51 protein-coding genes and 1 riboswitch (2 of these 52 cut by a window edge) are annotated in these 57311 nt (G+C 70.8%); of the genes, 15 read left to right on the top strand and 36 right to left on the bottom strand.

Annotated features, from left to right (window positions below):
* The 4 genes from ACZ5K7_RS41490 to ACZ5K7_RS41475 form a co-directional block, all read right to left on the bottom strand.
* Window positions 1–274 carry the start of a 6-phosphofructokinase gene (locus ACZ5K7_RS41490; protein ID WP_351695356.1) on the bottom strand. Its footprint begins 755 nt before the window's first position, so only the first 274 of its 1029 coding nucleotides appear in the window; the start codon lies at window positions 272–274; the stop codon falls past the left edge of the window.
* A gap of 135 nt (window positions 275–409) precedes the next feature.
* A complete protein-coding gene (locus ACZ5K7_RS41485; protein WP_351695358.1) occupies window positions 410–1084 on the bottom strand; it encodes a response regulator transcription factor in 675 nt (224 codons plus the stop codon).
* Window positions 1081–2295 (bottom strand): MacS family sensor histidine kinase, encoded by a 1215-nt coding sequence (gene macS / locus ACZ5K7_RS41480; protein WP_450971726.1) that lies wholly within the window; start codon window positions 2293–2295, stop codon window positions 1081–1083. The genes ACZ5K7_RS41485 and macS overlap by 4 nt, the downstream gene beginning before the upstream one ends.
* 61 nt (window positions 2296–2356) lie before the next feature.
* Window positions 2357–3079 carry a lysophospholipid acyltransferase family protein gene (locus ACZ5K7_RS41475; RefSeq protein WP_351695362.1) on the bottom strand — a complete coding sequence of 241 codons (723 nt, stop codon included), beginning with the start codon at window positions 3077–3079 and terminating at the stop codon, window positions 2357–2359.
* A 180-nt stretch (window positions 3080–3259) separates the two neighbouring features.
* Between ACZ5K7_RS41475 and ACZ5K7_RS41470 the strand changes: the two genes are divergently transcribed.
* From ACZ5K7_RS41470 to ACZ5K7_RS41455, 4 genes are all read left to right on the top strand, one after another.
* Window positions 3260–4039, top strand: coding sequence for an alpha/beta hydrolase (locus ACZ5K7_RS41470; protein WP_351695364.1), 780 nt, complete (start codon window positions 3260–3262; stop codon window positions 4037–4039).
* A complete protein-coding gene (locus tag ACZ5K7_RS41465; RefSeq protein WP_468922423.1) occupies window positions 4032–4595 on the top strand; it encodes a hypothetical protein in 564 nt (187 codons plus the stop codon). Before ACZ5K7_RS41470 ends, ACZ5K7_RS41465 begins: the two co-directional genes overlap by 8 nt.
* Before the next feature lie 165 nt (window positions 4596–4760).
* Complete coding sequence (locus ACZ5K7_RS41460) at window positions 4761–5384, top strand: RNA polymerase sigma factor (RefSeq protein ID WP_351695368.1); 624 nt, start codon at window positions 4761–4763, stop codon at window positions 5382–5384.
* Window positions 5377–6381, top strand: a complete 1005-nt coding sequence (locus ACZ5K7_RS41455; RefSeq protein ID WP_468922420.1) for a CU044_5270 family protein — start codon at window positions 5377–5379, stop codon at window positions 6379–6381. Before ACZ5K7_RS41460 ends, ACZ5K7_RS41455 begins: the two co-directional genes overlap by 8 nt.
* A 106-nt stretch (window positions 6382–6487) precedes the next feature.
* Here the strand turns inward: ACZ5K7_RS41455 and ACZ5K7_RS41450 are convergent, their stop codons facing one another.
* The 6 genes from ACZ5K7_RS41450 to ACZ5K7_RS41425 form a co-directional block, all read right to left on the bottom strand.
* Window positions 6488–7234, bottom strand: coding sequence for an endonuclease/exonuclease/phosphatase family protein (locus ACZ5K7_RS41450; protein ID WP_468922417.1), 747 nt, complete (start codon window positions 7232–7234; stop codon window positions 6488–6490).
* 120 nt (window positions 7235–7354) lie between these two features.
* A complete protein-coding gene (locus tag ACZ5K7_RS41445) occupies window positions 7355–8308 on the bottom strand; it encodes an ROK family glucokinase (protein ID WP_351695374.1) in 954 nt (317 codons plus the stop codon).
* A gap of 250 nt (window positions 8309–8558) precedes the next feature.
* Window positions 8559–9029 (bottom strand): DUF5304 domain-containing protein, encoded by a 471-nt coding sequence (locus tag ACZ5K7_RS41440; RefSeq protein WP_351695376.1) that lies wholly within the window; start codon window positions 9027–9029, stop codon window positions 8559–8561.
* A gap of 63 nt (window positions 9030–9092) precedes the next feature.
* Entirely contained in the window at window positions 9093–10247 is a 1155-nt protein-coding gene (locus ACZ5K7_RS41435; RefSeq protein WP_351695378.1) for an ArsA family ATPase, read from the bottom strand.
* 219 nt (window positions 10248–10466) lie between these two features.
* The gene (locus ACZ5K7_RS41430; RefSeq protein ID WP_301653415.1) at window positions 10467–10910 is read right to left on the bottom strand and encodes an SRPBCC family protein; all 444 of its coding nucleotides are present in this window, start codon (window positions 10908–10910) and stop codon (window positions 10467–10469) included.
* Between the two features lie 134 nt (window positions 10911–11044).
* Window positions 11045–11842, bottom strand: coding sequence for a metallophosphoesterase family protein (locus ACZ5K7_RS41425; RefSeq protein WP_468922412.1), 798 nt, complete (start codon window positions 11840–11842; stop codon window positions 11045–11047).
* A gap of 316 nt (window positions 11843–12158) precedes the next feature.
* Here ACZ5K7_RS41425 and ACZ5K7_RS41420 point away from each other — a divergent pair, with 316 nt between their 5' ends.
* The gene (locus ACZ5K7_RS41420; RefSeq protein ID WP_351695382.1) at window positions 12159–13955 is read left to right on the top strand and encodes an AMP-dependent synthetase/ligase; all 1797 of its coding nucleotides are present in this window, start codon (window positions 12159–12161) and stop codon (window positions 13953–13955) included.
* A 37-nt stretch (window positions 13956–13992) separates the two neighbouring features.
* Here the strand turns inward: ACZ5K7_RS41420 and ACZ5K7_RS41415 are convergent, their stop codons facing one another.
* Together ACZ5K7_RS41415 and ACZ5K7_RS41410 are read right to left on the bottom strand one after the other, a co-directional pair.
* Window positions 13993–15627 carry a GMC oxidoreductase gene (locus ACZ5K7_RS41415; protein ID WP_468922408.1) on the bottom strand — a complete coding sequence of 545 codons (1635 nt, stop codon included), beginning with the start codon at window positions 15625–15627 and terminating at the stop codon, window positions 13993–13995.
* 160 nt (window positions 15628–15787) lie between these two features.
* Window positions 15788–16930: a glycosyltransferase family 4 protein gene (locus ACZ5K7_RS41410; protein ID WP_450971730.1), complete on the bottom strand. Its 1143-nt coding sequence runs from the start codon at window positions 16928–16930 to the stop codon at window positions 15788–15790.
* A gap of 111 nt (window positions 16931–17041) precedes the next feature.
* On the opposite strand from ACZ5K7_RS41410, the gene ACZ5K7_RS41405 reads away from it, so the two are divergent.
* Window positions 17042–18277 carry a glycosyltransferase 87 family protein gene (locus ACZ5K7_RS41405; protein WP_468922405.1) on the top strand — a complete coding sequence of 412 codons (1236 nt, stop codon included), beginning with the start codon at window positions 17042–17044 and terminating at the stop codon, window positions 18275–18277.
* Between the two features lie 12 nt (window positions 18278–18289).
* Here ACZ5K7_RS41405 and ACZ5K7_RS41400 read toward each other — a convergent pair whose 3' ends face one another.
* The 5 genes from ACZ5K7_RS41400 to ACZ5K7_RS41380 form a co-directional block, all read right to left on the bottom strand.
* Window positions 18290–19486, bottom strand: coding sequence for a hypothetical protein (locus ACZ5K7_RS41400; protein ID WP_468922403.1), 1197 nt, complete (start codon window positions 19484–19486; stop codon window positions 18290–18292).
* A 30-nt stretch (window positions 19487–19516) separates the two neighbouring features.
* Complete coding sequence (locus ACZ5K7_RS41395) at window positions 19517–20533, bottom strand: C40 family peptidase (protein WP_468922400.1); 1017 nt, start codon at window positions 20531–20533, stop codon at window positions 19517–19519.
* Window positions 20534–20968: 435 nt separating this feature from the next.
* Window positions 20969–22003 carry a C40 family peptidase gene (locus ACZ5K7_RS41390; protein ID WP_351695393.1) on the bottom strand — a complete coding sequence of 345 codons (1035 nt, stop codon included), beginning with the start codon at window positions 22001–22003 and terminating at the stop codon, window positions 20969–20971.
* A 210-nt stretch (window positions 22004–22213) separates the two neighbouring features.
* Window positions 22214–23557, bottom strand: a complete 1344-nt coding sequence (locus ACZ5K7_RS41385) for an NYN domain-containing protein (RefSeq protein ID WP_468922396.1) — start codon at window positions 23555–23557, stop codon at window positions 22214–22216.
* A 40-nt stretch (window positions 23558–23597) separates the two neighbouring features.
* Entirely contained in the window at window positions 23598–23837 is a 240-nt protein-coding gene (locus tag ACZ5K7_RS41380; RefSeq protein ID WP_009309707.1) for a hypothetical protein, read from the bottom strand.
* A gap of 152 nt (window positions 23838–23989) precedes the next feature.
* Between ACZ5K7_RS41380 and ACZ5K7_RS41375 the strand changes: the two genes are divergently transcribed.
* Together ACZ5K7_RS41375 and ACZ5K7_RS41370 are read left to right on the top strand one after the other, a co-directional pair.
* Window positions 23990–24733 (top strand): rhomboid family intramembrane serine protease, encoded by a 744-nt coding sequence (locus tag ACZ5K7_RS41375; protein WP_351695397.1) that lies wholly within the window; start codon window positions 23990–23992, stop codon window positions 24731–24733.
* Window positions 24730–25011 (top strand): Lrp/AsnC family transcriptional regulator, encoded by a 282-nt coding sequence (locus tag ACZ5K7_RS41370; RefSeq protein WP_024882613.1) that lies wholly within the window; start codon window positions 24730–24732, stop codon window positions 25009–25011. Before ACZ5K7_RS41375 ends, ACZ5K7_RS41370 begins: the two co-directional genes overlap by 4 nt.
* Here the strand turns inward: ACZ5K7_RS41370 and ACZ5K7_RS41365 are convergent, their stop codons facing one another.
* The 7 genes from ACZ5K7_RS41365 to ctaE all read right to left on the bottom strand — a co-directional run bounded on the left by ACZ5K7_RS41365 (window position 25012) and on the right by ctaE (window position 34581).
* Window positions 25012–27159: an outer membrane protein assembly factor BamB family protein gene (locus ACZ5K7_RS41365; protein ID WP_468922393.1), complete on the bottom strand. Its 2148-nt coding sequence runs from the start codon at window positions 27157–27159 to the stop codon at window positions 25012–25014. It lies immediately after the preceding gene.
* Between the two features lie 65 nt (window positions 27160–27224).
* Entirely contained in the window at window positions 27225–28601 is a 1377-nt protein-coding gene (locus tag ACZ5K7_RS41360) for an aminotransferase class V-fold PLP-dependent enzyme (protein ID WP_468922390.1), read from the bottom strand.
* A gap of 160 nt (window positions 28602–28761) precedes the next feature.
* Window positions 28762–28878: riboswitch (SAM riboswitch) on the bottom strand.
* A 279-nt stretch (window positions 28879–29157) separates the two neighbouring features.
* A complete protein-coding gene (gene trpD / locus ACZ5K7_RS41355; RefSeq protein ID WP_351695403.1) occupies window positions 29158–30222 on the bottom strand; it encodes an anthranilate phosphoribosyltransferase in 1065 nt (354 codons plus the stop codon).
* Window positions 30223–30354: 132 nt separating this feature from the next.
* Window positions 30355–32019, bottom strand: a complete 1665-nt coding sequence (gene qcrB, locus ACZ5K7_RS41350) for a cytochrome bc1 complex cytochrome b subunit (RefSeq protein WP_351695405.1) — start codon at window positions 32017–32019, stop codon at window positions 30355–30357.
* The gene (gene qcrA, locus ACZ5K7_RS41345) at window positions 32016–33074 is read right to left on the bottom strand and encodes a cytochrome bc1 complex Rieske iron-sulfur subunit (RefSeq protein WP_351695407.1); all 1059 of its coding nucleotides are present in this window, start codon (window positions 33072–33074) and stop codon (window positions 32016–32018) included. Before qcrA ends, qcrB begins: the two co-directional genes overlap by 4 nt.
* Entirely contained in the window at window positions 33071–33883 is an 813-nt protein-coding gene (qcrC, locus tag ACZ5K7_RS41340; RefSeq protein WP_351695409.1) for a cytochrome bc1 complex diheme cytochrome c subunit, read from the bottom strand. Before qcrC ends, qcrA begins: the two co-directional genes overlap by 4 nt.
* Window positions 33884–33960: 77 nt before the next feature.
* Entirely contained in the window at window positions 33961–34581 is a 621-nt protein-coding gene (gene ctaE, locus ACZ5K7_RS41335; RefSeq protein WP_351695412.1) for an aa3-type cytochrome oxidase subunit III, read from the bottom strand.
* 178 nt (window positions 34582–34759) lie between these two features.
* Between ctaE and ACZ5K7_RS41330 the strand changes: the two genes are divergently transcribed.
* Entirely contained in the window at window positions 34760–35161 is a 402-nt protein-coding gene (locus tag ACZ5K7_RS41330; RefSeq protein ID WP_351695414.1) for a response regulator, read from the top strand.
* A gap of 104 nt (window positions 35162–35265) precedes the next feature.
* Here the strand turns inward: ACZ5K7_RS41330 and ACZ5K7_RS41325 are convergent, their stop codons facing one another.
* The 4 genes from ACZ5K7_RS41325 to ctaC all read right to left on the bottom strand — a co-directional run bounded on the left by ACZ5K7_RS41325 (window position 35266) and on the right by ctaC (window position 39765).
* Window positions 35266–36528 carry a L,D-transpeptidase gene (locus ACZ5K7_RS41325; protein ID WP_351695416.1) on the bottom strand — a complete coding sequence of 421 codons (1263 nt, stop codon included), beginning with the start codon at window positions 36526–36528 and terminating at the stop codon, window positions 35266–35268.
* Between the two features lie 152 nt (window positions 36529–36680).
* On the bottom strand, window positions 36681–37079 hold the full coding sequence (locus tag ACZ5K7_RS41320; protein ID WP_046727399.1) for a cytochrome c oxidase subunit 4: 399 nt from the start codon (window positions 37077–37079) through the stop codon (window positions 36681–36683).
* A complete protein-coding gene (gene ctaD, locus ACZ5K7_RS41315) occupies window positions 37076–38806 on the bottom strand; it encodes an aa3-type cytochrome oxidase subunit I (RefSeq protein WP_351695418.1) in 1731 nt (576 codons plus the stop codon). The genes ACZ5K7_RS41320 and ctaD overlap by 4 nt, the downstream gene beginning before the upstream one ends.
* The gene (gene ctaC, locus ACZ5K7_RS41310) at window positions 38803–39765 is read right to left on the bottom strand and encodes an aa3-type cytochrome oxidase subunit II (protein ID WP_351695420.1); all 963 of its coding nucleotides are present in this window, start codon (window positions 39763–39765) and stop codon (window positions 38803–38805) included. The genes ctaD and ctaC overlap by 4 nt, the downstream gene beginning before the upstream one ends.
* Window positions 39766–40092: 327 nt before the next feature.
* Here ctaC and ACZ5K7_RS41305 point away from each other — a divergent pair, with 327 nt between their 5' ends.
* Window positions 40093–41472 carry an aminotransferase class V-fold PLP-dependent enzyme gene (locus tag ACZ5K7_RS41305; RefSeq protein ID WP_468922381.1) on the top strand — a complete coding sequence of 460 codons (1380 nt, stop codon included), beginning with the start codon at window positions 40093–40095 and terminating at the stop codon, window positions 41470–41472.
* Window positions 41473–41635: 163 nt separating this feature from the next.
* Here the strand turns inward: ACZ5K7_RS41305 and ACZ5K7_RS41300 are convergent, their stop codons facing one another.
* Complete coding sequence (locus ACZ5K7_RS41300; protein ID WP_468922378.1) at window positions 41636–42610, bottom strand: carbohydrate kinase family protein; 975 nt, start codon at window positions 42608–42610, stop codon at window positions 41636–41638.
* A 185-nt stretch (window positions 42611–42795) separates the two neighbouring features.
* On the opposite strand from ACZ5K7_RS41300, the gene ACZ5K7_RS41295 reads away from it, so the two are divergent.
* Together ACZ5K7_RS41295 and ACZ5K7_RS41290 are read left to right on the top strand one after the other, a co-directional pair.
* Entirely contained in the window at window positions 42796–43005 is a 210-nt protein-coding gene (locus tag ACZ5K7_RS41295) for a hypothetical protein (protein ID WP_093503947.1), read from the top strand.
* Between the two features lie 104 nt (window positions 43006–43109).
* On the top strand, window positions 43110–45224 hold the full coding sequence (locus ACZ5K7_RS41290; RefSeq protein ID WP_468922375.1) for a hypothetical protein: 2115 nt from the start codon (window positions 43110–43112) through the stop codon (window positions 45222–45224).
* A 66-nt stretch (window positions 45225–45290) separates the two neighbouring features.
* On the opposite strand, the gene ACZ5K7_RS41285 is transcribed toward ACZ5K7_RS41290, so the two are convergent.
* Window positions 45291–45647, bottom strand: coding sequence for an iron-sulfur cluster assembly accessory protein (locus ACZ5K7_RS41285; protein ID WP_093827773.1), 357 nt, complete (start codon window positions 45645–45647; stop codon window positions 45291–45293).
* 321 nt (window positions 45648–45968) lie between these two features.
* On the opposite strand from ACZ5K7_RS41285, the gene nadA reads away from it, so the two are divergent.
* Window positions 45969–47153 (top strand): quinolinate synthase NadA, encoded by a 1185-nt coding sequence (gene nadA, locus ACZ5K7_RS41280; protein ID WP_468922372.1) that lies wholly within the window; start codon window positions 45969–45971, stop codon window positions 47151–47153.
* A 39-nt stretch (window positions 47154–47192) separates the two neighbouring features.
* Here the strand turns inward: nadA and ACZ5K7_RS41275 are convergent, their stop codons facing one another.
* The 6 genes from ACZ5K7_RS41275 to ACZ5K7_RS41250 all read right to left on the bottom strand — a co-directional run bounded on the left by ACZ5K7_RS41275 (window position 47193) and on the right by ACZ5K7_RS41250 (window position 56099).
* Window positions 47193–49427, bottom strand: coding sequence for a protein kinase domain-containing protein (locus tag ACZ5K7_RS41275; RefSeq protein WP_468922369.1), 2235 nt, complete (start codon window positions 49425–49427; stop codon window positions 47193–47195).
* A gap of 192 nt (window positions 49428–49619) precedes the next feature.
* Window positions 49620–52733 (bottom strand): efflux RND transporter permease subunit, encoded by a 3114-nt coding sequence (locus ACZ5K7_RS41270; protein ID WP_468922366.1) that lies wholly within the window; start codon window positions 52731–52733, stop codon window positions 49620–49622.
* Between the two features lie 197 nt (window positions 52734–52930).
* On the bottom strand, window positions 52931–53614 hold the full coding sequence (locus ACZ5K7_RS41265; protein WP_351712804.1) for a response regulator transcription factor: 684 nt from the start codon (window positions 53612–53614) through the stop codon (window positions 52931–52933).
* The gene (locus ACZ5K7_RS41260) at window positions 53611–54855 is read right to left on the bottom strand and encodes a sensor histidine kinase (RefSeq protein WP_468922363.1); all 1245 of its coding nucleotides are present in this window, start codon (window positions 54853–54855) and stop codon (window positions 53611–53613) included. Before ACZ5K7_RS41260 ends, ACZ5K7_RS41265 begins: the two co-directional genes overlap by 4 nt.
* A 145-nt stretch (window positions 54856–55000) precedes the next feature.
* Complete coding sequence (gene pspAA, locus ACZ5K7_RS41255) at window positions 55001–55279, bottom strand: PspA-associated protein PspAA (protein ID WP_351712818.1); 279 nt, start codon at window positions 55277–55279, stop codon at window positions 55001–55003.
* A gap of 28 nt (window positions 55280–55307) precedes the next feature.
* Window positions 55308–56099, bottom strand: a complete 792-nt coding sequence (locus ACZ5K7_RS41250) for a PspA/IM30 family protein (RefSeq protein WP_351712800.1) — start codon at window positions 56097–56099, stop codon at window positions 55308–55310.
* 428 nt (window positions 56100–56527) lie between these two features.
* Between ACZ5K7_RS41250 and ACZ5K7_RS41245 the strand changes: the two genes are divergently transcribed.
* On the top strand, window positions 56528–57124 hold the full coding sequence (locus ACZ5K7_RS41245) for a DUF3043 domain-containing protein (RefSeq protein WP_351712798.1): 597 nt from the start codon (window positions 56528–56530) through the stop codon (window positions 57122–57124).
* A gap of 83 nt (window positions 57125–57207) precedes the next feature.
* Window positions 57208–57311, top strand: the 5' end (the start) of a protein-coding gene (locus tag ACZ5K7_RS41240; protein WP_351712796.1) for a class I SAM-dependent methyltransferase. It continues 598 nt past the right edge of the window; the window shows 104 of its 702 coding nt (coding positions 1–104); the start codon lies at window positions 57208–57210; its stop codon lies beyond the right edge, outside the window.

The raw sequence follows: 57311 nt of genomic DNA, 5'->3' as shown, positions 1-57311 counted from the left end.
GCTTGGCGAGGTTGTCCTTGATCCGGCGGATGCCGTTCTCCTGCTTCAGCGGATTGGTCCGCGAGGAGCCGAGGATGGTGCCGCCGCGGGGCAGGATGCCGCGCACGGCGGGGATGTCGAGGCGGACGGTGTCGCCTTCGAGGGGGCCGCGCCAGCCGTCCCGGAAGCCGACGAAGTCATAGCCGTACTCCTGCACGCCCTTGCGGACGATGCCCCGGATGACGGCGTTGAGCCCGGGGCAGTCGCCGCCTCCGGTCAGTACTCCGACCCGCATGGAAATGTCCCTTCGCCGCGGTTGCCTGGTGGGGCTCACGCTAGTGGTGATCCAGGTCACACAGGGATGGGCGCGGAAGGGCAATTCCGGTGAATTGTCGGGCGGTTGGTTTACGTTCGGGCCGCGAAGATCAGATCAGTCGCCTTCCGGGCCGTCGTCGAGACCGCGCTCTATCGCGTACCGGACCAGCTCCACCCTGTTGTGCAGCTGGAGCTTGCCGAGGGTGTTCTGGACGTGGTTCTGGACCGTGCGGTGCGAGATGACCAGGCGTTCGGCGATCTGCTTGTAGCTCAGGCCCTTGGCGACCAGCCGCAGCACCTCGGTCTCGCGGTCGGTGAGCCGGGGCGTGTCGGGACCGCCGGCGTCCGCGGCCGGCGCCGGCTCGGAGGCCAGCCGGCGGTACTCGCCGAGCACCAGACCGGCCAGGCCCGGCGTGAACACCGGGTCGCCGACCGCGGTACGGCGGACCGCGTCCAGCAGTTCCTCGGTCGAGGCCGACTTCAGGAGGTAGCCGGTCGCGCCGGACTTCACCGCCTCCAGGACGTCGGCGTGCTCCCCGCTCGCCGAGAGCACCAGCACGCGCAAGGCCGGGTTGTGGCCGACGAGTTCCTTGCAGACCTGGACGCCGGGCTTGGCGGGCAGGTTGAGGTCCAGGACGAGGACGTCGGGCGCGGCGGCCTTGGCACGGCGCACCGCCTGCTCGCCGTCCCCCGCGGTGGCGACCACCTCGAGACCGGACTCGGCCAGATCCCGGGCGACCGCGTCGCGCCACATGGGGTGGTCGTCGACCACCATGACCCTGATGCTCATCGCCGCTCCGCCTTCCCCAGGGAGACCTTCGGTACCTTCAGCTCTACTTCCGTGCCCTGCCCGGGAGTCGAGAACAGCTCGGCGCTGCCGCCGAGGTCGCGCAGCCGCCCCCGGATGGACTGGGCCACCCCGAGCCGCCCCTCCCCCTCGGCCTGGGCGAGCCGGCCCTCCGGGATACCGGGGCCGTCGTCCCGTACGGACACCACGATCTCGTCGGGCTCGTCCTCGACCAGGATCCAGGCCCGCGCCCCGGCCCCCGCGTGACTGCGCACGTTGTCCAGGGCGGCACCGACGGCCGCGGCCAGCTCGCGCGCCGCACCCGGCGGCAGCTCCACCGGCGCACCGGGCTCGGCCAGGCTCACCCGGGCTCCGGCGTACGGCGCGAGCAGCGTGCGCAGGTCGACGGGACCGGAGTCGTCCGGCTCCTCGACGAGGCGTACGAGCGCGCCCTCGGCCGCGTCCTCGGAGGCCCGGGAGAGCGGCACCAGACCTCCGGAGACCAGGGTGCGCAGCGCCACCTCCTGCTCCCCCGCCATCCGGCCCAGTGCGGCCGCCTCGCCGCCGAGGACCGCGCCCCGGCGCTGCACCATCGCCAGCACCTGGAGCACGCTGTCGTGGATGTCCCGGGCGAGCCGCTCCCGCTCCCGGGTCGCCGCCTCGATCTCCAGGGCGCGGGCCAGGGTGCGCTCGGAGGCACGGGCCACCTCGACGACGTACCCGATGGCGATGGAGGCGACCCAGACCAGGATCACGTTGTGGACGGTGTCGCGGGCCGGGTGGCCGCGCTCGACCAGGTTGGCGGCGGCGACCGGCGTGGAGGCGAACGCGGCCCAGCGCCAGCCGCCTTTGAGGGCGTAGGCCAGGACCGAGCCGGCCGTCCATATCGACGGCAGGGTCGGGCCGCCGCGGTCGATATGGCCCTGGGTGACCACCCAGGGCGTCAGCACGATGCCGGTGAGCGCGATCGCGAGGTCGACGGCGAGGAAGCGCTTGGTGCAGGCGGCCGCGTTCTGGACGCGGGGCAGGGTCGCCAGCGTCCAGACGGTCAGGACGGCGTAGTAGGCGATCGCGACACCCGGACGGTCGTAGTCGTCGTAGGCGGACGCGAACAGGCCGATCGCGTACAGCAGGGTCAGCAGGCGGTAGCCGGTCAGGGCACGCCACAGGGGCTGCTCGACCGACATCCGTATGACGCGTTCCCGCTTTGTCATCTCCCCCAGTCCCCCCAGTCCCCCCAGTCCCGCAGTCCCGCAGTCCCCCCGTGCCGCCGGTCTAGGACTCGACGGCCTTCTTCTCGGCCTTCGCCGCCTCCTTCTCGGCCTTGGCGGCATCCGCGATCCGCCGTTTGGCGGCCGTCGCGTAGATGTCGACGTACTCCTGGCCGGAGAGCTTCATGATCTCGTACATGACCTCGTCGGTCACCGCGCGCAGCACGAACCGGTCGTGCTCCATGCCCTGGTAACGGCTGAAGTCCAGCGGCTTGCCGATCCGGATGCCCGGACGCATCAGCTTGGGCATCACCTGCCCCGGCGGCTGGATCTTCTCCGTGTCGATCATGGCGACCGGAACGACCGGGGCGCCCGTCGCGAGCGCCACGCGCGCGAGGCCGCCGGGCTTGCCCCGGTAGAGGCGGCCGTCGGGCGAGCGGGTGCCCTCCGGGTAGATGCCGAACAGCTCGCCGCGCTCCAGCACGTCTATGCCGCTCTGCACCGCCGCCTCGCCGGCACCGCGCGCGCCGGAGCGGTCCACCGGGAGCTGCCCGACGCCCTTGAAGAAGGCGGCCGTGAGGCGGCCCTTCACACCGGGCGTGGTGAAGTACTCGGCCTTCGCGATGAAGGTGACCTTGCGGTCCAGCACCGCGGGCAGGAAGAACGAGTCCGAGAAGGACAGGTGGTTACTCGCCAGGATCGCCGGGCCCTCGGCCGGGACGTTCTCCAGGCCCTCCACCCAGGGCCTGAAGGCGACCTTCAGCGGTCCCCCGATAGCGACCTTCATCGCGCCGTACAACACCCGAGTGCCTCCCGTTTCCGTCGATGAGACCTTAACCCGGAGCGCCGGGAATGGCCCCGACGACCCTGGTCGGTGTCAGTGCCGTCGCGTACGGTGAAGGACATCCGAAGTCGTCGTTCGTGCCTCTCTCAGTTCCTGTCCCCTCTCGTGAATTGGAGACCGAAGGTGCCGGTTCTCCCCGGAGCCGAGCCGTACCGCCATGACGGCGGGGAGGCCGGTGTCCTGCTCTGTCATGGTTTCACCGGCTCGCCCCAGTCGCTGCGCCCCTGGGCGGAGCACCACGCGGCACACGGTCTGACCGTGTCCGTGCCCCTGCTGCCCGGGCACGGCACCCGCTGGGAGGACATGCAGGTCACCGGCTGGCACGACTGGTACGCGGAGGTGGACCGCGAGCTGCGCCTGCTGCGCGAGCGCTGCTCGCAGGTGTTCGTGGCGGGCCTGTCCATGGGCGGCGCCCTGGCACTCAGGCTGGCCGCCAAGAACGGGACGGGTGTGGACGGCGTGGTGATCGTCAACCCGGCGAACAAGGTGCACGGCCTGTCGGCGTACGCCCTTCCGGTGGCCCGGCATCTGGTCCGCACGACCAGGGGCATCGCCAGCGACATCGCCAAGCCGGGCGCCGCGGAGGTGGGGTACGACCGGGTGCCGCTGCATGCCGCGCACTCGCTGCGGAAATTCTTCCGCCAGGTGGACGGCGAGCTTCCGCAGGTGACCCAGCCACTGCTGCTCCTGCGCAGCACCCAGGACCATGTGGTTCCGGCGGTCGATTCGGCCCGGATCCTGAGCCGGGTGTCCTCCACGGACGTAACGGAGGTAGTGCTGGAACAGAGTTACCACGTGGCGACGTTGGACCACGACGCGGACCGGATCTTCGAGGGGAGCCTCGCCTTCATCGGCCGGCTCGCACCCAGTGTCGGCAAGGAAGGGACGGCCGCAGTTGGCTGAGCACGACTCCGACCGCGAGGACCGCGAGCCGGACGAGACAGGGGTGCCCTTCGACGAGGCGGCCGCCTGGGCGGCGATCGTCGCGGGGTACGGCGAGGAGCCGCCGGACCCGCCGGGCGCGACGCCGTACAAGCCGGTGCAGGACCTCGCGCTGCCGGCCATGGAAGAGGACGCCGCCGAACCAGGGGCGGCCGAGGAGCAGCGGCCCGCGCAGCCCCTGGGCAGTTCCATCTCCTTCGCGCCCGGGGTGGGCCCGCGCGACTACACGGCGCCGGAGCCGTCCGAGGACGACTTCGACGATGACGACGAGGGGCACTTCGTGCCGCCCGAGCCGCCGCCGCTGCCGACCGCCGACACGACCGCCAGGTTCGCCTGGCTGGGCGTGGTGGGCGGCCCGATCCTGCTGCTGGTGGCGGTGCTGCTCGGCTGGGACATGACCTGGTGGCTGGCGACGGCGGGGATCGGTGGGTTCCTCGGCGGTTTCGTCACGCTCGTGACCAGGATGAAGACCGACGACGACGAGGACGGCGACCCCGGGCGGGGAGCCGTCGTCTGACCGATCCGCTTCCGCCCGAGGGCCCGTCCGGAGTCGCTCCGGACGGGCTCTCGCGTTTCCGGGCGCGCCCCCTGCGCCGAAAAGGGAACCCGGTTCGGCCGACCGGCGAAGGAGAGGTGAACCGCCAGGCCTTCGAGGCGTTCGAACGAACGGAAAGGAGCCCCGATGACCGTAGGACCACCGGGCACCGGCACCCGCGACGAGGATCGCGAGGACAGCGACGCCCGGGTGATCGCGCGGTCCCGGGACGAGCCCGAGCAGTTCGCCGTGCTCTTCGACCGGTACGCCGACGCCGTGCACCGTTACGCGGCCCGGCGGCTGGGTCCGGAGGCGGCGGAGGACCTGATGGCGGAGACCTTCATCACCGCTTTCCAGCGACGCCACACGTACGACCTCGCACGCGCCGACGCCCGCCCGTGGCTGTTCGGCATCGCGACCAACCTCGTGAGCCGGCACCGCCGGGCCGAGGCACGCCGGTTCAAGGCGCTGTCCCGGCTGCCGGAGCCGGTGGTGCACGAGGAGCCGGTCGCGGACCGCGCGGTCGCCAGGGCCGGTGCCACGGGGGTGCGCCGGGAACTGGCGGCCGCGCTGGGCGGGTTGTCCGCCCGGCATCGCGATGTAGTGCTGCTGGTGGCATGGGCGGACCTCGACTACGAGGAGGCCGCCGAGGCGCTCGGGGTGCCGGTCGGCACCATCAGATCACGACTGCACCGGGCTCGCGGCAGACTGCGCGAGGCACTGGGCGGAACCGATCCGACGGCTTTCCGGGAGGCGGACGCCCGTGCGTGACATCGACGAACTGCGTGAACTGAGGGACTTCGACATGGGGTCTCCCCCGCTCGACGACGAGACCAGGCAGCGGGCGCGGGCGCGCCTGCGCGCGGCGATGAACGGGCCCGCCCCGCGGGTGCGGCAGCGCCGCCCCGTCCTGCGCGTCGCCCTGACGGCCGGACTGGCCGCCGCGGTCGCCGCCGGCGTCCTGGTCGCCGTACGGGACGACGACGGTACCCGCACGCACCGCACGGCGGAGCCGTCGGCGACCAGCGCGCCCGCGATGCGGAACGTGAGCGCGCAGACGGTGCTCAAGGGGGCCGCCGCGTACGAGCGCGAGCACGAGCGGACGGCCAGCCCGCGCGACGACCAGTTCATCTACACCAAGGAGATCATCAAGGAGACGAACCAGAAGACCGGTGCCACGAGGAGCTACACCGACGAGAACTGGCGCTCGGTGGACGGCTCCAAGCGGGGCTGGACGATGGAGATCGGCAAGGGCTGGTGGTCGCCGCCGCTGCAGAAGGGCGAGAGCGTCTGGCCGCCGCAGGACTGGGGCAGGCTGCGGAAGCTGCCGACCGATCCCAAGCAGCTGATCCTGTCGATCACGAACGAGTTCGGCGGCAGGAAGACCTCGCTCGACGAGCTCACCGACGAGGACTGGTGGAACATCCACTTCAGCCTCGCCGGGCTGCTGAAGCTGGTCCCGGTGATGCCGGAGGGGCTGCGTCCGGCGGCGTACGAGGCGCTCGGCATGGTGCCGGGGATGAAGGTGGTCCCGGCCCAGAAGGACGCGAAGGGACGTACCGGTGTGGCCATCACGTACGACGACCCGACGCTCCCGAAGGGCTCGGTGGGCTTCGGCGGCTACTTCATCTTCGATCCCGTGACGTACGAGTTCCTCGGCTTCCGCGACGTGCGCACCTCGGGCGACGGCGCGGCCATGAAGACGTACACCCAGCTCTCGTACCTCGACAGCTGGGCCGTCGTGGACAAGGTGAAGCAGCGGCCGTAGCCGGCCGGGAATCGGCGGGGACCCTGAGGGCGGCCAGGACCGGGAGACGGTCGGTGGCCGCCCTCGGGGCTGTACCTCTCGGCGGACTCCGTCCGGCGGCTGTGGTTCAGGCCGCGGGCACCCGAAGCGCGGCCAGCACGGGCAGGTGGTCCGTCGCCCTGGCCAGGTCGGCCTCGGTCACGCCCGGCTGGTCCAGGGGCACGCCGCAGCCGAGCACCTCGATGCCCTTGGTCGCGAAGATCGCGTCGATGCGCTGACGGGGGTCGGTGGACCCGGAGGTGAACTCGCCGCCCCAGGGTGCGGTGGTACGGCAGTCCTGGAAGGCGTCGGCCAGGCGGCGGAAGGTGCGGCCGTCGGGGCGGTCGTTGAGGTCGCCGCCGGCGATGGCGTGCTCCACGCCCATGCCGGCGACCCGGTCGAGGAGCATGCCGCCCTGCTCGTAGCGCTCGTCCTGCTGGAGGCTGAGGTGGAAGCTGGTGACGCCGAGGCGGGCACCGCCGAACCGGACGACGGCGGTCGCGAAGCCGCGGCGGTGCAGGCCGGGGGTGAGGGGCAGGAGAACGTCCTCGGTGCGCTCCACGGTGGCGCGGAGGTCGCAGAGGACGGCCGGGCCGGCCGCGGTCGCTCCGCCGGTGAGGATCACCAGGTCGGAGGCGGCGGCCAGGCGGGCGAGCTTCTTGCGCCAGCGGAAGAACCGGGGCGCCTCCTGGATCAGGACCAGGTCGGGGGCGCAGGACTTGATGACACGGGCCAGGGCCTGGGTGTCGTCCCGCATGGAGCGGATGTTGTAGCTGAGGACGCGGATGACGGCGGAACCGTCGGGCTCGGTGTGGGAGTTGGGGAGCGGCGCCATGTGGATCAATCTACGCCCACCGGGTGGGGGCGCGAGGCGGGTGGGCGACTGCCGGTCGTGTGTGGCTGGTCGCGCGGTTCCTCGCGCCCCTGAGAAGAAGGTGGGCCCAGTGGGCGGCGATCACATGATCGGGTCGGGCTCCCGGGCCAGGTCGGCGGCTCCGACCAATCCCGCCTCGTTGCCCAGCTGGGCGGCGATGACCTCGGCCACCGGGCGCCAGTTGCCGCCTACCAGCCAGCGCTTGTACGACTTGCGGATCGGGTCCAGGACCAGTTCGCCCTCGTCGGAGAGGCCGCCGCCGACGATGAAGGCGGAGGGGTCGAAGAGGGAGGCCAGGTCGGCGAGGCCGGCGCCGGCCCAGCGGGCGAGCTCGCGGTAGGAGTCGACGGCGACCGGGTCGCCCTGGCGGGCGGCCATGGAGATGTGCTTGCCCTCGATGCCCTCGGGGGTGCCGTCACCGAGGCCGAGCAGGATCTCGGCGTTCTCGGGGGTGGCGTTGGCACGCTGGTGGGCGTACCTGACCAGGGCACGGCCGGAGGCGTACTGCTCCCAGCAGCCCTGCGAGCCGCAGCCGCACAGCAGCCCGTCCGGGACCATGCGGATGTGACCGAACTCGGCGGCGACGCCGAAGTGCCCGCGGCGCAGCTTGTTGCCGATGATGATGCCGCCGCCGAGGCCGGTGCCGAGCGTGATGCAGATGACGTTGCGGTGGCCCTTGCCGGCGCCGAACCTGTACTCGCCCCAGGCGGCGGCGTTGGCGTCGTTCTCCACGACCACGGGGAGGCCGACACGGGCCTCGACCTTCTCCTTCAACGGCTCCTGGCGCCAGTCGATGTTGGGCGCGAAGTAGACCGTGGAGCGCTGCCGGTTGACGTAACCGGCGGCACCGATGCCCACGCCGACGATCTCGTGCCCGGCGCGCGCACCCTCTACGGCGGCGGCGATGGCGTCCACGATGCCCTCGGGCGTGCCCGGGGTCGGCACCTTGTGGGTCGAGAGGATGTTGCCTTCCTCATCGACCACGCCGGCCGCGATCTTCGTGCCGCCGATGTCGACGCCGATGGTGAGTCCCATGAATCCCTCAGTTTCGGTCGAGCCCCGCTACGGCCAACCGTACCCGAGGCCCTGCCATCGGGTTCCCGTCGTCCGCCCGCAGGGCGGGCCCGGCGGCGTATGGTGCGTGCGGCTGCAGGGCGGAGGAGACGTAGACACCAGCCGCTGCCGCGGCGGGCGACGCGGTGGGGGCACCTCCCGGCCGAAGGCTGGGGGACGTCGGCGACCGACGACAACGCCGCTGGGGGAGTGCGTGCCCTTCAGGGGGCTGTCAGTCGAGGTCGATGCGTTCGCCGGGGCCGGGCTCGTCGCCCTTGTCGTGGCCGCCGGAGGTCCAGCGGGTCTCCTGGGTCCGGACCGCGGAGCGGTAGGCGGCGAGGAGTTCGCCGCCGGCCGCGGCGAGGTGGTCGAAGACGTCGGGGTTGCGCTCTATGACGGGCTCGACCGCGTTCTTCGCCTGCTGCACGACCTGCCGGACCACCTGCTGGGCGGCGGGCCCGGCGACCGCCCCGAGGAGCGGGCTCTGGATGCCGGAGAGCTTGTCGGCGACGGCGTCGACGAGCTTGCGCAGTTCCTCGGCGGCCGACCCCGGGGGCGGGCCGTACTGGGTGCGACGGCGGGCCTTCTCCGCCGCCAGGTCCTCGGCACAGGCCGTGGCCCAGGCGTCGGCGTCGGTCGCCCGTACCTCGTCGGGCGCCTCCGCGGCCTCGGAGGCGTCGGCTGTGGGGCGCTCTTCGCTCATGACGGACTCCTGACTACGGTTCGTCTCTACGACGTTACCCGAACGGGCGTACCGGATTCACCGTCAGCGCGGCCACAGATCCGGGTCCGGCGTGAAGCGCATCCGCAGCTCGCCGTCGCGCAGCGCGGCCCCGGCGACGGTGCAGCGGCGCAGGGCCGACGGCAGTGCGACGATCCGGCGGAAGCCGCCGACGGTGATCACGAGTTCGTCGCCGCGCCGGACGAGGTCGAGGCCGTCCCGTATCGCGCCGGGCAGCGGGATGTGCCAGACGAGGACGCCGTCCTCCTCGATCCGGTCGGCGACGGGCCACTCGACCGGTGCGGGCGCGATGTTGACGCCGGGCACGGCGAGCGCGGCGAGGTCCTCGGTACCCCGCGGGTCATGCCCGAGGTGGGGCACGGCGGTGACGTCGAACGTCTCCGCCCAGTCGGCGAGCGCCTTGCGCTGCTGGGCGACGAGACCGTGCAGCGGGGTGTCCTCGGGCAGCACGCGGTTGGCGACGAGAGCCTCGGTGCGCAGGCCGCGCAGGGCGAGGCCGAGGCGAGTGGTACGGACCGCGTCGGCGCCGGCCGGGCCGGGCTCGGCGACCAGGCGTACGGCGGTGCGGCGGTCGGCGAGGACGGCCTCCACGGCGGCCAGCTCGACGTCCCAGCGGGCGGCCGTCTCGTAGAGCCAGTCGGCGGGCATGGGGACGCCGGCGAGCCGGCCGAGGACCGGGCGCAGGGCGCGGGCCGCCTGCCGCTCGGGCGGGAGCAGGCGGCGCAGGTAGCGGCGCAGCTCCTCGGGGAGGGCGAGCAGGCCGAGGGCGTGCGGGGCGGGCGGGAGGTCCACGACGAGCAGCTCGTACCGCTCGGAGAGGGCGGCGTCGCGCAGGCCGCGCAGCAGGGACAGCTCCTCGGCGCCGGGCAGGGGGGTGAGCTCCTCGGCGTCCAGGCGGGCGGCGCCCAGCAGGTCGAGGACGCCCGCGGCGCGGGTCTGGAAGGCGGTGAGGTCCTCGCGGAACCGGGCGGCCGCGTCGGGGCGCCAGGCGGTGAGGGTGGGGGTGACCTGTCTCGGCGCCGGTCCTGTCGCCGTGCCCAGGGCCGCGCCGAGGGTGTCCGTGCGGTCGGCGCCGAGCACGAGGGTGGGGGTGCCCTCGCCTGCGGCGCGCAGAGCGGTGGCCGCGGCGACGGCCGTACGGCCGCTGCCGCCGGGTCCGGTGATCAGGATGGTGCGCATGGGGGTGAACCGTAACGGACGTCCAGGCGGGCCCCCGCTGTGGCCGGCGCGGGGGGGGTGTCACTTACCGGCGTTGGCAGGGTGCCGCTGCGCCCGCGTGCCGCCCTGCGGCACGCCTGCCCGCAGCCAAGCAGGCCCCGTCAGGGGCGCGGGGAGCTGCGCGGCCGGCCACGACGGCCCCGCGCGCGGGAGACCAACGGGTACCCCCGCGGCGTGTCCCTACTTCTCCCCCGACTCCACCCTCTTCTTCAGCCCCGCCAGCGCCCGGTCGATGATGACCTTCTCCGCCTTGCGCTTGATCATCCCCAGCATCGGGATCTTCACGTCCACCGTCAGCGAGTAGGTGACCTCGGTCGCCCCCGCCCCCGCCGGCTTCAGCAGGTACGACCCGTCCAGCGACCGCAGCATCTGAGACTTCACGAGCGTCCAGGACACCTCGTTGTCACCGGTCCACGTGTACCCCAGCGTCTGGTCGTCCTTGATCGCACCCGCGTCCATGACGAGACGGACCTGCTCGGCCCGGCCCTTCGCGTCGGTCTTCAGCACCTCCGCCTCCTTCACCTCACCGGTCCAGTCCGGGTAACGGGCGAAGTCGGCGATCACCGCCATGACGTCGGCCGGAGCCGCCTCGATCGTGATGCTCGAGCTGGTGTGTTCCGCCATCGCCGTGGCTCCTCCAGATGCGGGCCGGTGAGACCGGTACAAGGGGTCTCCGTGCGCGAAGGTGCGCACGCGTGTGCAGCGTGAAGGCTACCGCGCGTCCGACCAGGCGAGTTCACCCCCGTCCGGGGCCGTCGTCACCATTCCAGCGCCCAGGGCCGGCCGGTACCGGCGAAGTGCCCGACGTTCACGCACTCGGTGGCCCCGATCCGCATCCGCTTCACCAACGGCTGGTGGACATGTCCGAAGAGCGAGTAACGCGGCCTGGTGCGCCGGATGGCGTCCAGCAGCGCCCGGCTGCCCCGTTCGAAACGGCGCGCCACCGTGTCGTACACCAGCTCCGGCACCTCCGGCGGAATGTGCGTGCACAGCACGTCGACCTCGCCGAGCGCCTCGATCTTCGCCGCGTACTCCTCGTCGGAGACCTCGTAGGGGGTGCGCATCGGCGTCTGCAGCCCGCCGCCCACGAAGCCGAAGACCCGGCCGCCGATCTCCACCCGCTGCCCGTCGAGGATCGTGGTGCCCGGTCCGGCGTACTCCGGCCAGAGCGGCGGTATGTCGACATTGCCGTAGGTGGCGTACGTCGGGGTCGGGAACGCCGCGAACATCTCGGCGTACTGCTTGCGCACCGCCTTCTCGATGGCGGTCGCCCGGTCCATGCCGATCCCGCCCCACAGCCGGCGCCCCAGCTCCCGGGCCTCCTCGAAGCGGCGGGCGGTACGGAGTTCGACGAGGCGGTCGGCGTTCTCGACGCCGAACAGGTCGGGGAAGATGCCGCGCGAGTGGTCGGCGTAGTCGAGGAAGAGGACCAGGTCGCCGAGGCAGATCAGGGCGTCCGCGCCGTCACCGGCGCTGGCCAGGTCACGGGCGTTGCCGTGCACGTCGCTGACCACGTGGACGCGGGTCGTTCGGTTGCCGGAGGGTGTGGCTGCCATGGTGATCAAGCGTAGGCCTGTGCGGCAAACGTGAACAGGCGATGGCCGGACCTGTGGTTACTGGTCAGTCACTAAAGCCGTGGACTACCGTACGCGAAGGAACACCAACCTGTGTGACGCAGCGAACATCTCGCCGGGACCCCCTGTCGAAGAAGCCATACCGGCGGGTAACGTCCGGGCAGTCCAGTCGTGCTCAGGAATTCAACCAACGGATCTTCCGGCCCGTGGCGAAGCCCTGAGTACCTGCCCGAGCCTTGGACCGCACCGTCGCATCGCACAACGTCGTGGCGTCGGCGCCCTATGAGGAGCAGCAGTCTTGCGCGAGTTCAGCCTTCCGGCTTTGTACGAGGTCCCCGCGGACGGCAATCTGACCGACATCGTCCGCAGAAACGCCGCGCAGCATCCGGATGTAGCCGTCATGGCCCGCAAGGTCGGCGGTGTCTGGCAGGACGTGACCGCCACCACCTTCCTGACCGAGGTGCACGCGGCCGCCAAGGGCCTCATCGCCTCCGGCATCCAGCCGGGCGACCGGGTCGGCCTGATGTCCCGCACCCGCTACGAGTGGACGCTCCTCGACTTCGCGATCTGGTGCGCCGGCGCGGTCACCGTGCCGGTGTACGAGACCAGCTCGCCGGAGCAGGTGCAGTGGATCCTCAGCGACTCCGGCGCGACCGCCTGTGTCGTCGAACTCGACACCCACGCGGCCGCCGTCGAGTCGGTGCGCGAGGGGCTGCCGGCCCTCAAGCACGTCTGGCAGATCGAGGCCGGCGGCCTGGAGGAGCTGGGCCGGCTCGGCCAGGGGGTCACGGACGCGACCGTCGAGGAGCGCAGCTCGCAGGCGAAGGCGGACGACCCGGCGACCATCGTCTACACCTCGGGGACGACGGGCCGCCCCAAGGGCTGCGTCCTCACCCACCGCAACTTCTTCGCCGAGTGCGGCAACATCGTGGAGCGCCTGCGTCCGCTGTTCCGTACCGGCGAGTGCAGCGTCCTCCTCTTCCTCCCGCTCGCCCACGTCTTCGGCCGGCTCGTGCAGATCGCCCCGATGATGGCGCCGATCAAGCTGGGCTGCGTCCCGGACATCAAGAACCTCACCGACGAGCTGGCCGCGTTCCGGCCGACGCTGGTCCTCGGCGTTCCGCGGGTCTTCGAGAAGGTCTACAACTCGGCGCGCGCCAAGGCGCAGGCGGACGGCAAGGGCAAGATCTTCGACAAGGCCGCGGACACCGCGATCGCGTACAGCAAGGCGCTGGACACGCCGTCGGGCGCGTCCCTCGGCCTGAAGATCAAACACCGGACCTTCGACAAACTCGTCTACAGCAAGCTGCGCGCGGTGCTCGGTGGCAAGGGCGAGTACGCCATCTCCGGCGGCGCCCCCCTTGGCGAGCGCCTGGGCCACTTCTTCCGGGGCATCGGCTTCACGGTCCTGGAGGGCTACGGCCTGACCGAGTCCTGTGCCGCGACCGCGTTCAACCCCTGGGACCGGCAGAAGATCGGCACGGTCGGCCAGCCGCTGCCCGGTTCGGTGATCCGGATCGCGGACGACGGCGAGGTGCTGCTGCACGGCGAGCACCTGTTCCGGGAGTACTGGAACAACCCCGGCGCGACCGCCGAGGCGCTGGCCGACGGCTGGTTCCACACCGGCGACATCGGCACCCTGGACGAGGACGGCTACCTGAGGATCACCGGCCGCAAGAAGGAGATCATCGTCACCGCGGGCGGCAAGAACGTCGCCCCGGCCGTGATCGAGGACCGCATCCGCGCGCACGCGCTGGTCGCGGAGTGCATGGTGGTGGGCGACGGGCGGCCGTTCGTGGGCGCGCTGGTCACCATCGACGAGGAGTTCCTCGGCCGCTGGGCGGCCGACCACGGCAAGCCGGCGGGCTCCACCGCGGCGTCGCTGCGTGACGACCCGGATCTGATCGCGGCGATCCAGGACGCTGTCGACGACGGCAACGCCGCGGTGTCGAAGGCGGAATCGGTGCGGAAGTTCCGCATTCTGTCCTCCCAGTTCTCGGAGGAGTCGGGCCACCTGACGCCGTCCCTGAAGCTCAAGCGCAATGTGGTGGCGAAGGACTACGCGGGCGAGATCGAGGCCATCTACCAGAAGTAGAGCGGCACTTGACTCGCCTGTCCGCTCACGTCCCCTCTCACATGTCCTCGGCGAGGACCCGTTCCATCGTCCGCTCGGCGAGCGCGGTGATGGTCACGAACGGGTTCACGCCGATGTTCCCGGGCACCAGTGAGCCGTCCGTGACGTACAGCTTGGAGTACCCCTTCACCCGGCCGTAGTCGTCGGTCGCCCTGCCCAGCACGCAGCCGCCCAGCGGGTGGTAGCAGAAGTCGTCCGCGAACACCTTGCTGCCCGACCCGAACAGGTCGTACCGGTAGATCGTCGCGTTGGCCGAGTTGATCCGGTCGAAGAGCTTCTTGGCCATGGCGACCGAGACCGCGCTCTGGGCCGCGGTCCAGCCCAGCTTCACCCCGTCGCTCGCTGAGTCGTAGGTGAAGGAGGCCCGTTGCGGGTTCTTGGTGATCGCCAGGTACAGGCTGACCCAGGTCTCGAACCCGATGGGCAGCGGGGCGATCTCCGCGAAGACCGGGTTGTCGGTGTTGGCCCAGTCGTCGATGCCCATCACCGGCATGGTCGCCTGATTGGCGCCGGTGGTGTCCCAGATGTGGTTGGCGCGTCCGAGCATGGTGTTGCCGTTGGTGCTCCACCCGGCGCCGACACTGGAGTTGAGCGCGGGCAGCGCCCCGGTGTCCCGGGCCCGTACGAGCAGTTCGGTGGTCCCGAGGCTCCCGCCGCCGAGGAACAGGTAGGTACAGCTGTACTGCTTGCTCTCCACGACGGCCCCGGTCACGTCGATCCGGTCGACGCCGAGCAGCCAGCTCCCGTCGGCGGCCCGGCCGATGGACCGCACCTTCTCCATGGTGTGGATGGTGAGGTTGCCGGTGCCGAGGGCGGCGGCGAGGTAGGTCTTGTCGAGGCTCTTCTTGCCGTAGTTGTTGCCGTAGATGACCTCCTGCGCGAGCGCGGACCTGGTGGCGGTGCCGGCGGCTTCCTTCTGCATGTACCCGAAGTCGTAGACGTTGGGTACGAAGGTGGTCTTGAGGCCGGTGTTGGCGGCGGCCTTCCGGGAGGTCCGGGTGAACTGGTACCACTCGGTCGACTCGAACCAGGTGGCGTCGACGGTGTTGACGCCGAGCATGGACCGGGCGCGCGGGTAGTACGTGTTGTACATCGCGCTCGCGTCCACGGTCGGGAACTGCTCGCTGAAGTACGACTGGAGCGGGGTGACCGCCATGCCCCCGTTGACCAGCGAGCCCCCGCCCACACCGCGCCCGACGTACACGGACATGTTGTCGTAGTGCACCCGGTCCAGGACGCCGGGATAGGGGGTGATGTCCTTGTTGACGACGTCCAGCCAGAGGAAGCTGGCGAGCGGGGCCTCCGTGCGGGACTTGAACCACATGGATCTCTGGTCCGGGGTGGCGGTCGAGCAGAAGACCTTGCCGTCGGAGCCGGCCGTGTTCCACAGCCGGCCCATCTCGATCATCAGGGTCCGCACGCCGGCCTGCCCGAGCCGGAGCGCGGCCACGGCCCCGCCGTACCCGGAGCCGACCACGATCGCGGGCGCGTTGTCGACGGCGGCCGCCTCCTCGGCGGCCTGCGCCGACTGGAGCCCGACGCGGGTGAGACCGGCCGCGGCGGCGGTCTGGAGGGCGATCATGCCCAGGATGTGACGTCTCGTCAGCTGACGCTGCATCAGTTTTGCTGTCATGCGCGCAGCATGTGCGGATTTTCCGGTTCCGCCTAGGCCTGCGACAGGGTTGGTGACAACGCGCCCCCGAAGGGGCGCGGGGCTGTATTTGATATGCGGCTACCGCCGCGTGGGCGCGACCAGCCACAACGCACCCGCGGCCGAAACGCGGCCCCACCCTCTAGAGCAACGCCTTCAGCCGCTCCGCAAGGAGGTCCCACCGCCACTTCTCCTCAACCCACCGCCGTCCGCGCTCCCCCATCCGCTGACGCAGTTCGGAGTCTCCCAAGAGCGCCACAATCCGCTCGGCGGCCTCCTCCACCGAGCCGCCCCGCACCACCCATCCGGTCTCCCCGTCGAGCACCGCGTCCGGCGCCCCGCCGGAGTCCCCCGCCACCACCGGCAGACCCGTCGCCGAGGCCTCCAGGTACACGATCCCGAGCCCCTCCACGTCCAGCCCGCCCCGCCGGGTCCGGCAGGGCATCGCGAAGACGTCACCGGCGCCGTAGTGCGCGGGCAGCTCGGACCACGGCACGGCCCCCGTGAACCGCACCGACGCCTCGACCCCCGTCTCCCGGACCAGGTGCCGCAGCTCCTTCTCGTACGGGCCGCCGCCGACGATCAGCAGTACCGCGTCCGGCTGGGCGGCCAGGATCAGCGGCATCGCGAGGATCAGCGTGTCCTGCCCCTTGCGCGGCACCAGCCGCGACACGCACACGACCACCGGCCGGTCGCTCAGCCCCAGCCGCGCCCGCACCTCGGCGCCCCCGGACCCGGGATGGAACGTCTTCTCGTCCACCCCCGGCGGCAGCTGCACCATCCGCCCGGCCGCCCCGGCGCTCAGCGCGGTCGCGATCCGGGACCGCGTGTACTCGCCGAGATAGGTGATCGTGTCGGTCGCGTCGCCGATCCGCCCGAGCAGCTGCCGGGCGGCGGGCAGCTGGGCCCAGCCGGCCTCGTGCCCGTGGGTGGTGGCCACCAGCCGCTGTGCCCCGGCCTTCCGCAGCGCGGGCGCCATCAGCCCGAGCGGCGCCGCCGCCCCGAACCACACCGACGTGCACCCGTGCTCCCGGAGCAGCCCGACCGCGGTCCGGGTCGCCCCCGGCGTGGGCAGCAGCATCGTCGTACGGTCGCGTACGACGGTGAAGGGCTGCTCCGCGTCGAAGGCGGCGGTGGCCAGGGCGCCCTCCCGGCCCCGCTTCCACGTGGACGCGTAGACCACGAGCCGCTCCGGGTCCAGCCGCAGGGCCATGTTGTGCAGAAAGGCCTGGATGCCGCCCGGCCGGGGCGGGAAGTCGTTCGTCACGATGAGGGTCTTGTGCATCGCGGCCGACCCTACCCGCACAGTGTGTTCGGCCGTGCTTCATGGCCGTCGCACAGGGCGTCGGGAGATCATGTGGCGCACTCCCAGGCAGGTCGACGGACAGGGGCTCAGGTGGACAGGACGGGCGAGAAACGTGCCCTGGCATTGCTGCCGGTCGTCTGGGCTGCCACCCGGCTGGTGCTGCTGCTGTTCGTGCTGAAGGTGTTCGTGTTCCCGGGCGCGGACGTCACGAGCGACGTGTCGGTGATCTACCAGGGGTGGTACGAGGTCCTCCGGCACGGAACGTTCCCGCTGGACGACGTCACCTGGCAGTACCCGCCCGCGGCCGCCCTGGCGATCCTCGCCCCCGGGCTGCTGCCCTTCCTGGACTACCCGACCGCCTTCTTCGTGCTGGCCCTCCTGGCCGACCTGGTGGTGCTCGCCCTCCTCCTCTACACGGGCCGGCGCCCCGGCCGCACCCTGCGCGGCGCCTGGATCTGGGTGCTCGGCGTACCGCTCCTCGGCCCGACCGTCTACTCCCGCTACGACCTGATGGTCACCGCGGTCGCCGTCGCCGCGCTGCTCGCCGGGGCCCGGCACCCCCGGCTGATGGGCGCGCTGGCCGGCTTCGGCGCGATGGTCAAGGTGTGGCCGGCGCTGCTCCTCGTGGGTGCGGTGCGCCGGCGGGCCTGGGTGGCGGCGGCGGTCACGGCCGGCCTGGTCGGGGCGCTGTTCGCGGTGGCCATGCCCGGCGCGTTCGCCTTCCTGACCTTCCAGCGGGACCGGGGCACCGAGGTGGAGTCGCTGGGCGCGCTGGTCCTGCACGTCGCCCGGCACCACGGCTGGCAGGGCGAGGTACTGCTCAACTACGGCTCGATCGAATTCCTCGGCCCGCGGGTGAAGGCGGTGAGCGCGGCGGCCCTGGTGCTGACCGCGTGCGCCTTCGGCTGGCTGCTGCTGTGGCGGCTGTGCGCGGCCCGCTTCCGGTCCCACACGCTGGCGGACGCCGCCTTCACGGCCGTCCTGATGTTCACGGTCACCAGCCGGGTGATCAGCCCGCAGTACATGGTGTGGCTGGTGGGCCTGGCCGCCGTCTGCCTCTGCTTCCGGGCCGGCCGGATGACCCTGCCGGCGGTCCTGGTCCTGCTGGCCACCTTCGTGACGGTCCTGGAGTTCCCGGTCGGCTTCTCGCACATCGTGGTGAGCGACTGGTACGGCATCACCCTGCTGCTCCTGCGCAACGGCCTGCTGGTCGCGGCGACGGTCACGGCGGCCCGGCAGCTGTGGCGCTCCACGGTGCCCGAGGCCCCGGCCGCTCCGCTGCCCGCTCAGGCCGCCCGCGCGAAGGAGACCTCGGTCCCCTCCTGAGCGCGGGCCGGTTCAGCCGCCGAGCCGGTCCGTCAGGTAGTCCCGCCAGCGGGCGGTGAAGTCCGGCAGGGTGGTGCCGAGTTCCGTCCGCAGCGCGTCCTCGACGGCGCCGGTGCGGCCCTGGTGGGCGCCGACGGCCCGGTAGAAGGCGCCGAGCCGCTCCTCGCCCCAGTGGGCGGCGATCATCCGGCAGGCCAGCCAGCCGCCCTCGTAGGCCTCGGCCAGCTTGGTGGGGTCGTCGGTGAAGCCGAAGTCCTTGTCCTCCGGGAGCTCCTCGGGCACGTCACCGTCCCGCACGGCGCGGGCCAGTTCCGGTGCTGCCTCGGTGGAGGTGCGGCCGCTGTCGAGATAGCCGATCCAGTCGGCGTACCCCTCGGAGAGCCAGAGCGGGGTGGCGGCCGAGGTATGGGCGCGGGTGGCGACATGGGTCGTCTCATGGGTGAGGACCACCTGCTTGCCGACCGAGCCGAGGACCGCGTACGCCTCCGGGTTGAGGATGACCCGGTCCGCCGGGGCCTGACCGGAGCCTCCCGCCTCGCCGGTGGTGACGGCGGCGATGCCCCGGTAGTTGGAGGCGGGGGCACCCAGCAGGCCCGCCATGCCGTTCAGCGACTGGGGTACGACCAGGACCACCCGCCGGGTCCAGTCCGTGCCCCAGGCCTTGGAGACCTCGGGGACGGCGGTGTCGGCGAGCCCGGCGTAGTCCCGCAGGGTGTCCCTGGACTGGCCGACGCCGAGAACCAGGCTGTGCGCGCCCTTGACGGCCGTCACTGTGCCCTGGTCCCAGAGCTGCTGCCCCGACTTCCCGGCGGGCTTGTCGGCGGCGACGTACCAGTGGCCGTCGGCGGTGCGGCTGAGGGTCAGGGCGCGGTCGGTGGTGACCGGGGCCTTGTCGTAGCCCTGGATGCGGTAGCGGAGCTGGGCGTCGGCGGTGGCCTCGGCGCCGTCGGGGTGCAGGGCGGTCAGCCGGTAGCTCCACTCCGCCAGCGGTACGGCCCGCAGGTCGACGTACGAGCTCCGGGTACCGGTCTCGGCGTAGGCCCCCTCGTCATGGCCGAGGACGGCGGCCGCGCGCCGGTCCAGGACCTGCTGCACCTCGGCCATCGCCGACCCGGTCGCCGCCTTCCCGCCACCGCATCCCGTCAACGTCAGGAGCAGCAGACACAGCCCCGCCGCTCCTGAGCGCCACGCCCGCCTGCCACCAGCCACTTTCCGATCGTACGGGTCGGGGCCCGAAAGTCAGGGCCGGGTGACGGAGGAGATGGGCATCATCCCGACCGGGTCGTAGCGGACCGGGGCGCCCGGGTAGGGGGCGTGGATGACCTGTCCGTTGCCGACGTACATCCCCACATGGCTGGCGTCGGAGCGGTAGACGACCAGGTCACCGGGTTGCGCCTGGGAGAGCGGGATCTGGCGGCCGGCGTGCCGCTGCTCCTGCGAGGTACGCGGCAGATGGATCCCGGCCTGCGCGTACGACCACTGCATCAGGCCCGAGCAGTCGAAGCCGGAGGGGCCGCTGGCGCCCCACACGTACGGCTTGCCGAGGGCGGCTCGGGCGGCGGCCACCGCGGCGGCGGCGCGGCCGTCGGGGGCGCTGACCCCGGAGAGGTCGGGCAGGTCGGCGCGGTCGTCGCCGCGGGAGGCGTGCTCGAAGGCGGCGCGGTCGGCGGCGGGCAGTGCGTTGAGCAGCCGCCGGGCCTTGGCGAGCTCCTTCTCCACGGTGGCCTTGTGGGAGGCGACCGCCTTGCGGCTGCGCTCCAGCTGGGTGAGTTTCCCGGCGGCCTCGCTGCGCTCCTGGGCGAGTTCGCGCATCGCCGCCTGGAGCTCCCTGAGCTGCCCGGCCTGGCGGACGTCGATGCGGTCGAGGAGGGAGGCCCGGTCCAGGTACTCCTCGGGGTCGTCGGAGAACAGCAGGGCGACGGTGGGATCGATGCCGCCGGAGCGGTACTGGGCGACGGCGAGCGAACCGAGCGCCTCCCGCATGGCGTTGATGCGCAGCTGCTGGCGGGCGATGCGGTCCTGGGAGTCGTTCACCTCGTGGCGCAGCGCGCCGGCCCGCTCGTCGGCCTTGTTGTAGGCCTCGGTCGCCTCTTCGGCCTGCCGGTACAGCCGGTCCACCTCGGCGCGGTTGCCCCCGTGCGGGGCCGCGCTCGCGGGTACGGCGCCGAGCGCGGCTGCCGCGGTCGACAGCACACAGAGGGCGGCACCGGCGCCCCGGTTGAACCCGGACGGTGCGAGACGGCGATGAAACCCCACGGGAAACCGCACTCCTTGCGTTTGTCGGACGCCGACGGTCTCCCCCCGGGTACAGGGGGAAACGCGCCAGACATTGACGCCCTCCCCCGCCCGAAGACGGGGAATTCCGGTCCGCACCGCAAGGCGGCGCCACCACGGGTTCCTGTTTCACAGGCCACCGCCAACCCGTGTGGGCTGGTCCTACGCGGCCTCCGCAGGCGTGACTTCCCGCCCGTCCGGCGGTAGGTCCGACAACTCTGTCGCCGGACGCGGCGATGCTAGCCATACGACCGGCCGACGGCCAAAGACCTCTCACGGCCGCACAACGTGACGCCCCGCCGCTGACGCAGGTCACCGGCGGGGCGTGGAGTCATCTTCGGTTGTCGCGATTCGCCCGTTCGGGCGCCACCTCGGGTTGATCTTGGGCCGTACGGGTGTCGCCGTAACCCGCTGGGGTCAGATCCGGACGCCGAACTCGAACGTCATGTTGCCGATCGACTCGTAGCGCACCACGGCACCGGTGTGCGGGGCGTGCAGCACCTGGCCGTTGCCCGCGTAGAGGCCGACGTGGTGGTAGTCGCCGTAGAAGATCACCAGGTCGCCGACCTTGAGGTCGCTCTGGCTGTAGATCCGGGTGCCGGCGTTGGCCTGGGCCTCGGAGGTGCGCGGGATGGTGACGCCGGCCTGGGCGTAGGCCCAGGAGGTCAGGCCCGAGCAGTCGAAGGAGGACGGGCCGGAGGCGCCGTAGACGTACGGCGAGCCGATCACGGACTGGGCGGCGGAGAAGGCGGCGGCGGCCCGGCCGGAGGCGGAGCCGGTGTTGCCGAGGTCCACGCGGGAGGAGGCGCGGCTGGCGGCCTGGGCCTGCTCGGCGTCCAGGGCGGCCTTCTCCTTGGCCGTCAGGGTGTTGAGGAGCTTCTGCGCGTCGGCGAGCTTGGACTGGACGGCGCTCTTCTGCTTGGCCAGCTCGGTGCGGGTGGCGGAGAGGTCCTTGAGCTTGTCCGTCGCCTCTGCCCGCTCCTGGGCGAGTTCGCGCTGTTTGTCCTGAATCTTCTTCAGGGCCTCGACCTGCTGGCCGCTCAACTGGTCGAGCGTGGACGCCTTGTCGAGGTAGTCGTCCGGATCGGACGAGAGGAAGAGCTGGACCGACGGGTCTATGCCGCCGGAGCGGTACTGCGCGGTGGCCAGCGAACCGAGGCTGTCCCGCAGCTTGTTGAGGTCCTCCTGACCACGGGCCACATTGTCCTGGATCGTGGAGATTTCCTTCTGCAGCTTCTGCTGCTTCTCCTTGGCTCCGTCCAGCTTCTCGGTGGCCTGCTCGGCCTCCTCGTAGAGCTTGTCGACCTTCGCCTTGACCTCGTCCTTGGTCAGCTTCTCGCTGGGCGCCGCGTTGGCGGCGTTGGCGCTGAGGACGACGGCAGCGGCGGCTGCGGTGGTCAGCACGGTCACGCGCGCGCGACTCGGCTGCTTGGGTCGACGATGGGACGCCACGGAGACGGGCTCCTTCGTTTGAGTGATCACCCGTGTGGAGGTTCGAGGCCCGACCCTAGTGACCTCCCTGTGATCAGTTCAAACCCAACAGCGAAAAAACTGGTCACGCAACGCACTCTTTGCACATAACTCACGTGCCGTAATGCTCGATTGACGCTACGTTGCGTGACGGTTCGGTCAATTCGGGCATTGCATATGTCCGTTGAACCTTCAGGACAGTCGCTTCAGAAGCATCGCAGAAGCCACCGGACGGGCACCCGCCTTGGCGACCCCGTCGGCGACCTCGCGGTCGGTCGAGGCGACGATCACCGGCCGGCCCGGCGGCTCGGCGCGCACCAGCTGGCGGATCAGTTCGTCCGCGGTGACGCCGGGCTTGGAGAAGAGGACCCTGACCCCGCGCGGCGGGGCGAGCAGCACCGGCGCGGCCAGTTCGGCGCCGTCGAAGACACAGGTGACCTCGGCGCCGGTCTGCGCGGCCAGCTGGGAGAGCTGGCCGAGCAGCCGCAGCCGCTGCTTCTCCAGCGGCATCTGCGGATAGCCGGTCTTGGTCACGTTGTAGCCGTCGACGACCAAGTGCGCCTGGGGCAGGGCGAGTAGCTGATTGAGAATGGCCGGGTCGTTCTCGGAGAGCGCTCGGGCCGCGATGTCCTTCGGGGTCATTCGTCCCGGTTCGACCGCGTCCACGGTCTCGGCGGGCCGCACCGACACCGGCGGCAACGCCAGTTCACGGCGCAGGCCCTGGGCCGCGTCCAGCACGGTGTCGAGCAGCAGCCGCACTCTCATGTCCTCGACGCTGCGTCCCTCGCGGGCGGCCCGGCGGCTGGCCTCCAGGGCGGCCTCGACCTCGCCGAGCCGGGCCTTGAGCCGCCGCCCCTCGCTCTCGGCGGCGGACACCTGGGCCTGCCCCTCGGTGCGCACCGACTCCATCTCGCCCTGCATCTTGCGCAGCGCGGCCTCACCGCGCTTGACGTCACTGAGGGCCGCGCGAAGCTTTCGGTGAAGCGATTCCGCTTCCCTCTTCGCCGAGTCCAGCTCGGCGCGCAGCCGCTCCGTCTCGGCACGGGTCTGCTCCCGGGCCCGGTCCAGTTCCTCGCGCAGCCGCTCCAGCTCGGCCCGGCTCTCCTCGTCGGCGCGCTCGGCGTCGGCCCGCTGGGCCTCCTCGCCGGCCGCCGCCACCAGCTTCACCCAGCCCGTGGGGCGCAGTACGTAGGCCGCGGCCGCCACATCGAGCGGATCCGCGGCCGGGGGCGGTGAGCCGGAGTCGAGGGCGCCGGCCAGTTCCGGCTGGGCCTCTCTGAGCTTCTCCCCGATCCGCTGCCGGAAGAGGGTGTCCGTCTCCAGCGCCGTCGCCATGGCGTTCCCGGCGAACTTGGCCCGCCGATTAGGGGCGAAACGGGCGTACTGCCGCAGTTGGGCGGGGAGTTCGGCGACGGTCAGCCCGCCGAAGCCGTCCGACACGATCTGTACGACACGCCGTCGCACGCCGTCGGGCAGCGGACGGTCAAGCACCTCGGCGGTGCCGTCGCCCGGCCCCCCGCCTGTGGTCTCCACCATCCGTCACACCCCATCACCTGTGCGCGGCCGCCTCCCGGTCTCAGGAGTCGGCGCCCGGCCTGTCCACGAGTTCCACCTGGTCCACCGCGTTGCACCAGCGGCAGCGCACCGACTCGATGGTCTCACTGACCACCTCGCGCTCCTCGACCTTGGGCTCACCGGCCAGGTCGAGATGCACGTACTCCACGACCTTCGACGAGCGGGTCACGTCGAAGCGCGTGAGGTTGCCGCAGAGGGTGCAGCGCCACCGCGTCGTGGCGGTCGGCAGGGGAACCGTCATCGTGGCTGTTCGCTTCCTTCTAGTGTCCGTGATGCGCCGTCCCGACGCGTGTGGCTCGTTACCCTACGGCCTGGCGCGTACTCGACGCCGCCCTGTCCGCGGCGGCGAGGCGATCTGCACCGGTGCATCCCGTTACGCCATGCTCTATGTCCATGATCGGCAACTGGAACACGACGGCCGTCCGGACTCTTCGGGGCCTGCGGAACACGTCGGCGCCCATGACGTACACCCTGATCGCCGTGTGCTGCCTGATCTTCGTGCTCGGCCCGGCCTCAGGCTTCACCCCGTCCTACGGCACCGGGGACGCCCTGGCGGCCGCCCAGCGCGCGTACTTCCGGCGCTGGGGAGTGGTTCCCGCCGACCTGTTCGACGGTCCGGCGCGGGAGGCGCTCACCCCGGCCACGGCGCTGTTCATCCACGGCAGCTGGGTGCACCTGCTCGGCAACATGCTCTTCCTCTTCGTCTTCGGGGCGATGACCGAGGAGCGGATGGGCCGCGTGGAGTTCACCCTCTTCTACCTCGGCTGCGGCTACCTCGCACTGCTCGGCTACGCGGCCGCCAACGCCACGTCCCAGCAGTCGCTGGTGGGGGCGTCCGGGGCGATCTCGGCGGTCCTCGGAGCGTTCCTGTACCTGTTCCCCAGCGCCCGCGTGACCAGTCTTCTGCCGTTCCTCTTCTTCCTTCCGCTCCGGTTCCCGGCCTGGGTGGTGCTCCCGTTCTGGGCGGCCCTGCAGTGGCTCGCCCTGGACCAGGCCCCCTCCGGGCCCGGCGTGGCCTACCTCGCCCACCTGGTCGGCTTCGGACTCGGCCTCGGCTACGCGTGGGTGCGGTACGGCCGTGGGACTAAAGTGAAGGCCGCCCCAGCTCCGGCTCCCGAGGGAGAGAACCAGCCGTGATCACCGCGATCGTCCTCATCAAGACCAGCGTGGACCGGATCCCCGAGATCGCGGAACAGATCGCCGCGCTGGACAGCGTCAGCGAGGTCTTCTCCGTCACCGGTACGTACGACCTGATCGCCATGGTCCGGGTGCGTGAGCACGAGGATCTGGCCGAGGTGATCCCGGGGCGGATCAGCAAGATCCAGGGCGTGGAGGGCACGGACACGCACGTCGCGTTCCGCACGTACTCCCAGCACGACCTGGAGGCGGCGTTCGCGATCGGCCTGGACAGCTAGTCAGGCCTTGAGGGCGAGGACGGTGATGCCGTCGGCGGTCGCGACGTAGATCCGGCCGTCGCGGGCGACCGGGCTCTGGGTCCCGGTCGACGCCCCGCCCTCGACGCGTTTGCGCCAGGTGCGCTTGCCCCGGCGGTTCACACCGAAGAGCGTCGAGCCCTGGCGTACGTAGAGGGTGTCGCCCGCGACCGTGGGATCGCTGTACTGGGTGCCCTCGCCGGTGAGCGTGAGGTCCCACGCCTTCGATCCGTCGGCGGGGTCCAGGGCGAGCACTTCGTAGTTGCTCGCGGTGACCGCCAGGCCGCCGAACGCCACGCTCGTGAAGTAGCGGCCGCCGCGCGGCAGCTCGGTGCCGGACTTGTGCCAGAGCGCCTTGCCCGTCCGGCTGATGCCGTGCAGCATCTGCTCACCGCCCGACCCGACCACCAGGACGTCCCCGATCAGCGCCGGGCGGCCGGTGTCACTGCCGGCCGCCGTCGCCCAGAGCCGCTTCCCGCTCTTCGCGTCCAGGGCCCGCACCTGGTCCCCGAACGTGCCGACGTAGACGACGCCCTCCGCGACCATGGGCTCGCTGGTGGGCGCCGGCCCGGTCGGCGTGCTCCAGGCCACACTGCCGTCGGGGGCGTACGCGCGCACCCCGCCCGCGTCCGTGGGGCCGTAGGACACCAGGACCAGGTCGCCCGCGGCCACCGGGACCTGGCTGTTCCCGGCGACCGCTTTGGTCCAGCGCACCCGGCCGCGCCGGTCGAGCGCGCAGAGCTTCGTGGAGCCCTCCCCGTTGTCGTACAGCAGGCAGTACACGCCGTCGGCGGTGGCGAGCGGGGGCATGACCGGGCCGCCCAGCGCGGTGCTCCAGACGGGACGGCCGTTCGGCGCCACCGCGTGCAGCGAGCCGTCCGCCCCGCCGACGTACACCGAATTCCCGTCGGCCGACACCGCCGCACACGGGCCGCGCTGCCCGCCGAGCCCCTCGACCGGGTACTGCCACCCCACCTGGGCCGCCGACGACGAGCCCGTACCGGTCCGCCCCTCCCGCGCCGCCGGACCCGTGCCCGCCGAGGAGTCCCGCAGCCACAGCCACCCGCCGACGCCCCCGCCCGCCACGACCGCCGCACCGCCCGTCAGGGCCGCCAGCAGCCGCCGCCGGGAGGCCGGGGCGGCAGCCGGGGAGGCCGCGGGCAGGTCCGTGACTGTCGTGGGCGCCACGTACTCGACGCGGCTGTCCCGCTCCCCCGACCCGTGTTCCGGCACCCAGCGCTCATCGCTGTCCACGGTCGCCGATTCCGCCGTGGCGCGGCCGGCGTACCACCCCGCCCCAAGGCCCGCGCGGAGGGAACGCGCGGTGTGTCCCACCGCCGCCACCACGTCCGCGGGCGTCGGCCGCGCGCCGGGGTCGTCGCGCAGACAGGACTCCACGAGCTCCAGATGGTTTTTCGGTACGGCGGACAGGTCGACGTCCCCGGTCAGGATCCGCAGCAGGACGACCGAGTCCTGCCCCTCGCCGAAGGGTTCCCGTCCGCCCGCCGCGTACGCGAGGACCGCGCCCAGCGAGAAGACGTCACTGGCCGGTCCCACGTGGGCGCCGTTGCGGATCTGCTCGGGCGAGACATAGCCGACCGACCCGACGATCACCCCGGTCCGGGTCAGTGCCGTCCCTTCCAGGGCCCGGACGATCCCGAAGTCGATGACCCGGGGGCCGTCCGGCGCCAGCAGGATGTTGGAGGGCTTGAGGTCACGGTGCACCAGCCCCTTGGCGTGGATCGCGGCCAGCGCCTCGCCCAGCGCGGCCGCCAGCAGCCGTACCGCGTCGCCGGTCAGGGGGCCGCCTTCGAAGATCGCGTCCCGCAGGTTCGGCCCGTCCACGTACTCGGTGGCCATCCACGGCCGTACGGCCTCGGTGTCCGCGTCCACGACGCGGGCGGTGTAGGTCCCCGCGCCGCCGACGGTCTGCGCGGCCCGCACCTCGTGCCGGAAACGGGCCCGGAAGGTGCGGTCCTCCGCGTGTTCGGCGCGCACCACCTTCACGGCGAGCCGGAGACCACCGCGCGCCTCGGCGAGATACACCTCGCCCATACCGCCGGATCCGAGTCTGCCCCGGACCTCGTAGGGACCGATGGTCCGAGGATCCGTCTCGCGCAGCTCCTGCACCCCGTGCTCCCCCTGCCCTCCGTACAGCTGAGGGAAGCGTATACGCGCGGCTGGACGTCAGTCCGTCAGACGGCCGGTACGCAACGGCCGTCCTCCGTACGGTAGTTCCATTTCGCGCCATCCCGGACGAGCTCCTTGACGGCATTCACGAACCGCTCCACGTGCTCGTCCGGCGTCCCCGCGCCGAAGCTCACCCGGATCGCGTTCAGGGACTTCTCGCCCGGTGCCGCCTCCGGCGCCCCGCACTCGCCCTGGGTCTGCGGGTCGGAGCCCAGCAGGGTCCTGACCAGCGGGTGGGCGCAGAAGAGGCCGTCGCGGACGCCGATGCCGTACTCGGCGGAGAGGGCCGCGGCGAAGTGGGAGCTGTTCCAGCCGTCCACCACGAAGCTGATCACTCCGACGCGGGGGGCGTCGTCGCCGAAGAGGGAGAGGACACGGACCTCGGGAACCTCGGCCAGCCCCGCCCGCACCTTCTCGATCAGGTGCCGCTCGCGGGCGACCAGCGTGTCGAAGCCCGCCTCGGTCAGCGCCTTGCAGGCGGCGGCGATCGAGTAGGCGCCGATCACGTTCGGGGAGCCCGCCTCGTGGCGCGCGGCGCTCTCGTGCCACTCCACGGCCACTCCCCCGTCCTCACGCCGGGTGACCTTGCGGCTGGCGCCGCCGCCCGCGAGGTACGGCTCGGCCGCCCGGAGCCAGTCGGCGCGGCCGGCCAGGACGCCGGAGCCGAAGGGGGCGTACAGCTTGTGGCCGGAGAAGGCGACCCAGTCGACGTCCAGCTCGCGGACGCTCACCGGGTGGTGCGGGGCCAGCTGGGCCGCGTCCAGGACGATCCGGGCGCCGTGCGCGTGCGCGGCCGCGGCCAGCTCGCGGACCGGCCACAGCTCGCCGGTGACGTTCGAGGCGCCGGTGACACAGACCAGGGCCGGGCCGTAGCCCCCTTCAATGGACACGGTGCGGTCGGCGAGGGCCTGCTCCAGGGTCTCGACGGCCTGGCGCGGGGTGCGCGGGGCGTCGAGGTAGGTGACCCGGGCGTCCTGCCAGGGCAGCAGGGAGGCGTGGTGCTCGGTCTCGAAGACGAAGACCTGGCAGTCGGCGGGGAGCGCGCGGGCCAGGAGGTTCAGGGAGTCCGTGGTCGAGCGGGTGAAGACCAGCTGGTCGTCGGGGCGGCAGTCGAGGAACTCGGCGACGGTCTTCCGGGCGTTCTCGAAGAGGTCGGTCGACAGCTGGGAGAGGTAGCCGGCACCGCGGTGGACGCTGCCGTAGTAGGGCGCGTAGGCCGCCACGTCGTCCCAGACCCGCTGGAGCGCCGGGGCGCTGGCCGCGTAGTCGAGGGCGGCGTAGGTGACCTCGCCGCCGGTGACGAGCGGGACGGTGACATCCTGCCCTAGAACGGGCAGCGGGGCACAAACCGACTGGGCGGAGACAGCGGTGGAGACAGACATGGCGAACTCCTGTGAGGGGTAAGCGAAATCGCCGGGCCGGACGGTACGTCGACGGCACGGGAAAGGTGAAAGGGGTATGCGGAGGCGGGGCTCGACGCCCTATCGCATTCGCTTGCTCACAGAAGACTCCCTCGACGACCAGGACCCCTGGCGTGCGAGGGGTCCGCGCTTGCCGTAGACCTCTCTGCCTACGACCTGGTCTTCACCCGGGGCACCCCGCCACGGACGGAGGGTTGCCGGACAGTCGGCCGGGGCCTCATGACTGTCACTCATGACCTGAGAAGAAACGTAAGTGAAGTGATCGGCGACGCGCAACTCCTGTCCGGATGACGGGACACCGCCAGGGTCCGAAGCCGCTTCCGCACCGCCGGAAGACCGAATGCGGTCGCTCGCCGTTGCGGCGGAAAGGCGGAAAGGCGGAAAGGCGGAAGTACCCCGCTCACCTTCTTTTCCGCCGCAACGGCGATCAGCCACGACGGCGCAGCTGGGGGTCCCCCCACGCCCTTAAGGCAGTGGGGAGGTGCCGTACCGCGCCTCAGCGCGCCGACCGCGGCCCCTACCTGTTCGTCGCCGCCGCCCAGCGCTCCAGCACCCGCTTGGCCGCGCCCGAGTCGATCGACTCCGCCGCCTTGTCCATGCCGGCGCGGATCTGCTCGGCCAGCGTTCCGGTGCCCGGGTCCAGGGCCACCAGCGCCGCCGCCGAGTTCAGCAGGACCGCGTCGCGGACCGGGCCCGTCTCGCCGTCCAGGAGCCGACGGGCGACCTCCGCGTTGTACGACGGGTCGCCGCCGCGCAGCGCCTCTACCGGGACCAGCTCGATGCCGACGTCCCGCGGGTCGAAGGTCTCCTCGGTGATCTTGCCGTCGCGGACGATCCAGACGTGGGACGTGGCGGTGGTCGTCAGCTCGTCGAGGCCGTCGTCGCCGCGGAAGACCAGGGAGGAGTTGCCGCGTTCCGCGAAGACGCCCGCGACGACCGGCGCCATGCGCGGGTCCGCGACGCCGACCGCCTGGGCCCGCACCTGCGCGGGGTTGGTCAGCGGGCCGAGGATGTTGAACACCGTGCGGATACCCAGCTGGCCGCGGGCCGCGCCCGCATGGCGCAGCGCCGGGTGGAACTTGACGGCGAAGCAGAAGGTGATGCCGGCCTCCTCGGCGACCTCGGCGACCCGCCGCGGGGTCAGATCGAGGTTGACGCCGAGCTTCTCCAGCACGTCCGAGGCGCCGGACGCGGAGGACGCCGCCCGGTTGCCGTGCTTGACGACCTTCGCCCCGGTGCCGGCCACCACCAGCGCCGACATCGTCGAGATGTTCACCGTCTTGGCGCCGTCACCGCCGGTGCCGACGATGTCCACCGTGCGGCCCGGTACCTCGATGACGTTGGCGTGCGCGTACATCGTGCGGACCAGGCCGTTGATCTCGTCGACCGTCTCGCCCTTCGCCCGCAGGGCGACGACGAAACCGGCGATCTGGGCGTCGGTGGCCTGCCCGCGCATGATCTGGTCCATCGCCCAGGCCGTCGCGTCAGCGCTCTGGTCCTGGCCGTACAGCAGCGCGTTCAGCACCTCGGGCCAGGAACGGCCCGCCGCGATGTCGCCTCCAGCGGGGGTCACAGCGCTCATGAGGCCGCTCCTGATGGTCGTACCGGCGAAAAACAGTGTCAGGCCCACCCTATCCAGCTCCGGGCACGGCGAAGGGCCCCCGTCCGTACACCGGACGGGGGCCCTTCGGCCGTGGCGTGGCGACGCGGTCGATCAGTGGTGGCCGTGGCCGCTCGTGATCTCCTTGTACTCCTCGACGGTGGGCTTCGGGATCTGGTTGTCCTCGCCGTAGTAGGCGCTGCTCAGCTTGGCGCGGAGCTTCTCGGACCCCTTGATCTTGCGCTCGACACCGTTCTCGTCCACCGCCGCGCCGACCTGGGCCGGCTCGTACTGGTGGTGGGCCGTGAGGGTGTGCAGCTGCTCCTGGCTGAGCGGCTCGTGCACCTCGATGAACTCACCGTGCGGCAGCCGCTTGATGATGCCGGTCTCGCGGCCGTGCAGCACCTTCTCGCGGTCCCGGCGCTGCAGGCCGAGGCAGATCCGCTTGGTGACGATGAACGCGATCACCGGTCCGGCGAAGAAGAAGATCCGGACGAACCAGGTCACGTCGTTGATCGACAGATGGAAGTGGGTGGCGATGAGGTCGTTGCCACCACCGACCAGGCCGATCATGTACACGGTCACCCAGGCGACACCGAACCCGGTACGGGTCGGGGCGTTGCGCGGGCGGTCCAGGATGTGGTGCTCGCTCTTGTCGCCGGTGACCCAGGACTCGATGAACGGGTAGAGCGCGATCGCGCCCAGCACCAGACCGAACAGGACCAGCGGGATGAAGACGCCCAGGACCAGGGTGTGGCCCCAGAAGTTGATCTCCCAGCCCGGCATGTAACGGATCAGGCCCTCGGCGAAGCCCATGTACCAGTCGGGCTGGGCGCCGGTGGACACCTGGTCCGGACGGTAGGGGCCCATGGCCCAGATCGGGTTGATCTGGGTGGTCGCCGCGATGACCGCGATGACACCGAAGACCAGGAAGAAGAAGCCTCCGGCCTTGGCCATGTAGACCGGCAGCAGCGGCATGCCGACGACGTTCTTCTCGGACTTTCCGGGACCCGCGAACTGCGTGTGCTTGTGGTAGAAGACCAGGATCAGGTGGCCCACCACCAGGCCGAGCATGATGCCCGGCAGCAGCAGGATGTGGATCGAGTAGAACCGCCCCACGAAGTCGTGGCCGGGGAACTCGCCGCCGAAGAGGAAGTACGAGATGTACGTGCCGACGATCGGCATCGACAGGATGGCGCCCTCGGTGAAGCGGACACCGGTGCCGGAGAGCAGGTCGTCCGGGAGCGAGTAACCGGTGAAGCCGGTGAACATGCCCAGGACGAACAGCAGGAAGCCGAACAGCCAGTTGATCTCACGCGGCTTGCGGAACGCGCCGGTGAAGAACACGCGCATCATGTGCACGAACATGCCGGCGAGGAAGATCAGCGCGGCCCAGTGGTGGATCTGCCGGATGAGCAGACCACCACGCACGTCGAAGGAGATGTGCAGGGTCGAGCTGAACGCCTCGGACATCATCTGTCCCTGGAGCGGGACGTAGCTGCCGTGGTACACCACCTCGTTCATCGACGGGTGGAAGAACAGCGTCAGATACACACCCGTCAGGATGATGATGATGAAGCTGTACAGGCACACTTCACCCAACATGAACGACCAGTGGTCGGGGAAGATCTTGCGCATGTTGGACTTGGCCAGGGAGTAGATCCCGAGCCGTCCGTCGGCCCAGTCGGCGACGCGCTCGCCGGCCGGTGCCTTCCCGCGCTCGTCGCGGCCCGCCGCGTCAGCGGCGGATGCCTGCGTGGAGTTCTCGTTAGTGCTCATCCGCGCTCCCAGAAAGCAGGACCGACGGGCTCCTCGAAGTCGCCGAGCGCCTGGAGGTAGCCCTCCTCGCTCACACCGATGCGCAGCTGCGGCAGGGCGTGACCGGCCGGGCCGAAGATCACTCGGGCACCGTCGGAGAGGTCGAAGGTTGACTGGTGGCACGGGCAGAGCACGTGGTGGGTCTGCTGCTCGTACAGCGAGATCGGGCAGCCCACGTGGGTGCAGATCTTCGAGTAGGCCACGATGCCCTCGTGGGACCACTCCAGCTCGCGCTTGTCCTTGATGTTGTCCGGCTGCAGCCGGATGATCATCAGGGCCGCCTTCGCCATCACGTTCTGGAAGTCCTCCTGGGACTCCTCGACGCCCTCGGGCTTGGCGAAGGTCAGCGAGCCTACGGCGACGTCGGAAGGACGCAGCGGCTCGTTGGTGTTCATGTTGACGAGCAGCTTGCCCTTCGACCACGCCGTGTGGCGCAGCGAGGTGCCGGGCAGCGGGCCGAGGTCGCGCAGCAGCACGACACCGGAGAGCGGGACCAGGGTCAGCGCGCCGAACATGGTGGTGCGGATCAGCTTGCGCCGGCCGATCGCCGACTCCTTGGCACCCTGCTTGAAGTCGGCCAGGACCTTGGCCTTGACCTCCGGCGGGGCCGAGATGGCGTGCCGCTCGTCGGCGACCTCCACGTCGGACATCAGGGTGCGGGCCCAGTGGACCGCGCCCGCGCCGATGCAGAACAGCGCCACACCGAGGGTCAGACCCAGCGCGAAGTTCAGCGCGCTGATGTGACCGATCGGGAAGACGAAGATCGACTTGTCTTTCGGGATCGTCACATAGGAGGCGATGAAGCCGACGGTGGCCAGCATCGACACCGTGAACAGCAGGGCCACCACGCGCTCGGACCGCTTGGCGGCCCGCTCGTCGATGTCCTGGATCCGGTGCTCGTGAGGCGGCAGACCGGGGTCCGCGAACGGGTCCTTCTCGTCCGCGATGCCCACGGCGCCGTGCGCGTGGCCCTGCTCAGCGGGCAGGTTCTCTTCTGGAATCTCTTGGCTACTCATGACTTCTTGGCCTTTGCGGTCCGAGCGGCGACCCAGACGGCGACCGCGATCAGGGCGCCGAGACCGAAGATCCACGCGAACAGACCCTCACTGACCGGCCCGAGGCCGCCCAGGTTGAGACCGCCGGGGTTCACCGTCTTGGGGCTGTTGACCGCGTCGAGGTACGCGATGATGTCCTTCTTGTTCTTCTCCGACAGCGTGGTGTCGGGGAAGGACGGCATGTTCTGCGGGCCCGTCTGCATGGCCTCGTAGATGTGCTTCGGAGCGACGCCTTCCAGGCTCGGCGCGAACTTGCCCTTGGTCAGCGCGCCACCCGCACCCACGAAGTTGTGGCACTGCGCGCAGTTGGTGCGGAAGAGCTCGCCGCCCGCGGCGATGTCGGCACCGCCAGGGCCGTACTGCTCCTTGGTCGGCACCTCGGGACCGGCGCCCAGCGAGGCGATGTACGTCGCGAGCTGGTCGATCTGGGCCTGGGTGTAGATGTTCTTCTTCGCGACGACCTGCGGGCCCTGCGAGGTGGCGGCCGGCATCCGGCCGGTGCCGACCTGGAAGTCGACGGCCGCGGCGCCCACGCCGACCAGGCTGGGACCGTCGGACGAGCCCTGACCGCCGGTGCCGTGGCAGCTGGCACAGCCGACCGAGTAGAGCTTCTTGCCCTCCTCGATGGTCAGGGACTGGGAGGTCTCATCGGCCTGCGCCTGGCCCGCGGGCGCGAGCGCGGCATACAGCCCCCCAGTGGCCGCCAGCGCAAAGAGTAGGACGACGACCGCCGCCAGCGGATGGCGTCGTCGTGAGGAGAGCTTTTTCACGGATTACCCCGGTGTCAGGATCTTCTGCGTCGATGCTTCTGGGTTGTGCGCTTCTGCAGCGCGTGGAGCCGGCCCGGCTACTTGATCAGATAGATCGTGGCGAAAAGGCCGATCCAGACGACATCGACGAAGTGCCAGTAGTAGGACACGACGATGGCCGCGGTCGCCTGCTCGTGCGTGAAGCGCTTCGCCGCGTAGGTGCGGCCGAGGACGAACAGGAAGGCGATGAGGCCGCCCGTCACGTGCATGCCGTGGAACCCGGTGGTCAGGTAGAACACCGAGCCGTACGGGTCGGAGGAGAGCGAGATCCCGTCCTCCTTCACCAGGCTGGTGTACTCGTAGATCTGACCGCCGATGAAGATCGCGCCCATCACGAAGGTGACGATGAACCAGCCCCGGAGCTTCTTCACGTCCCCGCGCTCGGCGGCGAACACGCCGAGCTGGCAGGTGAGGGAGGAGAGCACCAGGATCGTGGTGTTGGTCGCGGAGAACGGAATGTTGAGATGGCTCGCCATCTCCTTCCAGTGATCCGGACCGGTCACCGATCGCAGGGTGAAGTACATCGCGAAGAGGGCCGCGAAGAACATCAGCTCGGAACTCAGCCAGATGATGGTTCCGACGCTGGTGAGGTTCGGCCGATTGACCGACGGGTGCGCGTGCCCGGTTTCTACTGTCGTTGCTGTCGCCACGACCGACATTATGTCGGTCGCTTATCTCGCGCTCACTCCGGGGGGTGCCGTTCGGGGTGTCCGCACCGTGTGTACTGCCCGGATGGCCCATCGAAGCGGTGTTCCAACAGGTGTTGACGAGGTGTCCGGGGGAGTAGCATCCGGCGCATCGGTCCTGTCCGTACGACGCTGACGTCCCGGAGGAACAATGCAGCCGACCGCCACGGTGCTGGTCTACAGCGACGACTCCAACACCCGCGAGCAGGTACGGCTGGCCGCGGGCCGGCGGCCGGCTCCCGATGTGCCGTTCGTCGAGTTCCTGGAGTGCGCGACGCCTCAGGCGGTCGTCACCGAGCTGGACAAGGGCGGCATCGACGTGTGCGTGCTGGACGGCGAGGCCGTGCCGCTGGGGGGCATGGGGGTGTGCCGGCAGATCAAGGACGAGGTGTTCAACTGCCCGCCGGTGCTGCTGCTGATCGGGCGGCCGCAGGACGCGTGGCTGGCCACGTGGAGCCGGGCGGACGCGGCCGTGACGCTGCCGGTGGATCCGGTGGAGTTCGCGGCGGCGCTGGCGTCTCTGCTGCGGCAGCAGAGGCTGCAGAGCGCCTAGGAGAGGGCGGGGCGCGGTGGGTTCGCGCGTGTGGGCCGCATGTGGCTGGTCGCGCCCGCGGGGCGGTAGCCGCATCTCCACTACCGCCCCGCGCCCCCGGTTTCTCACACTGACGTCGGCTGCAAACGCACCGCGTCCTGGGGCTTCGGTCCGTCCGGGGTGCCGTTGACGAGGGCGCTGCCGCCCCGCCAGTCCTTCCAGGCGAGGTTCCAGTCGCCGAAGCCGTTGCCGAAGTGCTCCATCTCCTCGCCGTTGGAGTTGACGACCTTCACCAGGTCGCCCGGGTGGAAGGTGTCGAAGAACCACTCGGCGTTCGAGGTGTTCATGCCGGTGCAGCCGTGGCTGACGTTCGCGTACCCCTGGGAGCCCACCGACCAGGGCGCGGCGTGGACGTACTCGCCCGACCAGGTCACCCGGGTGGCGTAGTAGACCGGAAGGTCGTACGAGTCCGAGGTGCCCTCGGCGATGCCGACCGTGCTGCCGCGCATGCGTACGAAGTACTGCTTCTCCAGTACGACCTTGACGCCGTTGCGGGTCTCGAAGCCCGGCTTGCCGGTGGTGATGGGGATCTGGTTGATCTCCTTGTCGTTCTTGTACACCGTCATCTGGTGGGCGGCGGCGTCCGTGACGGCGAGGATCTTGTCGCCGATGGTGAGTTTCAGGGGCTTGGCCGCGCCGCCCCACAGACGGTCGCTGATCTTGACGCCTTCCAGGTTGCTGTGTACCTGGAGGGTGGCGTGGGCCGGCCAGTAGTCCTTGGGCCGGTAGTGGAGTTCCTTGTCGCTCACCCAGTACCAGGAGCCCTCGACGGCGGGGACGGAGTCGACCCTGAGGGCACGCTCCACGACGGCGCGCTGGGCCTTGTCCTTGACCGCGTGGTCGAGTTGGGCGGTGACGGGCTGGCCGACGCCGTACTCGCCCCCCTTGGGGCCGAAGGTGACCTTCAGCCGCTGCTGGGTGGTGGGCATGCTGGTGTCGAAGGTGAGGACCTTGCGGCCGGGCGCGCCGTCCTCGTCCTCGGTGCTGACCTGGACCGTGTAGTGGGCGTTGGCGGCCAGCGGGGAGGTGCTGTGCCAGCGACGGCCGTCGGCGTCGAGTTCGCCCGCCACATGGCGACCGGTGGCGTCCTCGGCCGTGACGTCCGTGATCCGGTCCTCGTCGCTCTTGGCGACGACCTCCAGCGGCTTGTCGGGGTCGGCCCGCTTCCCGGCGCCGGTAGGGGTGTTGAAGGAGACCTGGTCCGCCGCGTCGTACGGCTTGCCCGACAGCGGGTTGCCGTCCGATCCGCAGGCGGTCACGCCCGCGCCGAGGGCGGTCACCAGCAGGGTGCAGCTGACGACGGTACGGGCGCACGGAGAGTGACTCATATGGTCACGCTATGAGAGGTTTTCCGGACCGGCACGCCAAGTACTCCGGACGGGGGAACGGCACTGCGCCGAAGGCGGCAACTGCCGTACGCGCGGGAGCCCGGACCCTCCTGACAGAGGGTCCGGGCTCCCGGTGTGCGCTCGGCGCGTGCTTACTGGGTGCGGTTCTCACCGCGGTAGTACTCGAACACCCAGCCGAAGAGGCCGATCATGATGATGGGCGCCGAGAAGTACAGCAGCCACCAGCCGACGGCGACACCGAGGAAGGCCAGCGCGCCACCGACACCGAGGGCGAGCGGCTGCCAGCTGTGCGGGCTGAAGAAGCCCACCTCGCCCGCCTCGTCCGCGACGTCGGCCTCCTTGTTGTCCTGGGCACCGGCGTCCACCCGCGAGGCCGTGAAGCCCAGGTAGAAGCCGATCATGATGCACAGGCCGAAGGCCATGAAGAGCGCCGTGGTACCGGCCGCCTCCTTCGACCACACGCCATAGACGATCGCCATGGCGAGGACGAAGACGCTCAGCCACACGAACATGCGGCCCTGGATCTTCACTTGCCGGCCTCCTTGCTGCCCGCGACAGCGGCGGCGACGTGACCGTGCTCCAGCTGCTCCAGGGCGGCGATCTCAGGGTGGTGCAGGTCGAACGCCGGGGATTCGCTGCGGATCCGCGGCAGGGTGACGAAGTTGTGCCGCGGCGGCGGGCAGGAGGTCGCCCACTCCAGCGAACGGCCGTAGCCCCACGGGTCGTCGACCTCGACCTTCTTGCCGTACTTGGCCGTCTTCCACACGTTGTAGAGGAACGGCAGGATCGACAGGCCGAGCAGGAAGGAGCTGATCGACGAGATCGTGTTCAGCGTGGTGAAGCCGTCCTGCGCCAGGTAGTCGGCGTACCGGCGTGGCATGCCCTCGGCGCCCAGCCAGTGCTGGACCAGGAAGGTGCCGTGGAAGCCGATGAACAGCGTCCAGAAGGTGATCTTGCCGAGCCGCTCGTCGAGCATCTTGCCCGTCATCTTCGGCCACCAGAAGTGGAAGCCGGAGAACATCGCGAAGACGACCGTGCCGAAGACCACGTAGTGGAAGTGGGCCACCACGAAGTACGAGTCGGAGACGTGGAAGTCCATCGGCGGCGAGGCCAGGATGACACCGGTCAGACCACCGAAGGTGAAGGTGATCAGGAAGCCGGTGGCCCAGAGCATCGGGGTCTCGAAACTCAGTGACCCCTTCCACATCGTTCCGATCCAGTTGAAGAACTTCACACCGGTCGGTACGGCGATGAGGAACGTCATGAAGGAGAAGAACGGCAGCAGCACACCGCCGGTGACGTACATGTGGTGCGCCCACACTGTCACGGACAGACCTGCGATCGCGATGGTCGCCGCGATCAGACCCATGTAGCCGAACATCGGCTTACGGGAGAAGACCGGGATGACCTCGGAGATGATGCCGAAGAACGGCAGGGCGATGATGTACACCTCTGGATGGCCGAAGAACCAGAAGAGGTGTTGCCAGAGCAGGGCTCCGCCGTTGGCCGCGTCGAAGACATGTGCCCCGAATTTCCGATCCGCCTCCAGCGCGAACAGCGCGGCGGCGAGGACGGGGAAGGCGAGCAGGACCAGGACGGCGGTCAGCAGCACGTTCCACACGAAGATCGGCATGCGGAACATGGTCATGCCCGGTGCACGCATGCAGATGATCGTGGTGATGAAGTTGACCGCGCCGAGGATGGTGCCGAAGCCGGAGAAGGCCAGACCCATGATCCACATGTCCGCGCCGAGGCCCGGCGAGCGGACCGCGTCCGACAGCGGGGAGTAGGCGAACCAGCCGAAGTCGGCCGCGCCCTGCGGGGTGAGGAAACCGCCGACCGCGATGGACGAGCCGAACAGGTAGAGCCAGTAGGCGAACATGTTCAGCCGCGGGAACGCGACGTCCGGCGCGCCGATCTGGAGCGGCATGATCCAGTTCGTGAAGCCGGCGAACAGCGGCGTCGCGAACATCAGCAGCATGATCGTGCCGTGCATCGTGAACGCCTGGTTGAACTGCTCGTTCGACATGATCTGCAGACCGGGGCGAGCGAGCTCGGCGCGCATCAGCAGCGCCATCACACCGCCGATCAGGAAGAACGCGAACGACGTGACCAGATAGAGCGTGCCGATGGTCTTGTGGTCGGTGGTCGTCAGCCACTTCACCACGACATTGCCGGGCTGCTTGCGCCTGACCGGCAGCTCGTCAGCGTACGAGCCTTCAGCCGCGGCACCCTGGGGTTCGTTGAGGATGCTCACAGGTTGTTCGTCTCCCGGTTCTTCTCGTGGCTCGTCTGCGCGATGCCGGCGGGAATGTAACCGGTCTGCCCCTTCTTGACGAGGTCCTTGAGGTGCTGCTGGTAGCGCTCAGGCGAGACGACCTTCACGTTGAACAGCATCCGGGAGTGGTCGACGCCGCAGAGCTCGGCACACTTGCCGAGGAAGGTGCCCTCCTGATTGGGAGTCACCTGGAACGCGTTGGTGTGGCCCGGGATGACGTCCATCTTCATCAGGAACGGCACCACCCAGAAGGAGTGGATGACGTCACGCGAGGTGAGGACGAAGCGGACGGTCTCACCCTTGGGGAGCCAGAGCGTCGGACCGGGGTTGCCGGTCTGCGGGTTCCTGGTGCCCGGCGTACCGACGTCGTAGACGCCACCGGCGGCGGCCGGGAATTCCTTCTTGAACCGGTCCGGAATGGCGTCCAGGTTCGCGTCGGTCTTCGCGTCGCCGGAAACACCGTCGACGGGCGTGATGTAGTTGAAGCCCCAGCTCCACTGGAAGCCGACCACGTTGACCGTGACGTCGGGCTTCTTGTCGGTGAGGCTGAGGATCTTCGTCTCGTCACGCGCGGTGAAATAGAACAACACCGAGACGATGATGAGCGGAACCACCGTGTACAGCGCCTCGATCGGCATGTTGTACCGGGTCTGCGCCGGAACCTCGATCTTGGTGCGGCTGCGCCGGTGGAAGATGGCGCTCCAGATGATCAGACCCCACACCAGCACGCCGACGGCGAGCGCGGCGGCCCAGGAACCCTGCCACAGGGAGAGGATCCGCGGAGCCTCTTCCGTGGTCGGGGTGGGCATACCAAGGCGGGGGAAGTCCTTGTATGTGCAACCGGTAGCGGTCGCAAGGACCAGGCCCGCGGTCATTGCCTGCAGCAGCTTCCGCCGCATCGGGCGCCGCGGCGAGCGGTCGGAGCCGTTGGGACTCACGTAGCGCCTTCCCGAGAGTCTCGCCCGCGCGGTTCGGCTGCGGCCTTCTCGCTGGTCGGTCGCCGCCCTGCGTCGGGCAGGGGTTTGGATGTTTATGCGGACCAAACCCTAGCCGACGCGATTCGGGGGGTCGCGGGGAGGGGGGCATACGCGCCGCCTGTCACTCCTTAAGGGTGCGATTGGGCGCCCAATAGCTCGGGTTGTCGGGGTTTCGTGCGCGGGTGCAGGTGCGTGAGGGGCTGGTCGCGCCCACGCGGCGGAGCCGCAAACAGGTACAGCCCCGCGCCCCTGAGGCCGGGTGCTCCACCGGAGTTTTACCGTTGCTGTGTGCCCTACTTCGACGCCGCGTCTGCCGCCCCTCTTCATCCCGTTGCCCGTCAGGCTCTGTTGGCTGCACTGGACGACGGGTGGGCCGATCCCTCCCGTCTCTACCGCGAGGGGCGGAAGGCACGCATGCTGCTGGACGCCGCCCGGGAGGCGGCCGCCGAGGCCGTCGGATGCCGGCCGGACGAACTGACTTTCACCCCGTCCGGTACCCGGGCCGTCCATACGGGCACGGCAGGCGCGTTGGCCGGTCGCCGTCGCACCGGACGTCACCTGATCGTGTCAGCCGTCGAACACTCCTCGGTACTCCATTCGGCCGAGGTGTTCGAGGCCGGGGGCGGAGAGGTGACGCGGGTGCCGGTGCGGCGGACCGGCGCGGTGGACGTCGAGTCGTACGCCGCCGCCCTCCGCGCGGACACCGCACTCGCGTGCCTCCAGTCGGCCAACCACGAGGTGGGGACCGTGCAGCCGGTGGCGGCGGTGGCCGAGGTGTGCCGGGCGGCCGGGGTGCCGTTGCTGGTGGACGCGGCGCAGTCGCTGGGGTGGGGGCGGGCGGAGGGCGACTGGTCCTTGCTGACGGCGAGTGCGCACAAGTGGGGTGGGCCGAGCGGGGTCGGGCTGCTGGTCGTACGCAAAGGGGTGCGGTTCGCCGTCCAAGGGGCTTCGGACGAGCGGGAGTCGGGGCGTTCGGCCGGTTTCGAGAACCTTCCGGCGATCATCGCGGCGGCCGCGTCACTGCGGGCCGTCCAGGCGGAGGCGGAGCAGGAGGCCGTACGACTGCGGGAGCTGACGGCGCGGATCCGGGCGCGGGTGCCGGAGTTGGTCCCGGACGTGGAGGTGGTGGGGGACGCGGACCGGCGCCTGCCGGGCGTCGTCACCTTCTCCTGTCTCTATGTCGACGGAGAGACCCTGCTCCACGAACTCGACCGCGAGGGCTTCTCCGTGTCGTCCGGATCGTCCTGCACGAGCAGCACGCTGACGCCCAGCCATGTGCTGAAGGCGATGGGCGTCCTGAGCGAGGGGAACGTGCGGGTGTCCCTGCCGACGGGGGCGGCCGAGACGGACGTCGACCGCTTCCTGGAGGTGCTGCCGGGGGTGGTGGCGGGGGTGCGGGAGAAGCTGGGGGCACCGGTGCCGACGGCGACCGTGCGGCAGGCGGAGGAAGTGGTCGTGGACTCGCTCGGGAAGCGGTGCCCGATCCCGGTCATCGAGTTGGCGAAGGTCATCGGCAGCGTGCCGGTGGGCGGCAGGGTGCGGGTCCTGTCCGACGACGAGGCCGCACGACTCGACATCCCCGCGTGGTGCGAGATGCGGGGCCAGGAGTACGAGGGCGAGGAGAAGGCAGAGAAAGGAACGGCGTACTTGGTACGCCGGATCAGCTGAAGCGCCCCGTCAGGGGCGCGGGGCCGTGTCAGGGGCGCGGGGCCGTGTCAGGGGCGCGGGGCCGTGTCAGGGGCGCGGGGCCGTGTCAGGGGCGCGGGGCCGTGCCAGGGGCGCGGGGCCGCCGCGTGTGCGCGACCAGCCCCCACGCCCCCGCCCCCGAGACTCAGACCAGGTAGCCGCGAACCTCTTCGGCGGCCTCGTCCCCGTACGCCTTCGTGAACCGCTCCATGAAGTGCCCACGACGCAGCTGGTACTCCTGCGTTCCCACCGTCTCGATGACGAGGGTCGCCAGCATGCAGCCCACCTGGGCCGCCCGCTCCAGCGAGACCCCCCACGCCAGGCCCGAGAGGAACCCCGCGCGGAACGCGTCGCCGACGCCCGTCGGGTCGGCCTTGCGCTCCTCGTCGGGGCAGCCGACCTCGATCGTCTCCTCGCCGGCCTTCTCGATCCGCACCCCGCGTGCGCCCAGCGTGGTGACCCGGTGGCCGACCTTCCCGAGGATCTCCTCGTCGCTCCAGCCGGTCTTGGTCTCGATCAGACCCTTCTCGTACTCGTTGGAGAAGAGGTACGTCGCGCCGTCCAGCAGTATCCGGATCTCGTCGCCGTTCATCCGGGCGATCTGCTGGGAGAAGTCGGCGGCGAAGGGGATGGCGCGGGCGCGGCACTCCTCCGTGTGGCGGAGCATGCCCTCGGGGTCGTCCGCACCGATGAGCACCAGGTCGAGGCCGCCCACCCGGTCGGCGACGGTCTTCAGCTCGATCAGGCGGGCCTCGCTCATCGCGCCCGTGTAGAAGGAGCCGATCTGGTTGTGGTCGGCGTCGGTCGTGCACACGAAACGCGCGGTGTGCAGGGTCTCGGAGATGCGGACGGAGTCCGTGTCGACGCCGTGCCGGTCCAGCCAGGCACGGTACTCGTCGAAGTCGAAGCCCGCCGCGCCCACCAGGACCGGCCGGGTGCCGAGCTGTCCCATGCCGAACGCGATGTTCGCGCCGACGCCGCCCCGGCGGACGTCCAGGTTGTCGACCAGGAAGGACAGCGAGACCGTGTGCAACTGGTCCGCGACGAGCTGGTCGGCGAATCGGCCGGGGAAGGTCATGAGGTGGTCGGTGGCGATGGAGCCGGTGACTGCGATGCGCACGGCTGGGACTCTCCTGAGGGAAAAGAAGGGGCGCGCGGTAGCGCTCGTTGGAAGGGCGGTGGCGGGAGACGGGCGGGCGTGATTGACAGTTAACGCTACCGGGTCGGCGGGGGCGCCCTGAAGGTGCCAAAACTACCCGATAGTAGATCTTTCTTCGCAGCACCCGACGTGCATACGGTTCGGTCATGACGAACCTCAAGGTCCACGCCCCCGCTCCGGCCGACCTCGACGGCGACCTGGCGTCGCTGCGCGGTGACTGCGCGCGGATGGCCCCGCACTGGGCGGTTCCCGATCACAGCGATGCCCGGCCGGTGCCGCCGTCACTCATCCACGGGGTGACCGTGCCGAAGAAGTCCGCCAGGCTGCTGGACGCGATGTCCGACTACGGCGACTGAGCCGCCCGGCGCGTTTCCAGGGAACCGCGCGCTCCCCTCCCGCGTCCCATCGCCGTCCCCCTTGAAGGGGAGGCGGGATACGACACGCGGCAAGGAGCGATGTGGTGAAGAGCGAGCGACCCGAGAACGACGACGCGGCCGCGGGCACCGGCGGGGAGCCCCCCGAGGCCCGGCAGACCACGGAGTCGCCGAAGGCGGCCGAGCCCGACGCCCGGCCCGGCGCGGAGCCCGCCGAAAGCACCGCACACCCGGCACGGGACAGGACCACGGCAGAGCCGGAAACGGCCCCGGAGCCGGAGCGATCCCGCGAGCCGGCAGCTCCCCCGGCCGCGGAGACGGATCCCGAGCCCACGGCGAGCCCCGAGCCGACCGCGTCCCGCACCGAGGCCAGCACCGAGGCCCGCACCGAGGCCCGCACCGAGGCCCGCACCGAGGCCGAGGCTCCCGAGCCGGATACAGCCCCGGCGCCGGCAGCGCCCCCCGCCGCGGAGACGGACCCCGAGGCCGTGGGAAGTCCCCGGTCGACCGCGGCCCCCTCCGCGGACAGGGCTCCCGCACCGGACGGGACCCCGAAGTCGGAAACACCCCGGAAGCCGGAAGAGACCCCGGCCCCGGAGCCTCAGGAAACCCCCGGCGCGGACACGACCCCCCAGGCACAAGAAACCCCCGCCCCGGACACAGCCCCGGAGCCGCAGGAAACCCCCGGCCCAGACACGGCCCCCCAGGCGCAAGAAACCCCCGGCCCGGACGCGGCCCCCGAGTCCGAGGTGGCCTCGCTCTCTGGTGTCGGCGCGGTTCTCGGGGGCGATGACGGTCGTCCCGCCCGGCGGCGGTCCCCCGCTGTCATCGCCTCCGTGGCCGCCGCCGTGCTGCTGATCGGTGGCGGTGGGGCCTATCTCGCCGCGAGCGGCGGCTCCGGCGGCGGGACCGGGGCCGGGACCGGGACCGGGGCCTCCGGTGGCTCCACTCCCCCGCCGCTCGCCCTGGACGGTTACTCCTCCGGGGGCAACGGGATAGCCGTGGGCGAGCCCAACCCCTACGGCATGACCTACAAGGCGGGCGGAGCGTTCCCCGACGGGCCCGGCTCGGCCGCCGTGTACCAGCCGGCCGGTGAGGTCTCCAAGGACCGGGTGGCCGCGCTGGCGAAGGCGCTCGGGGTCGACGGGTCGCCGGTCGCCGAGGGCGGGGTGTGGAAGGTCGGCACCGACAACGACGGTTCCGGCGGGAGTCTCCAGGTGAACAGGGCCGCCCCCGGCATCTGGACGTACAGCCGCTACGCCCCCGGCACCGACAACTGCAAGAGCGGCCTCGTATGCGCCCAGGATCCGGCGGCGCCGGCCGGCGACGCGGTGAGCGTCTCCGTCGCGGAGAAGGCGGCGGCGCCGGTCCTCAAGGCGGTCGGCCAGGACGACGCGAAGCTCGACACGAGCCAGGTCATGGGCGCTCAGCGGGCGGTGAACGCCGATCCCGTGGTGGGCGGGCTGCCGACGTACGGCTGGACGACCGGGCTGACCGTCAGCAAGCAGGGCGAGATCGTCGGCGGCAACGGGATGCTGGCGACGCCGGCCAAGGGCGACACGTATCCGGTGCTGAGCGCCGAGAAGACGCTGGGCCTGATGAACGCGGCGCCCCGCTCCGACCACCGGATGGGCATCGGCGGCTGCGCCAGTTCCGTACCGCTGAAGGACCGGCTGGAGCAGCCGTGCTCCGCCTCGACGTCGTCCGCTTCCCCGGCCGTCTCGGCCGTGATCGACAACGCGGTGTTCGGGCTGGCCGCGCAGTCCGTCGGCGGCCGGCAGGCACTGGTGCCGTCCTGGCTGTTCCAGGTGCGCGGCGCGGCGGACTCGTACACCGTCACCTATCCGGCGGTGGACCCGAAGTACCTGGCCTCCGCCGCCTCCCCGACGCCGAGTTCCTCGCCGGGGACCCCGAAGGACGTGAAGGTGGACGGCTACACCGCCGACGGCAACGAGCTGACCGTGGCCTTCACCGGCGGAGTGTGCGCCGACTACAAGGCCTCCGCGGACGAGGGCTCGGAGCAGGTGGTGGTCAAGGTGACCGAGACGCCCTGGCCGGACAAGGTCTGCATCATGATCGCCAAGCAGTACCACCAGACGGTGCGTCTCGACGCGCCGCTGGACGGCCGGAAGGTGGTCGGTACGAACGGCACGGCGGTCCCGAAGGAGAAGGCGACCACCCTCGACCCGCAGGCGGGCTGAGCACACACGAAGGCGGCGGCCCCTCGGTGAGGGACCGCCGCCTTCGCTCTGCCGTGCCGGGCCGGCTCAGCTGAAGGAGTCGCCGCAGGCGCAGGAGCCGGTCGCGTTCGGGTTGTCGATCGTGAAGCCCTGCTTCTCGATGGTGTCGACGAAGTCGATCGACGCGCCGCCCAGGTAGGGGGCGCTCATACGGTCGGTGACCACCTTGACGCCGCCGAAGTCCTTGACCACGTCTCCGTCGAGGGAACGCTCGTCGAAGAACAGCTGGTAGCGCAGGCCGGAGCAGCCGCCGGGCTGGACGGCGACACGCAGGGCGAGGTCTTCACGGCCTTCCTGGTCGAGCAGGGCCTTGACCTTGGCCGCGGCGGCGTCACTGAGGATGATGCCGTCGGTGACGGTGCTGGTCTCGTCCGATACGGACATCTACATCTCTCCCGGGTTGTACGGAGACTGCTTGCCGACGAGTGCAACCGGCGGGTCCGCTGTTTCATTCCGGGCCGGCGTTCGCGTTCTCGCGTTTTCACGTTTTCGCGCCTTCGTCTACGTACCCATGCTCGCACATGCCCGAAGTCACGCACAGCGGCCTGTTGACCACCCCACCACCACTCCGTGGCCACCCTCCCGCAACCCTCCGGTACGGCTCCGGGATTCACGTCACATCGACACAATGGGCATCGTCAAAGTGACGTGAAGCGGTTATGATAGATAACGTCAGAACGACGAAAAGTAGAAAGGGTGCGTGCCGTGACCACCGCCCAGACCACGGAGCTCGACGTACAGCCGACTCCGCTCGCCCTGTTGCTGCTCGGCCGTGAGGCCGACCCGAAGAGCGAGCGGGGCGTCGAGTGTCCCGGCGACCTGCCCTCGCCGTCCGACCCGGACCTGGTCGCGCGCGCCCGCGCGGCCAAGGAGAAGCTCGGCGACAAGGTCTTCGTGCTCGGCCACCACTACCAGCGCGACGAGGTCATCCAGTTCGCCGATGTCACGGGCGACTCCTTCAAGCTGGCCCGGGACGCGGCCGCCCGCCCGGAGGCCGAGTACATCGTCTTCTGCGGTGTGCACTTCATGGCCGAGTCCGCCGACATCCTGACCTCGGACGACCAGAAGGTGGTCCTTCCCGACCTGGCGGCCGGCTGCTCGATGGCCGACATGGCGACGGCCGAGCAGGTCGCCGAGTGCTGGGACGTGCTGACGGAGGCGGGGATAGCCGAGCAGGTCGTCCCCGTCTCGTACATGAACTCGTCCGCGGACATCAAGGCGTTCACGGGCAAGCACGGCGGCACCATCTGCACCTCGTCCAACGCCCAGCGGGCCCTGGAGTGGGCGTTCGAACAGGGAGAGAAGGTCCTGTTCCTCCCCGACCAGCACCTCGGACGCAACACCGCCGTCCGCGACATGGGGATGAGCCTGGAGGACTGCGTCCTCTACAACCCCCACAAGCCGAACGGCGGCCTCACCCCGGAGCAGCTGCGCGACGCCAGGATGATCCTGTGGCGCGGCCACTGCTCGGTCCACGGCCGCTTCTCGCTGGACTCGGTGAACGACGTCCGCGAGCGCATCCCCGGCGTGAACGTCCTCGTCCACCCCGAGTGCAGGCACGAGGTCGTGTCGGCGGCGGACTACGTCGGTTCGACCGAGTACATCATCAAGGCCCTGGAGGCGGCCCCGGCCGGCTCCAAGTGGGCGATCGGCACGGAGCTGAACCTGGTCCGCCGGCTGGCGAACCGTTTCGCTCCCGAGGGCAAGGAGATCGTCTTCCTCGACAAGACCGTCTGCTTCTGCTCGACGATGAACCGCATCGACCTCCCCCACCTGGTCTGGGCCCTGGAGTCGCTGGCCGAGGGCAACCTGGTCAACCGGATCGAGGTCGACAAGGAGACGGAGGCGTTCGCCAAGCTGGCGCTGGAGCGGATGCTGGCACTGCCGTAGCCGTAGTCGTAGCCGTACGACAGCCGTACGGCCCCCGTGTCACCCCGAGTCGACGGGTTTCCGCTCGGGGTGCGCGGGGTCGAGGGTGAAGATGGTGCCGTCGGAGGTCGAGAGGACCAGGGCACCCCGGTTGAACCACACGGTCGGCAGCAGTCCGCTGTTGCCGAGCACCTGGGCACGTGCGGAGGACTCCCACAGCAGGGTGCCCTTGGCCGCGTCGAGCGCGACCACCCGCCCGCTCGCGCCGGCCATGTACACCGTGCGCCCGCTCGCGTCCACCGAGGCCTGGCCCGGCGACTCGAGGTTCGTGTGGCTGTCCCACAGCCGGGCCCCCGTCATGGGCGAGAAGGCGGTGACCAGGCCGCTGGAGGTGGCGAGGTAGAACGTGCCGTGGGCCAGCGTGGGCAGCCCGCCCCGGTAGTGCTCGGGCAGGGGGGTCAGGGTGCGTCTGCCGGAGTCGGGGTCGATGCGCACGATGCGGGTGTAGATCAGGTCGGGGCCGTTGTCGACATCCTTGTCGTCCGACTCCAGGAAGACCAGCTGTCCGGAGAGAACGCCCACGAAGCTGGCCTGCTGGGCGGGGGACGACAGCGTGCGGACCGAGCCGTCGGCGTCGACGAGATAGAACTTCGTGGCGTGCGAGCCGTCCTCCTGGTCGGCGCACTCCACGTAGGGAAGGCCGTCGGCGGACATCGCCGAGCAGAGGTAGCCGATGGGCACGGGGATGGTGCGGCGCGCGGTGCCGTCCTGTGCCGAGCGGACGGTCACCGCGCTGCCGTCGCCCTCCTCGGTCAGGGTCACCCCGTCGGCGTAGGCCGATCCCAGGCTGTCCGTGCGTACCGCGTGGGACCAGAGTTCGGAGCCGGTCTCCCGGTCGAGCCCGAGGACGGACTGGGCCTTTCCCAGGCCGCTGTCGTCGGTGATCTGCAGTTCGACGAGGACCTTGTCGCCGTCCACGCCGAGGACGGTCGTGATGTAACGGTCCGCAGGCACCCCGCTGGGTGCGATGTCGGCGCGCCACAGGGTCCGGCCGGTGCCGGCGTCGACCCGGGTCGGGAGGAGCGCGGTGCCGCCGCAGTAGACGGAGCCGCCGTCCGACACACAGGTGGGCGAGGTGTCGCCTTCGTAGCCCGGCGCCTTCTTCGCCCCGCGCTCGGCGGGCGCGGACACGGTGGTCTGCCAGGGCTTCCAGCCGGCGGGGAGGGTGCCCCAGCGGGAGGCCGGCGCACCGGTGGCACCGGTACCACCGGTGCGCGCCTCGCCGTCGCCGTTCCACGGGCCCAGCAGGAGGAAGCCGGTCAGGGCGGCGGTGAGGGCGGTGGCCAGGACAGCGCACAGCACGAGCAGGGCCCGCCGGGGCAGGCGGCGGGTGACCGGACGGACGGTGGTGCCGGGGGCCGGGGCGCCGGGGTGGCCCGCGGAGGGCAGGCGCAGGGCCAGCGTCTCCGGTTCGCCGGGCGCCCGCTCCGGCAGGACCCGCTCGAACTCCGCCGCCAGTTCGTCGAGTCCGGGCCGGTCGGCGGGGGCCTTGGCCAGACAGCGTTCCAGGACCGCGCGCAGCGGCCCGGTCACCCCGTCCAGGACGGGCGCGTTGTGGACCACCCGATAGCCGGTCAGATAGGGGCTGTCGGCGTCGAAGGGGCCGCGTCCGGTGACGCAGTACACCAGCAGCGCGCCGAGCGAGAAGACGTCCGAGGCGGGGCCGACCGTACGGGCGTCGGTGAACTGCTCCGGGGACATGAACGGCGGGGTGCCGACCAGCTGCCCGGTCTCGGTGAGGGTGTTGTGGTTCTCGGCCGCCCGGGAGATGCCGAAGTCGATGACGCGGGGGCCGTCCTCGGCGATCAGGACGTTGGCCGGTTTCAGGTCGCGGTGCACGACCCCGGCCCGGTGGATGTCCCGGAGCGCCTCCACCAGGCCCAGTGCCAGGGGCCGCAGGTCGGTGACGCGCAGGGCGCCGTGGTCGCGGATGCGGGCGGCGAGCGACTTCCCGGGCACGTACTGGGTGGCCATCCAGGGCGGTTCGGCCTCCGGGTCGGCGTCCACCACGGCCGCGGTGAAGGCGCCGCTCACCCGGCGGGCGGCCTCGACCTCCTGCCGGAACCGGGCCCGGAAGACCGGGTCCTGGGCGTACTGGGCGTGCACCACCTTGACGGCGACCTCGCGCCCGGAGCGGGATCTGGCCCGGTAGACGACGCCCATGCCGCCGGCTCCGAGCCGGTCGACGAGTCTGTGGCCGCCGATCGACCTCGGGTCGTCCTTGTGCAGCGGCACCAGAAACTCCCCTTCGCCGCATGGCAGTTCGAGTCGACAGCATACGGAACCGGTAACACGCCGACGGCCGGTTCCCGGTGGGTCGCCGGGAACCGGCCGTCGTTCACAGGACCGTCCCGCGGTCACGGGGCTGTCCGGACGGCCGTGGGACCGTCACACGGCCGTGGGGCCGTCCGGACGGCCGTGGGACCGTCACACGGCCGCGGGCTCCGGTTCCTCGGCGGGCCGCGCCGGTTCCGCGGGCCCCTGCCCCTTCTTCGCCGCGCGCTTGCGCGCCCGGCGCTCCTTGCGGAGTTCGAGCATCGCGTACAGCGTCGGCACCAGCAGCAGGGTGAGCAGCGTGGAGGTGATCAGACCGCCGATCACGACCACCGCCAGCGGCTGGGCGATGAAGCCACCCTCGCCGGTGACGCCGAGCGCCATCGGAAGGAGGGCGAAGATGGTCGCCAGGGCGGTCATCAGGATCGGGCGGAGCCGGTGCCGGCCGCCCTCGATCACCGCTTCGACCACGCCGTGACCCTGGCGCCGGTACTGGTTGATGAGGTCGATCAGCACGATCGCGTTGGTCACCACGATGCCGATCAGCATCAGCATGCCGATCATCGCGGGGACACCCATCGGGGTGCCGGTGACGATCAGCAGGCCGATCGCGCCGGTCGCCGCGAACGGGATGGAGACCAGCAGGATCAGCGGCTGCACGAGCGACCGGAAGGTCCCGACCAGCACCATGAAGACGATCGCGATCGCCGCGAGCATCGCCAGGCCCAGGTTCCTGAACGCGCTGTCCTGGTCCGAGGTGACCCCGCCGATCGAGGCCGTCGCGCCCGCCGGGAGCTTCAACGCCTTGATCTTGGACTGGAGTTGACTGCTGACCGCGCCGGTGTTGTCGCCGGTCGGCTTCGCCGTGATGGTCGCGGCGCGCTGGCCGTCGATCCGGGTCATCGACACCGGCCCGTCCACCAGCTTCACGGTGGCGATGTCGCCCAGCTTCACCGGGCCCAGCTTGAGGGCGCGCAGCTGTGCGAGGGTCTCGGCCGGCTTCGCCGACTTCACGACGACGTCCCGCTCGGTGTCGTCGAGGACCGCCTTCGCGGCCGTGGTGCCCTTGACCGCCTGGGTGACGGCGGCGCCCAGCGTCTGGTCGTCGAACCCGGCCGCGGCGGCCTTGGCGTTGGCCTTCACCGAGATGCGCGGCACGCTCTGGGAGAGGTCGCTGGTGACGTCGGTGACGTCGTCCAGCCGGGCGACGGCGGCCCGCACCTGCTCCGAGGCCGTGCGCAGCACCTTCCCGTCGGCCGCCTTCACGACGACGCTCAGGTCCTGGCTGCCGAAGCCGTCACCGGCGGACACCGTGGTCGTACCGATGCCCGGCAGCTTGTGCAGGCCGTCCTCGATGGCCGTCTGCACCTTGTCGTACGACTTCGCGTCGTCCAGCATCACCGAGTACGAGGCCTGGTTGGTGTCCGTGCCGCCGCCGAAGGCCGCCATGAAGCCGGACGAGCCGACCGTGACCTGGTAGTCCTTCACCCCGTCGACGGAGGCGAGCAGCTTCTCGACCTTCTTCGCCTGCGCGTCGGTCGCCGCCAGGCTGGTGCCCGGCTTCAGCTCCTGCTTGACGGTGAGGACCTCCTGGTCGCCCTGGTCGAAGAAGTTGGTCTTCAGCAGCCCGGCCATGCCGAACGTGACGACCAGGACCACGATCGCGATCAGCACGCTGGTGAGGCGGCGCCGGGTCGCGAAGCGCAGGACGGGCACGTAGGCGCGCTGGAGCCTGCTGTCGGCCTCCTTCGCCTCGGCCTTGCGGCGGGCCTCCGCGGCGTCCTCGGGGGTGCCCTTCGGGGCGCGCAGGAACCAGTACGACAGCACCGGTACGACCGTCAGCGAGACCAGCAGGGAGGCCAGCAGCGCGGCCGTCACGGTGATGCTGAACGAGCCGAACAGGGCGCCCACCATGCCGCCGACCAGACCGATCGGCAGGAAGACGGCGACCGTGGTGAGGGTGGAGGAGGTGACCGCGCCGGCCACCTCGCGGACCGCGCCGAGGATGGCGGCCTGGCGCTCCTCGCCGTAGCCGAGGTGGCGCTTGATGTTCTCCAGGACCACGATCGAGTCGTCGACGACCCGGCCGATGGCGATGGTGAGCGCGCCGAGCGTGAGCATGTTGAGGGAGAGACCGCGGGTCCACAGCACGATCAGCGCGAGGACCACCGACAGCGGGATGGAGACCGCCGTCACCAGGGTGGAGCGGACCGAGGCCAGGAAGACCAGGATGATCAGGACCGCGAAGACCAGGCCGAGGGCGCCCTCGGTGGTCAGGCCCTTGATGGACTTGGAGACCGCCGGGCCCTGGTCGCTGACGACCGTGAGGGTGGCGTCGGAGCCGAGGTCCTGACGCAGCTTCGGCAGCTTGTCCTTGACCGCGTTCGAGATGGAGACCGCGCTGCCGTCGTGGTCCATGGTGACGTTCACGGCGAGGCTGGGGCGGCCGTCGGTGCGGGTGATCGAGTCGGCCGGAGCCTCCTGCTCCTTGACCGAGGCCACATCACCGAGGCGCACGGGCTGCTTGACGCCCTGCCCGGTGACCATCAGGTCCTTGATCTGCGCCAGCGAGGTGAGTCCGCCGCCGACCTGGACGGTGCGGTTGGCGCCGTCCTCGTCGAAGGAGCCCGCCGGGACGGTCGCGCCGGCCGCCTGGAGCGTCTGGGCGAGGGCGGCGGAGGTGAGACCCGCGCGCGCCAGCTTCGCGTCCGAGGGGGTGACGGTGACCTGGAGGTCCCGCACGCCGGTGACCTGGATGCGGCCGACGCCGTCGATGTCCTTCAGGTCCGGGACGACCGTCTTGTCGAGCTGGTCGGCGAGGGCCTGCTGGTCCTGGCCGGAGGAGACGGCGAGGACCACGGTCGGGATGTCGTCCGTGGAGCCGGAGATGACCTGCGGGTCGACGGAGTCCGGGAGCTGGGCCCGGTTGACGGCCAGCTGGACGTCGGCCACCAGCTGCTTGGTGTCGCTGCCGTAGTCGAAGGACGCCATGATCACGGCGTTGCCCTCGCTCGCGGTGGAGGTGACGCCGGTGATCCCGTCGACGCCTTCGAGGTTGTTCTCGACGGGCTCGATGACCTGCTTCTCGACGACGTCGGGGGCCGCTCCCTGGTAGGGGGCGATGACCGACACCACGGGCAGGGAGATGGTGGGCAGCAGCTGCTGCTTGATCTGGGGGATGGCGATCGCCCCGAAGGCGAGCGCGATCAATGACATGAGGCCTATCAGGGCCCGCTGCGCGAGGCTGAATCGGGACAGCCAGGACATGGGTCAGGGTCTCTTTTCGGTGAGCTGCTGTGAGCTGAGCTGCTGTGAGCGGCGGATGAGCTGCGGATGTACGGCACAGGAGGCACCTGTGAGCGCCCACCCCACCACCCTGGCCCATGCGCGGCCCTGCTCCCGTAGGCCCTGGGTGCCGTCCTTTATTCGGCTCCTACTCCCGCCGCAGTACGTCCGGGTGGAGGTCAGTCCATCCTCGGACGGACCAGCCCCGACTCGTAGGCGATCACCACGAGCTGGGCCCGGTCCCGGGCGCCCAGCTTGGCCATGGCCCGGTTGACGTGCGTCTTCACGGTCAGCGGGCTGACCTCCAGGCGCTCGGCGATCTCGTCGTTGGAGTGCCCGCCGGCGACCTGGACCAGCACCTCGCGCTCGCGTGAGGTGAGGGCGTCGAGCCGCTCGGCGCGGGCCGGGTCGCGGCCGTCGGCGCCGCCGTCGCCCTGGGCGAGGAAGCGGGCGATCAGCCCCTTGGTGGCGGTCGGGGAGAGCAGCGCCTCGCCGCCGGCGGCGACCCGGATGGCGCTCAGCAGCTCCTCGGGTTCGCTGCCCTTGCCGAGGAAGCCGGAGGCACCGGCGCGCAGCGCCTGCACGACGTAGTCGTCGACCTCGAAGGTGGTCAGTATGACCACCCGGACCCGGTCGAGGGACGGGTCCTCGCTGATCAGCCGGGTGGCGGCCAGGCCGTCCGTGCCCGGCATCCGGATGTCCATCAGGACGACGTCGGCCCGGGTCTCCCCGGCCAGCCGCACCGCCTCGGCGCCGTCGGAGGCCTCGCCGACCACCTCCATGTCGGGCTCGGAGTCGACGAGTACGCGGAACGCGCTGCGCAGCAGGGCCTGGTCGTCGGCGAGCAGGACACGGATCGTCATACGGAATCCCCCAGGGCGGCCGTTCGGTGGTTCGTACGGTCGTCGGTGTCGGTCTTGACCGGCAGGATCGCATGGACGCGGAAGCCGCCGCCGTAGCGGGGGCCGGTGGTGAGGGTGCCGCGCAGGGCGGTGACGCGCTCGCGCATGCCGAGCAGGCCGTGGCCGCCGCCCTCCTCGGGGGAGGTGTCCTCGCCGGAGCCGTTGTCGAGGACGGTGACCTCGATGCGCGGTCCGACGCGTACGACGCTGACCTCGGCCTTGGCCTCGGGTCCCGCGTGCTTCTGCACGTTGGTCAGGGCCTCCTGGATGATCCGGTAGGCGGCCAGGTCCACGGCGGCGGGCAGGGTGGTGCCCTGGTCGGCGCGGGCCACCTCGACCTGGAGGCCCGCGTTGCGGAAGGTGTCGGCGAGCTCTTCGAGGCGGTGCAGGCCGGGGGCGGGTTCGGTGGGGGCCTCGGGATCGCCGGACTGGCGGAGCAGGCCGACGGTGGCGCGCAGTTCGTTGAGCGCGGAGCGACTGGCCTCGCGGACGTGGGCGAGGGCCTCCTTGGCCTGGTCGGGCCGCTTGTCCATGACGTGCGCGGCGACGCCCGCCTGCACGTTGACCAGGGCGATGTGGTGGGCGACGACGTCGTGCAGGTCACGGGCGATGCGCAGGCGCTCCTCGGCGACCCGGCGGCGGGCCTCCTCCTCGCGGGTCCGCTCGGCGCGCTCGGCGCGCTCCCGGATGGCCTGGACGACGGCCCGCCGGCTGCGCACCGCGTCCCCGGCGGTGGCGCCGATGCCGGTCCAGGCGAAGATCGCGAGGTTCTCCTGGGCGTACCACGGGAGGGGGCCCGCGGCCATCGCGGTGGTGGTCAGCACGGTCATCGTGAGCAGGCCGGCCCGCAGGGTGGTGCGGCGGTCGGTGGTGGCGGCGACGGTGAAGAGGGCGACGACGGCCGCCATCGCGACGGGGGCCCGGGGGTCGCCGGTGACGCACTCGACGACGGAGGCCGCGCCGGTGACGGCCAGGACCGTCTTCGGGGCGTGCCGGCGGAAGACCAGGGCGACGGCGGCGAGCGTCATCAGGACCAGGCTGAGGGGGTCCGGGGCGCGGATGCCCCAGGCGACGCCGTGCGCGCCGTGCGGGACGGCGAAAGAGCTGACGACCATGCACACGAGGGCGCCCGCGGCGATGACCGCGTCCACGGCGAGTGGATGGGCGCCGACTCTGCAGCGGGCTCTCTCGAAGGGGCTCACGGTCTGAACAGTACGGCTGGTTCGTGCGGGCCGGAACCGTCGGTTCGGCCCGCCGCGGGCACCGCCCCTGGGGGCTGCGCCCCCAGACCCCGCTTCGGCCTGAACGGCCTCGTCCTCAAACACCGGACGGGCTGATGGTGTGCACTCAGCCCGGGATCAGGCCGTCGTCCCTCAGGAGGTCCCGGACCTCCTCCAGGGTGGCGTCCGGGGAGGGGAGGATCAGGTCCGAGGGTTCCAGGGCGTCGTCCGGGAGGGGAGTGCCCAGTTCTCGGACCTTGTCCAGGAGGGCGGTCAGGGTGCGACGGAAGGCCGCCTCGTCGCCGGCCTCCGTCTCCGCCAGGAGTTCGTCGTCCAGCTTGTTCAGTTCGGTGAGGTGGCTGTCGGCCAGCCTCACCTGGCCCTCCCCCATGATCCTTACGACCATGTCGGCCATGTCGCCCTCCAGGCGTCGGCTACTGCTTGTCGAAGCGCGGGGTGTCCTGCGGCTGCTGCGACTGCTGGCCCTGGCCGGTGCCGCCCTCGATCGCCTGCTGGGGCGAACCTCCGGCGAGCTCGGCCTTCATGCGCTGCAGCTCCAGCTCCACATCCGTACCACCGGAGAGCCGGTCCAGCTCGGCGGCGATGTCGTCCTTGGCCATGCCGGTCGGGTCGTCGAGGGCGCCGGAGGCGAGCAGTTCGTCGATGGCGCCGGCGCGGGCCTGGAGCTGCTGCGTCTTGTCCTCGGCGCGCTGGATGGCGAGGCCGACGTCGCCCATCTCCTCGGAGATGCCGGAGAAGGCCTCGCCGATGCGGGTCTGGGCCTGGGCGGCGGTGTAGGTGGCCTTGATGGTCTCCTTCTTCGTACGGAAGGCGTCCACCTTGGCCTGGAGGCGCTGGGCCGCGAGGGTCAGCTTCTCCTCCTCGCCCTGGAGGGTGGCGTGCTGGGTCTCCAGGTCGGTCACCTGCTGCTGGAGTGCGGCGCGGCGGGACAGCGCCTCGCGGGCGAGGTCCTCACGGCCGAGCGCGAGCGCCTTGCGGCCCTGGTCCTCCAGCTTGGTGGACTGCTGCTGGAGCTGGTTCAGCTGGAGTTCGAGCCGCTTGCGGGAGGTGGCGACGTCGGCCACCCCGCGGCGCACCTTCTGGAGCAGCTCGAGCTGCTTCTGGTACGAGTAGTCGAGGGTCTCGCGCGGGTCCTCGGCCCTGTCCAGGGCCTTGTTCGCCTTCGCGCGGAAGATCATCCCCATACGCTTCATGACACCGCTCATGGGCTTCGCGCGCCCCCTTCTGACGGACTCCGGCTCACAGATCCTGCGACAGAACCCACAGTACGGGCCCTGCCTCCATTACCGCACTGTTCGGGGACCGATGCGCTCATCCCCAAGGACGACTGCGGCCGCATCCGCTCCGGCACAGGTAGTAGGTGGCCCCCCAGGGTCTCCCGGGGCGACACCCCGGTGAACCCGCACGCAACCGCCGTACAACCCTCGTACAACGCCGGATCGACTCCGGATCAACGCCGTACGAACCGAGCGAACCGTCTGCAACGTCCCCTCTGTCCCCTATGGAGACGAGTGGCGTTGCGGGATCGTTCCCCGCCGGACTCGGGCCCACACCCGCCCGTCGCCCACCACCACCCTTATTTTGAGGGGCCTGCGGCCCCGCACCTTTTGATTACCCCGTACCCTTGGGTTTTGTGTTCCGTAGCCGTGCCAAGGAAGAGAAGGCCCCCGCCGACAAGGCGGCGGTGACCGACTCCAAGCAGACCCGTGACCCGCAGGCGCCCAAGGGCAGGCCCACGCCCAAGCGCAGTGAGGCCCAGACCCAGCGCCGCAGCGTGGCCGCCACGCCGACCAACCGCAAGGACGCCGCCAAGCGTCAGCGCGACGACCGGCGTGCCGCCATGGAGCGGCAGCGCCAGGCGCTGGCCACCGGCGACGAGCGGTATCTGCCGGCCCGTGACAAGGGCCCGGTCCGCAAGTTCGCCCGCGACTGGGTCGACTCGCGTTTCAACGTGGCGGAGTTCTTCCTGCCGCTGGCCGTGATCATCCTGGTGATGAGCGTGGTCAACAACGCGGCGATCAAGAACATCGCGCTGCTGCTGTGGCTGGTCGTGATCGTGCTGATCGTGCTCGACGCGGTGGTGAGCGGCCTCCGGATGCGCAAGCGCCTCGCCGAGCGCTTCCCCGACCAGAACAAGAAGGGCGCCGTCGCCTACGGGCTGATGCGCTCCCTCCAGATGCGCCGGCTCCGGCTGCCCAAGCCGCAGGTCAAGCGCGGAGAGCGGCCCTGAGCACAGAGCCTTTCTCCGGGGGCGCGGCGAAGGCCTGGCTGACCAGGCTGGGCGGTCTGCGTGACGTGGTACGGCAGGAGCTGGTGACCCGGCAGCTCGACGAGCAGATAGCCGGGCGGTTCCCGGTCGGGCAGCGGCTGCGGGTGCTCGACGTGGGGATGGGCCAGGGCACGCAGGCGCTGCGGCT

It is taken from the genome of Streptomyces sp. NPDC031497, from assembly GCF_055580905.1.
The sequence above is the reverse complement of the archived record's forward strand: the minus strand, read 5'-3'. Positions and strand labels throughout refer to the sequence as shown.

Coding starts and splice junctions, on each gene's coding strand:
- ACZ5K7_RS41485 (WP_351695358.1), bottom strand. CDS start 1,084: ATGAGCATCAGGGTCATGGTGGTCGACGACCACCCCATGTGGCGCGAC.
- macS (WP_450971726.1), bottom strand. CDS start 2,295: ATGACAAAGCGGGAACGCGTCATACGGATGTCGGTCGAGCAGCCCCTG.
- ACZ5K7_RS41475 (WP_351695362.1), bottom strand. CDS start 3,079: ATGAAGGTCGCTATCGGGGGACCGCTGAAGGTCGCCTTCAGGCCCTGG.
- ACZ5K7_RS41460 (WP_351695368.1), top strand. CDS start 4,761: ATGACCGTAGGACCACCGGGCACCGGCACCCGCGACGAGGATCGCGAG.
- ACZ5K7_RS41450 (WP_468922417.1), bottom strand. CDS start 7,234: ATGGCGCCGCTCCCCAACTCCCACACCGAGCCCGACGGTTCCGCCGTC.
- ACZ5K7_RS41445 (WP_351695374.1), bottom strand. CDS start 8,308: ATGGGACTCACCATCGGCGTCGACATCGGCGGCACGAAGATCGCGGCC.
- ACZ5K7_RS41440 (WP_351695376.1), bottom strand. CDS start 9,029: ATGAGCGAAGAGCGCCCCACAGCCGACGCCTCCGAGGCCGCGGAGGCG.
- ACZ5K7_RS41435 (WP_351695378.1), bottom strand. CDS start 10,247: ATGCGCACCATCCTGATCACCGGACCCGGCGGCAGCGGCCGTACGGCC.
- ACZ5K7_RS41430 (WP_301653415.1), bottom strand. CDS start 10,910: ATGGCGGAACACACCAGCTCGAGCATCACGATCGAGGCGGCTCCGGCC.
- ACZ5K7_RS41425 (WP_468922412.1), bottom strand. CDS start 11,842: ATGGCAGCCACACCCTCCGGCAACCGAACGACCCGCGTCCACGTGGTC.
- ACZ5K7_RS41415 (WP_468922408.1), bottom strand. CDS start 15,627: ATGACAGCAAAACTGATGCAGCGTCAGCTGACGAGACGTCACATCCTG.
- ACZ5K7_RS41410 (WP_450971730.1), bottom strand. CDS start 16,930: ATGCACAAGACCCTCATCGTGACGAACGACTTCCCGCCCCGGCCGGGC.
- ACZ5K7_RS41385 (WP_468922396.1), bottom strand. CDS start 23,557: ATGGTGGAGACCACAGGCGGGGGGCCGGGCGACGGCACCGCCGAGGTG.
- ACZ5K7_RS41380 (WP_009309707.1), bottom strand. CDS start 23,837: ATGACGGTTCCCCTGCCGACCGCCACGACGCGGTGGCGCTGCACCCTC.
- ACZ5K7_RS41375 (WP_351695397.1), top strand. CDS start 23,990: ATGATCGGCAACTGGAACACGACGGCCGTCCGGACTCTTCGGGGCCTG.
- ACZ5K7_RS41360 (WP_468922390.1), bottom strand. CDS start 28,601: ATGTCTGTCTCCACCGCTGTCTCCGCCCAGTCGGTTTGTGCCCCGCTG.
- trpD (WP_351695403.1), bottom strand. CDS start 30,222: ATGAGCGCTGTGACCCCCGCTGGAGGCGACATCGCGGCGGGCCGTTCC.
- qcrB (WP_351695405.1), bottom strand. CDS start 32,019: ATGAGCACTAACGAGAACTCCACGCAGGCATCCGCCGCTGACGCGGCG.
- qcrA (WP_351695407.1), bottom strand. CDS start 33,074: ATGAGTAGCCAAGAGATTCCAGAAGAGAACCTGCCCGCTGAGCAGGGC.
- ctaE (WP_351695412.1), bottom strand. CDS start 34,581: ATGTCGGTCGTGGCGACAGCAACGACAGTAGAAACCGGGCACGCGCAC.
- ACZ5K7_RS41330 (WP_351695414.1), top strand. CDS start 34,760: ATGCAGCCGACCGCCACGGTGCTGGTCTACAGCGACGACTCCAACACC.
- ACZ5K7_RS41325 (WP_351695416.1), bottom strand. CDS start 36,528: ATGAGTCACTCTCCGTGCGCCCGTACCGTCGTCAGCTGCACCCTGCTG.
- ACZ5K7_RS41295 (WP_093503947.1), top strand. CDS start 42,796: ATGACGAACCTCAAGGTCCACGCCCCCGCTCCGGCCGACCTCGACGGC.
- ACZ5K7_RS41285 (WP_093827773.1), bottom strand. CDS start 45,647: ATGTCCGTATCGGACGAGACCAGCACCGTCACCGACGGCATCATCCTC.
- ACZ5K7_RS41270 (WP_468922366.1), bottom strand. CDS start 52,733: ATGTCCTGGCTGTCCCGATTCAGCCTCGCGCAGCGGGCCCTGATAGGC.
- ACZ5K7_RS41265 (WP_351712804.1), bottom strand. CDS start 53,614: ATGACGATCCGTGTCCTGCTCGCCGACGACCAGGCCCTGCTGCGCAGC.
- pspAA (WP_351712818.1), bottom strand. CDS start 55,279: ATGGTCGTAAGGATCATGGGGGAGGGCCAGGTGAGGCTGGCCGACAGC.
- ACZ5K7_RS41250 (WP_351712800.1), bottom strand. CDS start 56,099: ATGAGCGGTGTCATGAAGCGTATGGGGATGATCTTCCGCGCGAAGGCG.